49 protein-coding genes and 2 pseudogenes are annotated in these 55,286 nt (G+C 38.5%); 25 read left to right on the top strand and 26 right to left on the bottom strand.

Going from position 1 to position 55,286, the window contains the following annotated elements:
• Positions 1 to 152: 152 nt before the first annotated feature.
• Positions 153 to 3,344 (top strand): S8 family serine peptidase, encoded by a 3,192-nt coding sequence (locus F3G69_RS05105; protein WP_149714606.1) that lies wholly within the window; start codon positions 153 to 155, stop codon positions 3,342 to 3,344.
• A 45-nt stretch (positions 3,345 to 3,389) separates the two neighbouring features.
• Here F3G69_RS05105 and ilvA read toward each other — a convergent pair whose 3' ends face one another.
• The 6 genes from ilvA to F3G69_RS05075 are packed head-to-tail and all read right to left on the bottom strand — an operon-like array spanning position 3,390 to position 12,023.
• The gene (ilvA, locus tag F3G69_RS05100; RefSeq protein WP_021090937.1) at positions 3,390 to 4,601 is read right to left on the bottom strand and encodes a threonine ammonia-lyase; all 1,212 of its coding nucleotides are present in this window, start codon (positions 4,599 to 4,601) and stop codon (positions 3,390 to 3,392) included.
• Between the two features lie 23 nt (positions 4,602 to 4,624).
• Positions 4,625 to 5,728 carry a tRNA (uridine(54)-C5)-methyltransferase TrmA gene (trmA, locus tag F3G69_RS05095; protein ID WP_149714605.1) on the bottom strand — a complete coding sequence of 368 codons (1,104 nt, stop codon included), beginning with the start codon at positions 5,726 to 5,728 and terminating at the stop codon, positions 4,625 to 4,627.
• A gap of 2 nt (positions 5,729 to 5,730) precedes the next feature.
• Entirely contained in the window at positions 5,731 to 7,425 is a 1,695-nt protein-coding gene (locus F3G69_RS05090) for a Na+/H+ antiporter NhaC family protein (protein WP_149714604.1), read from the bottom strand.
• Between the two features lie 9 nt (positions 7,426 to 7,434).
• Positions 7,435 to 8,181: an SDR family NAD(P)-dependent oxidoreductase gene (locus tag F3G69_RS05085; RefSeq protein WP_107708878.1), complete on the bottom strand. Its 747-nt coding sequence runs from the start codon at positions 8,179 to 8,181 to the stop codon at positions 7,435 to 7,437.
• Positions 8,182 to 8,189: 8 nt separating this feature from the next.
• Positions 8,190 to 9,401: an ankyrin repeat domain-containing protein gene (locus F3G69_RS05080; protein ID WP_149714603.1), complete on the bottom strand. Its 1,212-nt coding sequence runs from the start codon at positions 9,399 to 9,401 to the stop codon at positions 8,190 to 8,192.
• A 36-nt stretch (positions 9,402 to 9,437) separates the two neighbouring features.
• Entirely contained in the window at positions 9,438 to 12,023 is a 2,586-nt protein-coding gene (locus tag F3G69_RS05075) for a bifunctional aconitate hydratase 2/2-methylisocitrate dehydratase (RefSeq protein WP_149714602.1), read from the bottom strand.
• A 126-nt stretch (positions 12,024 to 12,149) separates the two neighbouring features.
• On the opposite strand from F3G69_RS05075, the gene F3G69_RS05070 reads away from it, so the two are divergent.
• Positions 12,150 to 12,608, top strand: a complete 459-nt coding sequence (locus F3G69_RS05070) for a methylated-DNA--[protein]-cysteine S-methyltransferase (protein WP_149714601.1) — start codon at positions 12,150 to 12,152, stop codon at positions 12,606 to 12,608.
• Between the two features lie 496 nt (positions 12,609 to 13,104).
• Here F3G69_RS05070 and lon read toward each other — a convergent pair whose 3' ends face one another.
• Together lon and F3G69_RS05060 are read right to left on the bottom strand one after the other, a co-directional pair.
• Complete coding sequence (lon, locus tag F3G69_RS05065) at positions 13,105 to 15,522, bottom strand: endopeptidase La (protein ID WP_149714600.1); 2,418 nt, start codon at positions 15,520 to 15,522, stop codon at positions 13,105 to 13,107.
• Positions 15,523 to 15,530: 8 nt separating this feature from the next.
• The gene (locus F3G69_RS05060) at positions 15,531 to 16,178 is read right to left on the bottom strand and encodes an outer membrane protein assembly factor BamD (protein WP_021091013.1); all 648 of its coding nucleotides are present in this window, start codon (positions 16,176 to 16,178) and stop codon (positions 15,531 to 15,533) included.
• Positions 16,179 to 16,290: 112 nt separating this feature from the next.
• Here F3G69_RS05060 and fliW point away from each other — a divergent pair, with 112 nt between their 5' ends.
• The 6 genes from fliW (at position 16,291) to hpf (ending at position 23,684) form a co-directional block, all read left to right on the top strand.
• Positions 16,291 to 16,674, top strand: a complete 384-nt coding sequence (gene fliW, locus F3G69_RS05055) for a flagellar assembly protein FliW (RefSeq protein WP_054196362.1) — start codon at positions 16,291 to 16,293, stop codon at positions 16,672 to 16,674.
• A 60-nt stretch (positions 16,675 to 16,734) separates the two neighbouring features.
• Entirely contained in the window at positions 16,735 to 20,952 is a 4,218-nt protein-coding gene (locus F3G69_RS05050; RefSeq protein WP_149714599.1) for a hypothetical protein, read from the top strand.
• A complete protein-coding gene (locus F3G69_RS05045; RefSeq protein WP_149714598.1) occupies positions 20,946 to 21,641 on the top strand; it encodes a type II secretion system protein in 696 nt (231 codons plus the stop codon). The genes F3G69_RS05050 and F3G69_RS05045 overlap by 7 nt, the downstream gene beginning before the upstream one ends.
• On the top strand, positions 21,638 to 22,654 hold the full coding sequence (locus F3G69_RS05040; protein ID WP_223155879.1) for a type II secretion system protein: 1,017 nt from the start codon (positions 21,638 to 21,640) through the stop codon (positions 22,652 to 22,654). The genes F3G69_RS05045 and F3G69_RS05040 overlap by 4 nt, the downstream gene beginning before the upstream one ends.
• Positions 22,654 to 23,076 carry a hypothetical protein gene (locus F3G69_RS05035; RefSeq protein ID WP_072594818.1) on the top strand — a complete coding sequence of 141 codons (423 nt, stop codon included), beginning with the start codon at positions 22,654 to 22,656 and terminating at the stop codon, positions 23,074 to 23,076. The genes F3G69_RS05040 and F3G69_RS05035 overlap by 1 nt, the downstream gene beginning before the upstream one ends.
• Positions 23,077 to 23,156: 80 nt before the next feature.
• A complete protein-coding gene (hpf, locus tag F3G69_RS05030) occupies positions 23,157 to 23,684 on the top strand; it encodes a ribosome hibernation-promoting factor, HPF/YfiA family (protein WP_021090930.1) in 528 nt (175 codons plus the stop codon).
• A gap of 665 nt (positions 23,685 to 24,349) precedes the next feature.
• Here hpf and F3G69_RS05025 read toward each other — a convergent pair.
• Positions 24,350 to 24,883: a DUF1523 family protein gene (locus tag F3G69_RS05025; protein ID WP_149714596.1), complete on the bottom strand. Its 534-nt coding sequence runs from the start codon at positions 24,881 to 24,883 to the stop codon at positions 24,350 to 24,352.
• 71 nt (positions 24,884 to 24,954) lie between these two features.
• Positions 24,955 to 27,186, bottom strand: a complete 2,232-nt coding sequence (locus F3G69_RS05020; RefSeq protein ID WP_149714595.1) for a nitric-oxide reductase large subunit — start codon at positions 27,184 to 27,186, stop codon at positions 24,955 to 24,957.
• Positions 27,187 to 27,383: 197 nt separating this feature from the next.
• Between F3G69_RS05020 and F3G69_RS05015 the strand changes: the two genes are divergently transcribed.
• The 4 genes from F3G69_RS05015 to F3G69_RS05000 all read left to right on the top strand — a co-directional run bounded on the left by F3G69_RS05015 (position 27,384) and on the right by F3G69_RS05000 (position 30,511).
• Positions 27,384 to 28,439, top strand: coding sequence for an ABC transporter substrate-binding protein (locus F3G69_RS05015; RefSeq protein ID WP_149714594.1), 1,056 nt, complete (start codon positions 27,384 to 27,386; stop codon positions 28,437 to 28,439).
• Between the two features lie 3 nt (positions 28,440 to 28,442).
• Entirely contained in the window at positions 28,443 to 29,450 is a 1,008-nt protein-coding gene (locus tag F3G69_RS05010) for a FecCD family ABC transporter permease (RefSeq protein WP_148817087.1), read from the top strand.
• The gene (locus tag F3G69_RS05005) at positions 29,450 to 30,223 is read left to right on the top strand and encodes an ABC transporter ATP-binding protein (RefSeq protein ID WP_149714593.1); all 774 of its coding nucleotides are present in this window, start codon (positions 29,450 to 29,452) and stop codon (positions 30,221 to 30,223) included. Before F3G69_RS05010 ends, F3G69_RS05005 begins: the two co-directional genes overlap by 1 nt.
• An 81-nt stretch (positions 30,224 to 30,304) precedes the next feature.
• Entirely contained in the window at positions 30,305 to 30,511 is a 207-nt protein-coding gene (locus F3G69_RS05000; protein ID WP_149714592.1) for an excalibur calcium-binding domain-containing protein, read from the top strand.
• Between the two features lie 70 nt (positions 30,512 to 30,581).
• Here F3G69_RS05000 and recG read toward each other — a convergent pair whose 3' ends face one another.
• Genes recG through F3G69_RS04985 form a run of 3 tightly spaced genes read right to left on the bottom strand, consistent with a single transcriptional unit; the run spans position 30,582 to position 34,665 of the window.
• The gene (gene recG / locus F3G69_RS04995; RefSeq protein ID WP_149714591.1) at positions 30,582 to 32,399 is read right to left on the bottom strand and encodes an ATP-dependent DNA helicase RecG; all 1,818 of its coding nucleotides are present in this window, start codon (positions 32,397 to 32,399) and stop codon (positions 30,582 to 30,584) included.
• On the bottom strand, positions 32,389 to 33,618 hold the full coding sequence (locus F3G69_RS04990) for a M16 family metallopeptidase (RefSeq protein ID WP_149714590.1): 1,230 nt from the start codon (positions 33,616 to 33,618) through the stop codon (positions 32,389 to 32,391). The genes recG and F3G69_RS04990 overlap by 11 nt, the downstream gene beginning before the upstream one ends.
• Positions 33,619 to 34,665 carry a dehypoxanthine futalosine cyclase gene (locus F3G69_RS04985; protein ID WP_087579812.1) on the bottom strand — a complete coding sequence of 349 codons (1,047 nt, stop codon included), beginning with the start codon at positions 34,663 to 34,665 and terminating at the stop codon, positions 33,619 to 33,621.
• A gap of 132 nt (positions 34,666 to 34,797) precedes the next feature.
• Here F3G69_RS04985 and F3G69_RS04980 point away from each other — a divergent pair, with 132 nt between their 5' ends.
• Positions 34,798 to 35,010 carry a hypothetical protein gene (locus tag F3G69_RS04980; protein ID WP_149714589.1) on the top strand — a complete coding sequence of 71 codons (213 nt, stop codon included), beginning with the start codon at positions 34,798 to 34,800 and terminating at the stop codon, positions 35,008 to 35,010.
• Positions 35,011 to 35,030: 20 nt separating this feature from the next.
• On the opposite strand, the gene F3G69_RS04975 is transcribed toward F3G69_RS04980, so the two are convergent.
• Both F3G69_RS04975 and F3G69_RS04970 read right to left on the bottom strand, forming a co-directional pair.
• On the bottom strand, positions 35,031 to 35,423 hold the full coding sequence (locus F3G69_RS04975; RefSeq protein ID WP_021090625.1) for an NfeD family protein: 393 nt from the start codon (positions 35,421 to 35,423) through the stop codon (positions 35,031 to 35,033).
• The gene (locus F3G69_RS04970) at positions 35,420 to 36,334 is read right to left on the bottom strand and encodes an SPFH domain-containing protein (protein ID WP_103600497.1); all 915 of its coding nucleotides are present in this window, start codon (positions 36,332 to 36,334) and stop codon (positions 35,420 to 35,422) included. The genes F3G69_RS04975 and F3G69_RS04970 overlap by 4 nt, the downstream gene beginning before the upstream one ends.
• 80 nt (positions 36,335 to 36,414) lie before the next feature.
• On the opposite strand from F3G69_RS04970, the gene F3G69_RS04965 reads away from it, so the two are divergent.
• From F3G69_RS04965 to F3G69_RS04955, 3 genes are read left to right on the top strand one after another with little or no spacing between them, the layout of a single operon-like run.
• Entirely contained in the window at positions 36,415 to 36,843 is a 429-nt protein-coding gene (locus tag F3G69_RS04965; protein ID WP_149714588.1) for a copper resistance protein NlpE, read from the top strand.
• Positions 36,844 to 36,891: 48 nt separating this feature from the next.
• On the top strand, positions 36,892 to 38,094 hold the full coding sequence (locus F3G69_RS04960) for a copper resistance protein NlpE (RefSeq protein WP_149714587.1): 1,203 nt from the start codon (positions 36,892 to 36,894) through the stop codon (positions 38,092 to 38,094).
• A gap of 1 nt (position 38,095) precedes the next feature.
• Complete coding sequence (locus F3G69_RS04955; RefSeq protein WP_149714586.1) at positions 38,096 to 39,292, top strand: MFS transporter; 1,197 nt, start codon at positions 38,096 to 38,098, stop codon at positions 39,290 to 39,292.
• 49 nt (positions 39,293 to 39,341) lie between these two features.
• On the opposite strand, the gene F3G69_RS04950 is transcribed toward F3G69_RS04955, so the two are convergent.
• From F3G69_RS04950 to F3G69_RS09290, 9 genes and pseudogenes are all read right to left on the bottom strand, one after another.
• Positions 39,342 to 40,166 carry a CheR family methyltransferase gene (locus F3G69_RS04950; RefSeq protein ID WP_149714585.1) on the bottom strand — a complete coding sequence of 275 codons (825 nt, stop codon included), beginning with the start codon at positions 40,164 to 40,166 and terminating at the stop codon, positions 39,342 to 39,344.
• Complete coding sequence (locus tag F3G69_RS04945; RefSeq protein WP_021090732.1) at positions 40,153 to 40,722, bottom strand: CheB methylesterase domain-containing protein; 570 nt, start codon at positions 40,720 to 40,722, stop codon at positions 40,153 to 40,155. Before F3G69_RS04945 ends, F3G69_RS04950 begins: the two co-directional genes overlap by 14 nt.
• Before the next feature lie 112 nt (positions 40,723 to 40,834).
• On the bottom strand, positions 40,835 to 41,095 hold the full coding sequence (locus F3G69_RS04940; protein WP_021090972.1) for a FlhB-like flagellar biosynthesis protein: 261 nt from the start codon (positions 41,093 to 41,095) through the stop codon (positions 40,835 to 40,837).
• Complete coding sequence (fliK, locus tag F3G69_RS04935) at positions 41,095 to 42,726, bottom strand: flagellar hook-length control protein FliK (RefSeq protein WP_188115335.1); 1,632 nt, start codon at positions 42,724 to 42,726, stop codon at positions 41,095 to 41,097. The genes F3G69_RS04940 and fliK overlap by 1 nt, the downstream gene beginning before the upstream one ends.
• Before the next feature lie 21 nt (positions 42,727 to 42,747).
• A complete protein-coding gene (locus F3G69_RS04930; RefSeq protein WP_149714583.1) occupies positions 42,748 to 43,992 on the bottom strand; it encodes an MFS transporter in 1,245 nt (414 codons plus the stop codon).
• The gene (locus tag F3G69_RS04925; RefSeq protein ID WP_223155878.1) at positions 43,982 to 44,500 is read right to left on the bottom strand and encodes a hypothetical protein; all 519 of its coding nucleotides are present in this window, start codon (positions 44,498 to 44,500) and stop codon (positions 43,982 to 43,984) included. Before F3G69_RS04925 ends, F3G69_RS04930 begins: the two co-directional genes overlap by 11 nt.
• Positions 44,487 to 44,765, bottom strand: a complete 279-nt coding sequence (locus tag F3G69_RS04920; RefSeq protein WP_084108504.1) for an AtpZ/AtpI family protein — start codon at positions 44,763 to 44,765, stop codon at positions 44,487 to 44,489. The genes F3G69_RS04925 and F3G69_RS04920 overlap by 14 nt, the downstream gene beginning before the upstream one ends.
• Positions 44,765 to 46,048 (bottom strand): glutamate-1-semialdehyde 2,1-aminomutase, encoded by a 1,284-nt coding sequence (gene hemL, locus F3G69_RS04915; RefSeq protein ID WP_149714582.1) that lies wholly within the window; start codon positions 46,046 to 46,048, stop codon positions 44,765 to 44,767. The genes F3G69_RS04920 and hemL overlap by 1 nt, the downstream gene beginning before the upstream one ends.
• 266 nt (positions 46,049 to 46,314) lie before the next feature.
• Positions 46,315 to 46,650: pseudogene (locus F3G69_RS09290) on the bottom strand (c-type cytochrome); the annotation flags it as partial.
• Positions 46,651 to 46,733: 83 nt separating this feature from the next.
• Between F3G69_RS09290 and folD the strand changes: the two are divergent.
• From folD to F3G69_RS04895, 3 genes are read left to right on the top strand one after another with little or no spacing between them, the layout of a single operon-like run.
• The gene (gene folD, locus F3G69_RS04905; RefSeq protein WP_103560598.1) at positions 46,734 to 47,594 is read left to right on the top strand and encodes a bifunctional methylenetetrahydrofolate dehydrogenase/methenyltetrahydrofolate cyclohydrolase FolD; all 861 of its coding nucleotides are present in this window, start codon (positions 46,734 to 46,736) and stop codon (positions 47,592 to 47,594) included.
• A 2-nt stretch (positions 47,595 to 47,596) separates the two neighbouring features.
• Positions 47,597 to 48,502, top strand: a complete 906-nt coding sequence (lepB, locus tag F3G69_RS04900) for a signal peptidase I (RefSeq protein ID WP_149714580.1) — start codon at positions 47,597 to 47,599, stop codon at positions 48,500 to 48,502.
• The gene (locus tag F3G69_RS04895) at positions 48,489 to 49,145 is read left to right on the top strand and encodes a site-2 protease family protein (RefSeq protein ID WP_149714579.1); all 657 of its coding nucleotides are present in this window, start codon (positions 48,489 to 48,491) and stop codon (positions 49,143 to 49,145) included. The genes lepB and F3G69_RS04895 overlap by 14 nt, the downstream gene beginning before the upstream one ends.
• 2 nt (positions 49,146 to 49,147) lie before the next feature.
• Here the strand turns inward: F3G69_RS04895 and F3G69_RS04890 are convergent.
• A pseudogene (locus F3G69_RS04890) lies at positions 49,148 to 49,465 on the bottom strand (DUF4139 domain-containing protein); the annotation flags it as partial.
• Positions 49,466 to 49,493: 28 nt separating this feature from the next.
• Entirely contained in the window at positions 49,494 to 50,549 is a 1,056-nt protein-coding gene (locus tag F3G69_RS04885) for a hypothetical protein (RefSeq protein WP_149714577.1), read from the bottom strand.
• Between the two features lie 110 nt (positions 50,550 to 50,659).
• Between F3G69_RS04885 and rpiB the strand changes: the two genes are divergently transcribed.
• From rpiB to ychF, 6 genes are read left to right on the top strand one after another with little or no spacing between them, the layout of a single operon-like run.
• The gene (gene rpiB, locus F3G69_RS04880; RefSeq protein ID WP_149714576.1) at positions 50,660 to 51,103 is read left to right on the top strand and encodes a ribose 5-phosphate isomerase B; all 444 of its coding nucleotides are present in this window, start codon (positions 50,660 to 50,662) and stop codon (positions 51,101 to 51,103) included.
• On the top strand, positions 51,100 to 51,432 hold the full coding sequence (locus F3G69_RS04875; RefSeq protein ID WP_002939538.1) for a hypothetical protein: 333 nt from the start codon (positions 51,100 to 51,102) through the stop codon (positions 51,430 to 51,432). Before rpiB ends, F3G69_RS04875 begins: the two co-directional genes overlap by 4 nt.
• Before the next feature lie 20 nt (positions 51,433 to 51,452).
• Complete coding sequence (gene apt / locus F3G69_RS04870) at positions 51,453 to 52,001, top strand: adenine phosphoribosyltransferase (RefSeq protein ID WP_149714575.1); 549 nt, start codon at positions 51,453 to 51,455, stop codon at positions 51,999 to 52,001.
• Position 52,002: 1 nt separating this feature from the next.
• Positions 52,003 to 52,608 (top strand): DedA family protein, encoded by a 606-nt coding sequence (locus F3G69_RS04865; protein ID WP_021083652.1) that lies wholly within the window; start codon positions 52,003 to 52,005, stop codon positions 52,606 to 52,608.
• The gene (locus F3G69_RS04860; RefSeq protein WP_149714574.1) at positions 52,589 to 54,040 is read left to right on the top strand and encodes a leucyl aminopeptidase; all 1,452 of its coding nucleotides are present in this window, start codon (positions 52,589 to 52,591) and stop codon (positions 54,038 to 54,040) included. Before F3G69_RS04865 ends, F3G69_RS04860 begins: the two co-directional genes overlap by 20 nt.
• Positions 54,040 to 55,143 (top strand): redox-regulated ATPase YchF, encoded by a 1,104-nt coding sequence (gene ychF / locus F3G69_RS04855; RefSeq protein WP_148821280.1) that lies wholly within the window; start codon positions 54,040 to 54,042, stop codon positions 55,141 to 55,143. Before F3G69_RS04860 ends, ychF begins: the two co-directional genes overlap by 1 nt.
• Positions 55,144 to 55,286: the final 143 nt, after the last annotated feature.

The following is a 55,286-nucleotide window of genomic DNA, read 5'->3' as shown; positions in this document are numbered from 1 at the left end:
ACCATTTTAATTATTTTTTCATATCTTATAGTAAAAATAGCGTAAAAAAGGGATTATTAAAGTAAATTTTTATCATAAATTTTAATATTTTAATTAATAATTTATTTTAAGGATATTACAATCCATTTAAATTTTATGCAAAAGGATGAGATGTGAAAAGATCCATTTTAAATAAAAAATGTATTTTTATAAGTGCAGCTTGTTGTGCTCTTTTGTTTACAAATTCGCTAAAAGCCAACGATCAAGAAAGTGGTAAATTTGGCGACATAAGTAGCTGGCAGAGCGCTGAATATGAAGCATACTGGGGACTAAAGCGTATCAATGCAGCTATTGCGTATGCTCTTGGAGTGACAGGCAAAGGTGTGACGCTTGGCGTTATGGACTCTGGCGCATTACTTAGCCACCCTGAACTTAGTGACGGTAGGATAAGCGCACTAAAAATTTCTGGTAGCTACTACAAAGACGGACAAAAATATCCAGATACTGAGCACGGCAACTCTCCTTTTTTAAAAAAGGGAAGCACTGATAAAAATAGAGCTGACTTTGGCGACTTTAAAAAAGGTGATAAATTTGAAGCTGATGGCAACTGGATCGCTGGTGTAAACGACTCGCACGGCACGCACGTAGCTGGCACAATTGCTGGCTCAAGAGATGGTAAAGGGATGCATGGTGTAGCATTTGACTCAAAACTTATAGTAGGAAATACTGGCGGAACCGATGGTATGACATATGGACCAAACCAAGACTACAACTTCTTTTTAGCATCTTATGAGGGACTAGCCAAAGGTGGCGCAAGAGCTATAAATAATAGCTGGGGTTCAAACCGAAAATTTTATAAAGCTTATGAGGGAGCAACTGGATTTGATGGTGGCAATAGCTTAGATATAAAAGACCTTGACGCAGCCTATAAAAGCTACTATCCATTTGTTACAAAAGGCAAAAATTTCATGGATGCCGCTTATGAAGTCGCCAAAAAATACGGCATCATTCAAGTCTTCACTGCCGGAAATAGAAATGGCATGAAAGAGTCATACACAAGAGCAATGCTTCCATATTTTCGTCCAGATGCTGAAAAATACTGGATAAACGTCACTGGAATGACAGGTGGCGATGCACAACACTTTAATACCGCAGGACACTCAAAGTGGTGGAGTATCGCAGCACCTGGTAAAAGTATAAAATCAAGCACAGTTGATCCTAAAAATGGAAACGCTGGTTACGATAGCTGGGATGGTACATCAATGGCAGCTCCACATGTCACTGGCGTACTTGGTCTTGTAATGCAAAGATATCCATATATGAGCAACTCTCAAGCAAGAGATGTTTTACTAACTACCGCGAGACAGGTTAGAGATGAGTTTAAAAAGCCAGCCGATACAAAAAGAATTTCTGGTTTTACTGCGCCACTTGGCGTACCTGATGAGCGCTGGGGCTGGGGAGCACTTGATATGTCAAAGGCTATGTTTGGGCCAGGACAGCTACTAGGCGTATTTGATGTAAGTCTAGACACGGACGATCTTTACTCAAATAATATCAGCGATGTAGCTATAAAATACAGAAAGACTGAAGATGAGGCAGAGGCAAAAATTTGGGCTAATCGCAAGGCTGAGCTTGAGAAAATGTCAAATTTAACAGCCGAGCAAAAGGCTGAACTTGATATAGGCAACGCTAGAGAAAAAGCAAGAGAGCAAAGAGCTAGCGAAGGCTATGAAGGAACTCTTATTAAGAGAGGTCTAGGCACTCTAAAACTAGCAGGAACCAACTCATACACTGGCAAGACTATAATAAAAAGCGGCAAGATCACAGCACTAAATCAATCACTAAAATCAAGCGAAGTAGTTGTCGAAAATGGTGGTGCACTTGAGATTGTTAAAGAGATGAGCGTTAGAGAGATTGATAGAAATAAATTTTCTCAAAAGCTATCTTTTAAAGATGTAACTAGAAAAAGCACAAATGACGCAGTAAAAGCTACTATAAAAACAGGTGGTAGTTATATCATCTCAAATAACGCAGCAAATTTAAATCTAAATTTTGAAAAGAACTCTATCATAGATATAAGCAAGCCAGATGTAGATATCATGAAAAGACTATATGATGATAGCTCAAAGGCAAAAACTTATGCCGTAACTGGAAATTTTAGTGGCTATAATGACACCATCTTAAGAAAATACGCATTTTTTGACCTTAGTAGAAATTATAGTGACAACAAGCTAGAATTAACACTAAAAAAGTCAAAAAATACAATAACAAGTATCGCAGCTAGCGACAACCAAAAAAGAGTAGCACAGCTCATTGAGAGTACAGCTAGCAGACCAGCAGTCCTTGCTTCGCCGTTTAGAAGTAGACCAGCAGTCATCACAAGCGATCTATACAGACACTTCATCTACGCTACACCAAAAGAAGCAAGTGATACGCTAAAAACATTTGCAAATAATGCAAATTTAGCTCAACATAATGCATTTTTACTAGAAAATATCTTGCTCAAAAATGCAATCATCAATCATGAAATTGATCCATTCAGTGCAAAAGCAATCGATGGAAATGGCATGAAATTTTGGTCAAATACCATGGCTAATGCTATGAAATTTGATGATGTAAAAGCAAACTCGCTCACTCAGCTTTTTGGATTTGACGGTAGTGTAAATGATGTTTTCACACTTGGCGGCGTGCTTGGTGCTAGCAACGAAAAAGTAAAAGAAGATGGCGATGATGCTTATAAAACAAAAGGCACAAGTATAGGCATTTACGGAAAAAGCCAGATCGCCAGCACAAAACTAGACCTCGGTCTCATATACACAAATGCAAAACGAAAAACACAAAATGGTGCTACAATAGCTAGCTTTTACTCAAATGAGCATGTAAAAAGCAAAGAAAAGGCACTTACTACTTACGCAAATTTGGCACTAACTAGCTTTAACAGTACAAATTTCTCACTAAATCCTTATGTGGGCGCAAGCTATCTACGTATGAAAACTGATAGCACTAGCCAAAATGTAGGAATTTTCAGAATGGATGTTGATGAAAAAACTAGAAATTTAGGTGTATTTAGCATAGGTCTAAACCCTAGTGTGCCATTTAGCCTTGGTAGTACAAAGATGAAATTTGAAGCTGATCTAGCCTACAATAGACTAGTTGGCGATACAAGAGCAAATATCGGCGTAAATATCGCAAATGCTGGATACTTGGAACTTGAAGGAAAAGAGGTGCGCGATCTTGGCACAGCTAGCCTTGGTGTAAAAGCTAATGTTTATAAAAATATAAATTTAGGTTTATCTTACACAGGTGCTTTTGCTAAAGACGTGAAGTCAAACAGCGTAAATGCGAAATTTGAGATTTTGTTTTAATAGGTAAATCATGCTCGCTACTTTAAATAGTAGCGAGCCATTAAATTAAAATAGTTGAGTGAAAGAAAAACCGTTTTTAGTAAGCACTTCTTTGATCTTTTCTTGATGCTCAAGACCCTTTGTCTCAAGTGTGATAGTAATACTTGCATCACCATAATCAAGCCTTGTCGAGAAGCGATCGTAGTCGATCTTCACAATGTTTGCGTTTGCTGATTTTAAGCTATCTGTTAGACTCATGAGCGCTCCTGGCTTATCCACAAGTGTGATTTGAAGTGTCATCTTGCGGTGAGACTTGATAAGACCCTTTTCGATGATAATAGAAAGCACCTGTACGTCGATATTTCCACCACTTAGCACCACGCCTATCTTTGCACCTTTTTTAAATTTGATCTTATCATGCATAAGTGCTGCCACGCCAGCTGCACCAGCTCCTTCAACTACGATCTTTTGAGTCTCTAGCAAAAATAAAATCGCAGTTGCGATCTCCTCATCATCGACCTGCACAAACTCATCAACGCACTCAATAATATTTGCTAACGTGATCTCACTCGCATCACGCACAGCGATACCGTCAGCTATAGTGCGAACCGATTTTGAGTTTATGCTTTTTTTAGCGCCGTAGCTATTAAACATCGCTGGAGCGCCTTTTGCACCGACACAGATTACTTTTGTCTTTGGATTAACTTGTTTTATACAACTAGCCACACCGCTAGCTAATCCGCCGCCGCCAACTGGGACGATGACTATATCAAGATCGCTTATCTCATCAAGCATCTCAAGTCCCACAGTGCCCTGCCCCGCCATGACGTACTCGTCGTTAAATGGATGAACAAAGGTCATACCCTTATCTTTGGCGTAATTAACCGCAAAAGCGTACGCCTCATCGAAATTATCACCCTTTAAAATAACCTCTGCACCAAGGTCTTTTGTGCCAGCAACCTTTAGAAGCGGGGTTGATTCTGGCATGATGATGCAAGCGTGTACGCCAAATTCTTTTGCGCTTATAGCTACACCTTGAGCGTGGTTGCCAGCACTTGCAGCCACGACACCACGCTTTCTCTCCTCATCACTTAGGCTAGCTATTTTATTGTAAGCGCCTCTTATTTTATAAGCTCCGGTTCGTTGTAAATTTTCCTCTTTTAGATAGATGCTTGCTCCCAAATTTTTGCTAAGTTTTGCACTCAGAGCAAATGGAGTTTTATTTACAAAATGACCGATCGTGATCTTTGCTTGGATGATTTTATTTAGTGAAACCATTTTTTTATTTTTCCTTTTTTAAATTATTCTTTTGCCCTTAGTAGCACGCCGCATTCAATATGATGAGTGTTTGCAAACTGATCAAAAATGGCAAATTTTATCACTTTATGACTTTTACAAAGCTCTTTTAAATTTTCTTTCAGAGTCTCTGGATTGCACGAGATATAGATGATATTTTTAAAATTTTTGATGAAATTTACAACACTTTCGCTTAGTCCTGCACGGGGCGGATCAACAAGGACGTGAGAGAAGTTAAAATCGCTTAAATTTATATCCTTTAGTCTATTAAATTCCCTAACGCCAGCAAATGCGCTCATAAGCTCATCAGCATCCATTCGTAAAAATTTGATGTTTTTAGCCTTATTTAGCTCGCAGTTTTTAAGGGCATTTGCGATCGAGCTCTTTGAAATTTCAGTGGCAAGTACATTATTAAATTTAAACGAAAGCGGGATAGTAAAATTTCCATGTCCACAGTAGAGCTCAAGAAGGTCAGCACCGCCTTTCACGCACTCTTTTGCCCAAGCTATCATCTTTTCATTTACAGCTCTATTTGGCTGGATAAAGGCATTTTCACTTAGGCTAAATTTATAAATTTCACCGCCAACGTCTAGCTCATCGATCAAATTTAGCTCACCACTTAGTAGCTTTTGCCCACGCGATCTAGCAAGTATGGTGACGTCAAGCTTACTGGCTAGAATTTTCATAGCCGTTTCAAACTCGCCATCAAGCCTTTTATGGTAAAGAAGTGTGATTAAAATACCGCTTTTACAAGAGATAAATTCCACTCCAAAAAGCTTTGCGCGCAGTATTTCACTCTCTTGCAAGTTATAAAGCAAGCTTGGCATAAGCTCTGAAATTTGCTCGCAGACCTTTGGACAATCATCTATAAAGACCTTTTTGCCCTTTTCGCTTGCATGCATCGTATAGCAAAGCTTGCTGCCTTCGTGCCAGATACCAAACTCAGCTCTTGTACGGTAGTGTTTTGGTTTTGAGCTAAAAACATCAAACTCACCATCATAAAACTCTGAAAAATTTTGTTTTACAAGGTCAGTTTTAAATAAAATTTGCTCATCGTAAGGAGTAAAAAGAGTGCAAGAGCCGCACTCTTTTAAATAATTGCAATCCAAATTTATGCTTCTACTTTCTTTCCAACAAATCTAACTAGCGCCCAAATCGCTAAAAATCCGCAAGGAAGTGCGATCCAAACGCTAAGACCAAGTGCAACTGGCAAGTAACCAACTAGCACGCAAACAGCACAAACGCTAAGCGCATAGACCATTTGAGTCGATACGTGATCGATATGATTACATCCTGCGCCCATTGATGAAAGTATCGTAGTATCCGATATCGGTGAGCAGTGATCGCCAAAGATCGCGCCTGTAAGTACGCCTGAAATATTTACGATCATATATGCATGCATCGCTTCACCCTCTAGTCCGTAGTTTTTGCCGACAGCATAAGCTAGTGGGATAGCAAGAGGCATTAAAATTCCCATCGTGCCGTAGCTTGTTCCAGTCGAGAAGCTGATAAACGAACCAAGGATAAAAACAGCAACTGGCAATATAAATTTAGGTGTAGAAGAGCTTAATAAATCAACCAAGTATCTTGATGTGCCAAGCTCTTTGATAACAGCACTAAGGCTCCACGCAAGAAGTAAAATCACAACCGTAATTATCATAGTCTTCCAGCCCTTTACCCATGTGCTGATAGCCTCTTTTACGTCAAAAATTTTACGCCAAACGCCCATTGTGATAGCTACGATACTAGCAAGTAGTGCTGCTTGAAATAGCGATGTAGCCGAGTCTGCCGCGCCAAAAGTATCTTTAAAAGTAGAAAAAGCAAGCGGATTGGCAAGTGCATTTTTAAGAGCATCGCCCTCAAGTGCAGCAAGACCACTAAAGTAAAAACTAGTAAATGCACCAATAACTAGCACAAGAAGTGGCACAACAGCATTTGCAGCGCTTAATTTTATGCCTTCTTTTGGCTCAAGTGTTTTATCTTCAAGATCTTGAATTTGAGTTTTACCTGAGTGAAGCTCGCCTCTTCTAGCACGTCTTTCAGCTAATAGCATTGGTCCGTATTCACGTTGCATCAAGGCGGTACAAACTATAAAAAATAAGATGAAGAGGTTGTAAAATCTATATGGAATTGTCTCGATAAATATAGAATAAGCGTTAATTCCAGTCTCTCCAACTAGCTCATAGCCCTTTTCGATGAGTGAAACCTCAAGGCCAACCCATGTCGAGATGATAGCAATACCAGCGATCGGTGCTGCAGTAGCATCGATGATAAAAGCTAGTTTTTCGCGACTTATTTTAAATTTATCACTTATTGGTCTCATAATTGGACCTACTATTAGAGCATTTGCATAGTCATCAAAAAATACAAAAATACCCATGAGCCATGTTGAAATTTGAGCTGAAATGCCGCTTTTTGCCTTTTTACTAAGCCAAAGAGCAACCGCCTTTGTGCCGCCCATCTTTGTGATAAGTGCGACCACGCCGCCTATACAAAGCACTTGAAGCAAAATACCTGAATCAGTCTTATCAGCCATTGATTCAACGACTCTTGAAACGATGCCGGTAAAGCCTTTTACGATACCCATAAAGATGTTTTCATTGATGATATTTATGAGAAATGTTCCACTAAAAACACCTATAAATAGCGACAAGATGACGTCTTTTGTGATAAAAGCAAGTGCTATTGCCACAACAGGCGGTATAAGCGTGAATACGCCGTAAATTTCAGCGTTTCTCTTTGCTACTTCTGGATCGACACCAAAAAGCGCAATGCTAAAAAAAAGTAATAATAAAATTTGTCTCACAAGAACTCCTTAAAATTTTTCTATCGCAAGCCCAGCCCAAGTCTGCGTATTTGCCATGACTTCGACCCTGTTTATGTTGACACTTCCAGGCATATTTAGACAATTTACCAAAATCGTCGCGATATCCTCAGATGTGATAAAATTTGTATTTTCATAAAGACTATCCGCCTTTGCCTTATCTCCTCTAAATCTAACCTCACTAAATTCAGTCTTGCAAAGCCCTGGCTCAATGTTTGTCACCCTGATATTTGTACCGACTAGATCGTTTCTTAAATTTAGACTAAACTGCTTTACAAAGGCCTTTGTGGCACCATAAACGTTACTTCCAGGATATGGCCATGAGCCAGCTGTCGAGCCTAGGTTAAATATATAGCCCTTTTCCTGTTTGTAAAGTAGTGGCAAAACCGCCTTTGTCGAGTAGATAAGACCCTTGACGTTGGTGTCTATCATCGCCTCAAAGTCCTCCACCTTCGCATCTATCGTCTTTTCAAGCCCAAGCGCCATGCCAGCGTTGTTTACAAGCACTTCGATATCCTTAAATTTATCAGGCAAGCTCTCTACCGCTTTAAAAACAGCCTCTTTGTCGCGTATGTCAGCTACGATAATATGCGTATCGCCAAGCTCTGTTGCAAGCTTCTTTAGCCTATCTTCTCGCCTTGCAAGAGCGACTATCTTGTAGCCCTCTTTTGAGAGTCTTCTGGCGATCGCCTCGCCAAATCCAGATGTTGCACCAGTTACAAAAGCTGTCTTTTTCATGATTTTTCCTAATTGAAATTTGGTTTTAAACCCAAATTTTCTAAAAATTTGATCGTATTTTCGTTTTGTTCTTTCATGGCATAGTCAAGCGCGTTAAATCCATCGTCATCAGTGGCATTGATATCAGCGCCGTTATCTATCAAAAGCTTTAAAATTTCTGGCGTTGCGTGAGCTGCTGCGTGCATAAAAACGCTTCTGTTTGTATGCTCCAACCCACATGTATCTTCAACTTGAGCCATACCCAAATTTATCATATTCATCTTGGCATTTTCGTCTATGTAACTCTCGTTTACATTGGCACCATTTTTTAGCAAAAGCTCACAAAGTGGCTTATCGCTAAACTGCACAGCATAAAAAAGCACACTTTTTCCAAAGAAATTTTTATGATTTACATCAGCTTTATTTGCAAGTAAAATTTTTACATTTTCTATATTTTTTAGCGCAAAAAATAGCGGCGTCTCATCACCTAAATTTACATCCGCTCCACGCCTTATGATCTCTTTTATCATATCGCCACTCTTTTCATTCAAAAGTGCAATATTAAGCAAATTTGTAAGCTCAGCGGTACTGAAATTTTTCGAGTAAAGCAAATTTGCCAGCTCATCAAAACTTATCTTTTGAGCGATCATCTTTTGTTCAGGAGTTAAAATTTTAGCCTTATTTACATTTTTGCCAACACTAAATGTCAAAAACTCATTTACCACGCTAGTTGCGTAATACGCAGCACTTGCGGTATCAAGTCCAAGGCTTTCATAAAATTTCACAAGCGGAGTTTGGGCGTTTTTATAGGCTTCTAAAAATTTTTTATATTTTAAAAAATTAAACAAACTTTCATTTGCCCAGTATCTAAAATACTCCATCCTGGCGTCTTTTTGCTCTTCAGCAATATCAGGCTTTGCAAGCTCTCTTGCGTAAAATTCAGGTGCGAATGACGCTTTTAGCAAAAGCCATCTAAGCTTATTTAAATTTTCTTTATAAACGCCATCGCCGACACAGCTTTGAGACTCACTTCTAACAGCCATACTAGCGTCAAAAAGCTCTTTTATCTCTTGTAAATTTATAAGTGAGCCATCGCAATAAAATAGACTCTCATTTAGATAAGCAAGCCCATTTGGAGTAGTTTTAAAGCTCTCTTTTTTAGCAAGATCACTGCACTCTAAAGCGTGTAAATTTATCAAAAAACAAACGCTAAAAAAGAGAAAAAAAACTACTTTTTTCATCAAAGCTCCTTAAAATTCCGCGATATTGTAACAAATTTATATACTAAACTCACTTATTTCATTAAAATTTAGATATTTATAAATTTTATCTTTGTTTAAACTAAGACTTTCTCTTACTATATTTTTATACTCATCGATGTTTGGTAAACGCCCAAGTAGCGCACAAACAGCAGCTAGCTCGGCACTTCCTAGATATACCTTCGCACCCATACCCATTCTGTTATCAAAATTTCTAGTCGAGGTAGAAAATACCACTGCATTGTCGTTTACTCTTGCTTGATTGCCCATGCAAAGCGAACATCCTGGCACTTCTGTCCTCGCGTTTAATCTTTTAAAAATTTCATAAACGCCTTCATCTTCAAGTGTGCTTTTATCCATCTTTGTCGGCGGTGCGATCCAAAGCCTAGTTGTAAGCTTGCTCTCATGCTCCAAAATTCTGGCCAGTGCTCTGTAATGTCCGATATTTGTCATGCAGCTTCCTACAAAAACTTCATCAATATTATGCACCATAGAGTCATCGGCTAAAATTTCACTCAAAGTAGCCACATCGTCTGGATCATTTGGACACGCCAGGATAGGTTCATTAATTTCAGCCAAATCAATCTCTAAAATTTCAGCGTATTTTGCATCTTTATCGGCTCTTAAAAGAGTTGGATTTTCTAGCCATTTTTGCATTTTTTCTTTTCGTCTAAGTAACGTCTCATGGCTTTCATAGCCTGCTTTTATCATTGCGTCTATTAGCGCAACGTTTGAGCGGACATACTCTGCGACACTATCAACGCCTAAATTTACCACGCAAGCTGCAGCCGAACGCTCAGCAGAAGCGTCACTTAGTTCAAATGCCTGCTCTACTTTTAGATTCTCAAGACCCTCAATTTCTAAAATTTTACCCGCAAAAACGTTCTTTTTGTTTTTCTTCTCAACACTCAAAAGTCCTTTTTTGATGGCAAAATAAGGTATCGCATTTACAAGATCTCTAAGCGTCACGCCCTCTTTTAGCTCGCCTTTAAATTTGATCAAAACTGACTCTGGCATATTTAGTGGCATCATTCCAAGTACCGCTGCAAACGCGACCAGGCCGCTACCAGCAGGGAAGCTAATGCCAATAGGAAATCTCGTGTGGCTATCGCCGCCAGTGCCCACCGTATCAGGCAGTACCATGCGGTTTAGCCACGAGTGGATGACGCCATCGCCTGGCTTTAGACTCACACCGCCACGTAAATTTATAAATTTAGGTAGGCTCTCATGCATCACAAGGTCGCTTGGCTTTGGATAAGCGGCCGTATGGCAAAAGCTTTGCAAAACAAAATCCGCGCCAAAACTAAGGCTAGCGAGCTCTTTGACCTCATCTCTAGTCATCGGCCCAGTCGTATCTTGCGAGCCAACAGTTAAAATTTCTGGCTCCACATAAGCCCCAGCTCTAATGCCAGCTACGCCGCAAGCCTTGCCGACCATCTTTTGAGTCAACGTATAGCCGCCACTCTGTTCTTTTGGCTGATCCGGCTTTATAAAAATTTGCTCCTCACCAAGCCCTAGAGCCTCTCTGGCCTTTTTGGTCACTTGCCGTCCTATCATAAGCGGTATCCTGCCACCTGCTCTTATCTCATCGCTTAGAGTATTTGGGTTTAGTTTAAAATTTGCCACGAGTTTTTTCTCAGTGCCAATAAGCTTATAAATTTCGCCTTTAAATGGATAAATTTCTATCTCGTCGCCCATCTCAAGCTCATTTACGTTTGCAACTATTGGCATTGCACCGCTATCTTCGGCGGTGTTAAAAAATATTGGAGCTATGGTCGTGCCGATCACGATGCCGCCAGTTTTTTTGTTTGGCACGCCCTCTATCTCATCGCCTAAATGCCACTGGATCGAGTTTATACCGCTCTTTCTGCTGCTGCCAGTGCCAACCACATCGCCAACATACGCCACTTTTTTACCACGAGTTTTGAGCTCTTTTAAAATTTCTAGACCCTCAGGCATCTTTTTAATAAGCATTGCTTTTGCGTGAAGTGGTATGTCGGCCCTTGTGTAGGCCTCGCTCGCTGGACTTAGGTCGTCAGTATTTGTCTCACCAGGTACCTTAAAAACGACTGCGTTTATACAGGTTTCGATTGGCTTTTTATGCGTAAACCACTCCGCATTTGCCCAAGAAATAAGTACATCTTTTGCAAATTTATTGTTGCTGCTTAGTTTTACTATCTCATCAAAATATTCATGCACCAGGATAATATTTTTTAGCTCATTTGCCGCAGCATGCGCGATATTTTCATCGCTATTTTTTAGAGCTCGCACTAAAATTTCCACGTTATATCCACCAAGCATCTTGCCTAAAATTTTAATAGCACGCATAGCGTCAAGACCGCTAACAGCAAGCCCATCTATCACTTCGCCAAGAAAGTTCGCCTTTATCTTCGCTGCGTCATCAACGCCAGGATTGATACGAGTTTCAAGCAAATTTATAAGAAATTTTAGCTCGCTTTGTGCCTTTTCGTCGCAACTAGACTTGCTGGCAAGCTTTATTAGCTCGCAAACTTCACTTGTTTGCTTGGCATTTAGCGCAAGCGGTGGCACGCCCTCTTTTTCTCGCTCGCTCACGTGTTTTTCGTAGTCGGTAAAAAAGCTCATGAAATTCCTTTGTGGTTTTTGCTCGTTATTTTTAGTCTAAAATCGCTAGTTTTGCTTGCATTTTATCAAAAAGCAAAACAAACTAAAGTAAAATTTGCCCAAAATTTCAAATTTCAAGGAGCAAATGTGTCAAAAGCTTACCTAAAATCTCCCATTGGAATTTTAGAGATCGTTGCCAGCAAAAATGGAATTTGTGAGATAAATTTTGTAGATAAATTTGAAAAAGTAGCGGTAAAAGATAAAAATTTAAAGCTTTGCTTGAATGAGCTAGAGGCTTATTTTAATGGCAAGCTTAAAAAATTTAGCGTACGGCTTGATATAAAAACAACTAATTTTAGAGCAAAAATTTACGAGGCTTTACAAAAAGTACCATACGGAGAAACGACCACATACGCAGCCCTTGCACTTGCCGTAGGTCACAAAAATGCCTACCGAGCAGCAGGATCAGCCAATGCTAAAAACCCAGTACCTATCATCATCCCTTGTCACAGAGTGCTAGCTAGTAACGGGCTTGGCGGCTATTCTGGCGGAGATGGTCTACCAACTAAAATTTGGCTTTTAGAGCATGAAGCAAAGCATAAATAGCTAAAAATTTACAGCAAAATAAAAGTCCGGCAAATTTTAAAATTTACAAGCGAACATTTTTAAAATTTATCAGAGTATTTAAAACGCATGCAGTGCTTTAGTGCCATTGAATGCACCTTGAACGTGAGTGATTTAGCGGATTTAAAAAAGTAAGATAAGAGAACGGCCTCTTAATTTGAGTCCTCTTGTCTCTCTTTTGAATAAAAAAGGAATTTACAAATTTAATCAAGCTGTCTTTACAAATTTTAAAACTTCATTCACTCGCAAGAGCTGACTACTAAAATCTGAATTCACTTACTTCTTAGCTCAGATTTTAGAGCCGAAATTACTCATTCATAAAATTTTAAAATTTATTTTTCTCTAGTGTGCTGCATGTGCTTATAATGTTTAAATTATTAATTGCTTTTATGCGTTATATGGCTTTTTGTCTGGATTTTATGATCGTCAAAATTTATAAATTTCCCTAGCCCTAATCTTACTTAGGACTAGGGAAAGATTATTTTTTAGCTACAAGAGCATTTTTTAGCACATCATCGATCGTATCTACGGCGATGATCTTCATATCAGCTTTTACTTCGGCTGGGATATCTACTAGGTCGCGGTCGTAGTTCTTGCGAGGTATCAGGGCTGTTTTGATGCCAGCTTTATGAGCAGCGATCAGTTTCTCTTTTAGACCACCGATCGGTAGCACTCTACCTGTTAGCGTGATCTCGCCAGTCATTGCTATGTCGTGTCTTACCTTTGTATCGGTTAGTATCGATGCGATCGCAGTTGCCATTGTAATGCCAGCACTTGGTCCATCTTTTGGCACTGCGCCCTCTGGCACGTGCAAGTGAAGGTCATAGCGCCTATAAACATCGCTAGCTTCAAGCTTACGCTTATCGTCATCTAGTTTTGGCACGATAGTCATCGGTACTTTTATTTTTTTGTTATCTATTAGCACTTTAACAACGCTAAATGCGATCTGAGCGCTCTCTTTCATCACATCACCTAGCTGGCCGGTGATCTGCATATTGCCTTTACCCTGGATCCTGATAGCCTCGATCCTTAGTACGTCACCACCAACACTAGTCCACGCAAGGCCATTTACTAGACCTATCTGATCCTTTTTATCCGCCGGCTCGATCTCATAGACCTTTTTCTCTAAAAATTCTTTCAAATTTTTAGCTGTGACACTGATCTTGCCCTCATTCTTTTTGGTGAGGATGTTTTTGGCGACTTTTCTTAGTATATCAGCGATCCTGCGGCGTAAATTTCGCACGCCACTCTCTCTTGTGTAGTCGCTGATAATTAGCTCAAGTGCCTCTTTGCTTATGCTCACATCACTTGGTTTTAGTCCGTGTTTTTTAAGCTCCTGAGGCAAGAGATATTTTTTAGCGATCTCAAATTTTTCTTGTGGTGTGTATGAGCTAAGCTCGATAAACTCCATCCTGTCGCGAAGTGCGGCTGGTATCATGCTCACGTCATTTGCCGTGGCAATGAAGATGATCTTGCTAAGATCGATGTTGAAATTTAAGTAGTAATCTCTAAATTTATTATTTTGCTCTGGGTCTAAAATTTCAAGTAAAACAGCAGTAGGATCGCCTCTGTAGCTTCTACCAACCTTGTCGATCTCGTCTAAAACAACCACTGGATTCATCTGCTTGGCTTCTATGAGCCCCTGCACGATGCGCCCTGGCATAGCGCCTATGTAGGTGCGGCGGTGTCCTCTTAGCTCGTTTACGTCCTCAAGTCCGCCAAGTGCAATCCTAACTAGCTCGCGTTTTAGCGCCTTTGCGATCGAGTTTGCGAGGCTTGTTTTGCCTACGCCTGGAGGGCCTGCAAAGCATAAAATAGCGCCATTATTTACCTTTTCGCCAACGCCTCTAAGCTCCAAAAGCTCACGCAAAGCAAAATACTCCTCGATGCGCTCTTTTGGCTTCTCTAAGCTGTAGTGATCGGCATTTAAGTGTTTGCTCACTTCAGCGATAGATGATTTTTTCTTAGCTACATTTTCAAATGGAATTTCAAGTACCCAGTCAAGGTAGCTTTGTAAGGTATTTGCGTCGGCTGAGTCTGGGTGCATACGACTAAGCTTATCTATTTGTTTTTTGATCTCTTTATAGGCATCCTCGGCCATAAATTTCTTCTTCGCATCAAGCTTTTTGCGGTACTCTTCAAGCTCCTCTTCACGGCTTGTATCCGCTCCAAGCTCAGCTTGAATTTGCTTTAGCTGCTCTTTTAAAAAGTACTCTTTATTTGTCTTATCGATCTTTGAATGGACTTTATTTTTTATCTCTTTTTGAAGCTTATTTGCCTCGATCTCCTCGATAACATAGTCGATGAGTTTTAGCAAGCGCTGCTCTAAATTTTCCTCTACAAAAAAGCTATAGGCGATCTGTTTTTTTAAGCGAAGTGCGCTTGAAACTAGGTCACAAACCCTGATCGCCTCAGCGCTCTCTTCGATAGTTTTTAAAAGATCCGGTGGAAAAAAGTGGCTAAACTGCGAAAGCTCTCTTACTTTTTCTCTTAAAACAACGATTAGCGCGTCAGTTTTTACAGGAGATGGACGTTTGACGTGGAGCATATCGACAATGCCACGGAGCGGATTTATGCCTGATTGTTTTAAAATTTTACCTTTATCTATGCCTTGAAATAAAACTTTTACGCGTCCATCAGGTAGTGGCACACGGCGCATTATCGTGCCGATAACGCCAGCATCATAGATACCATCAAAGTCTCTAGCACCGTCTTGCTGAGGCTTTGTAGGCACCACAAGGATCGGAGTCTCTTCTTGTATGGCGAGTTCAAGTGCCTTTAAATTTTCATCATCGCTTAAAAAAAGCGGAGTTATCATAAATGGATATAAAAATAGCTCGTCCTCAACGATGATGGGAATTTCAGTTGGGAAGCCTTTATTTTCGTTTATTTGCAAAATTTCTCCTATTCAAACAGTTTTCTATACCATGCCACGTCAGGTTTAATAAGATCTGAGTTTTTAAACGGCGACTCTTCAAGCTTTTGCTCGTAAATTTTAGCCGAAACATCACGACCAGTCCTATTGTAAAGATCAGCTATTTGCATATCTAGGAAGTAAAGCGCGAGTTTAAATTTGATAAGCATAGTCTCGATAAGAGGCTTATATTCAGTATTTGGATACATATAAAGAAATTTCTCGATCTCAGTTACGCTATCTTCCATCAGCTTTTGGTTGCGGTTTGGCTGAGTAAATGAGTCAAAATTTGCTTTTATCTTTAGATACTGAGCAAACTCTGTTTTTGGGCCGTTGTCACCATATCTTTTGATGTACTCGTCAAGATAGTGATTTGCCATTAGATACTCTTCATCATTTGCATGAGCTTGGGCAAGGATGAGTAAAATTTGCTCCAAAAGTGGGCTAGCTACGTGTTCGCTTGCCATTGAGACATAGTGTTTATCAGCCGCTTCAAGATCACCATCTTTTATATCAGCGATAACCTGAGCATACCACTCATCTGGAGTTAGATTGTAAAGCTCGGTATATTTTTCAGCACAACCACTAAAAAGCCCTAAAAGAGCTACAACTGCTAGAAATTTAGAAAATCTTTTCATGCTTTTCCTTAAAAAGTTTAAATCCTCGTATTCTACATTTTTTGCTATTATTTTTGTATAAATTTTTTAAAACTATGATAAAATACGGCAACTTTACAAAATAGGAGTTAGTATGATTTTTAGTGTTAAAAGCCCTATTTTAGGCTTTGAGCATATCAAGACGATGGAGTTAATTGAACTTGATAAATTTTTTGTTAAGCTAGCAAGTAAAGATGATGAGACATCTTTTACAATGATAAATCCTTTTGCATTAAGAAGCTACGAATTCGATATTCCAAGCTATTATGAAGATCTTATGGAGATTAAAGAAAGCTCTCAACTTAGAATTTATAACATTATCGTTGTTGCACTCCCGCTTGAAAAATCAACTGTAAATTTTATAGCTCCTATCGTTTGCAATATGGACAATATGACCTTATCTCAAGTCGTTTTAGACATTGCCAAATATCCTCAGTACGGGCAAGCTGAAATGATAGAAAATTTTATACAAAAATAGTAGCTAAAAGCTTTTAAAAATCTAAGGAGAGATTTTTTATTGTTATTTAGAGGATTTGTTGTGAAGATAGTATACTTACTCTGTCTTATTGTCACGTTTGGTTTTTGTGCACCCAGAGCTTGTACGACAGCAGAAGCAGCATCTATTGGTTGTAGTGGAGCAAACTATTCTTGCTTTATAGACGCTGAAGAGTACCAAGACAACTCTTCTAAAAATATCCCACATTGCATAAGAAAATCTGATAGAACTTGGACGATAGATGCCAATAGCTTTTCTTCAGGCTTAGCACAAGACCACTATCATATTTATGTTGAGCAATTTTCTCCATGGAATCAACGATCATTAATAGGTATGTGGGATGATCACTCTAAAGGCTTAAGACAAAGATCAATAAATGGAAATCTAAATACCAGAGTAAATGGAGATATAGCTACCATTGGTGCTACTATTATGATTCCACAATACGCTGGATATAATTTTGTTCCAGATCCATCTAACGTAACAAGAACATCATCTACAGCCGATAGAATATTTTTAAATACTGGTAGTTTTACGTCTAGTAATTACACACTTTGTCAAACAACATATATTTATAATCCTAGCAAGTATCCTTATTGTCAAAATTCATCCTCTTCCACATTTGATTTTAGTGAGAAAAATACCTTTATACAAAATAATTTAAAAGGTAAAAATGTAGTCTATGCTAGGCTTTACTGGGGTGGCTCTCTTTATCAAAACTGGGCAATAAAAAATCTTGGGTCAAATTTATATGTAAGTGCTTTAAATTACATAAAAGGATATAGCAGGATTGATTTTAAAGCTCCTGGAAAAAATGTAATCACAATAGATGCTGATCCAAAAGATGTCTTTTGGTTTGGCTCATTTAGTGAGTATAAACCAAAATCAATGACTCTTGAATCATATAATCAAAACGAGTCTAATAGCTACTATGTAAAGGCTGGAATAAACTACCAATATGTAGCAAGTGCCGATGTAACAGATATAGTTAGAGATTCTCTTGGTACTAGTGAGTCAGATAGGACATTTTATGCTGGCAATATCAGATCCACTACGATTCCCTTTAGTGATGAATTTATAGACCCAAATGATGGCATATATAAGGTAAACAACTCTACTAATAGAAAACTAAAAAAAACATACGGCACACTGCTGTTTTCGCCAGTCCAAGGACAAAATGGCTACTGGATACAATCCATCGCACCACAATTTGCAGCTTGGAGCTTGGTTATCATTTATGACTTTGATGATAAAACTGCCGCAGCAAACAATATAGAGCCAAAGCTTGTTAGTATATTTGATGGGCTAGAAAGACTTGCAGCAGACTGGATGAAGTCAAGCGATCCATTTGGTACTGTAAAGAGCTCAACCATAGATGTAAAATTTGAAAATATCTACACACCAAAAGCAGGAAATATAGATGCTTTGCTCACAATGTTTTCATTTGGCGGCAAGCCAGAAACAAAAGGTGAAGATATCAAGATAAAAAAAGGTGGCAGCTATCAGAGTATCACCAGCGGATATAACGCACAAGGCGATCAGTTTAACTCAACTATGACAAAATTTGGACAACTTATAAATCCAGGCAAAAAATTTCACTCTCAAGCAGACTTAGATATATTTGATATATCGGACAAAATGTCATATGCTCAAAAAGAAGCGGATATAAAATTTACAGTTACAACGATTAAAAGCTCAGGCGGTGCTAATGTCGTAAGTGCTGACCGTATAAATTTAGCACTAGTTGGCTTTTCTTCTCGTATATATAAACCAGATGTTTGCTACATGGAATATATTTATGCAAAAAAACCTAGCGATAGTACTTTTACAAAGGTGCAAGAAAATACTCCGACGGTAGTGCCAGCAAATACTATTTTAAAAACTTTCGTTGAAGTTACAAATAATACTAATGAAGCTGCTCAAGACTTTGCACTAAAAGCTACAATAGATCCAAGCCAAATTTATAATCCAAACTCAACTTACATATACGCAGATAAAGCATCGCAAGGACCTAGTGACTTGCTTACTATGTCAGGACAGGTACACTATAACGACAACACAGGCTTGCAGCAACTAAGCGGAAATGACTTAACTTTTTATTTAGGACAAGGTGCGGCTGCAAATAAGGGTGGAGAAATGCTAATTCATCAAGGCAACTACGCTTATGCCATATATGAAACTACCCTTAAGTCTAAATTTGAGCCAAATAGTTACAAAGCCACAGTTGCAAATGCTGATATAAATTTACAGCCCTATGACACATATATAAGAAGATGTAGCAATCAAAATTACAACATTACTTTAGGCGTTAGTGCCAGTCCAAATAATTTCGTCGCAAGCAATAGACAAGACGATGGCTCAGCAACTTTTAAAGCTAAATTTAAAAATAGACTTCTAACTAAAATCGTTTCTACGCCATTTAATGTCTATATCACGAACTATGATACAGATGGCAATAAAAAAGTACCAGATGCTCCAGTAGATGTAAAAGTAGAGTTGGTCGAGTCTTGCAATGCTCCAACAAATTTATATGAACAAGATATAACGTTTAATGGTGTAACTGATATTTTGTTGTCAGGCATTAGTATTGATAGAGCCTATAAAAGCGTAAAATTTAGAATTTCTCATCTTGATCCAGTGACAAATACTACAAAAGTTGAATGCGAAAAATTAGATGATTTTGCCATAAGACCAAGTCACTTTAGGCTATGGGATACTGACAAGAATACGATCAATAATAACAATGTTTTAATAGGCGGCAAAGTTTATAATAACATTGCTCTTGCGGCTATGAAACCTCTTGATAGTGGCTTAGCAAATGGCTATATAAACAACATAAGTGGCTCAAATGGAGAGATAAAACTTGTACCAGCATATAGTGCGACTTGCGATCCTAGCATTATAGAGAGCGAGAACAAACTAAGCGTAGATTTTAACGACCCAAATAAAGCATTAGGTAAAATTTTCCGTCACACATCAAGTGGACCTGTTGGCTTTTCTTACTCAGATATAGGCGATACATATTTTTATGTATTAGACAAAGACTATACAATAACTGATCAACATACGCCATCAAGAGCTGATGATTGCGTAAAAAACTCAATTAGCAACGATCCATCACAAGACACTGCTCAAGAAGGAAGAATCGGATGCAGTATAAAGCTAGAAGGTAATAGAGATTATTTATTTAGACCAAAAGATATACAAATAAGCAAGTTAAAGATAACAAAAGATAGCGATATAACATACCTTGATAATGAAGGCATACAAAAAGCAAAGCTTGACTTTGAAGTAACTGCTAGGTTGTTTAACGATGACCCTGCAAAACTTTATAATGAAGATTGCTATGCAAAGAATATGAACTTTGATATAAAGCTAGATAGAGTTCCTTTAAATTTTACAGACAACGATGGCAATGCCGGTACATTAGCAAAAGCAAATGAAGAAATTTTGTTTTTTGAAATTCCTGGCTCAAACACTAGAAAAGCAATAGATCCAAGTGCTACAAAATCAACATTTTATGTAGAGAAAAATACTTTTGTAAATGGCGTAGGCAAAGGTGAAGTATATTTTAATTTTGAAAGAAAAGTAAATCATGCTAAAAATCCTTTTACTATTTCAAGTAATGATTTTAGCTTTAGCGGCATGTCAGATAGCACCGATACAGTAAAAAAATATGAAAAACCAGCAACAGAAACGACAGCAAAATTTTACTTTGGTAGGGTTTATGCACCATTTTATGAAGGGCTTTATAGTGGCTTTTATGCCAAAATTTATTATGGTGCCTACTGCGATGGATGCAATAAAAATATCTATATGAAAGATAATGGCAAACTATGGCAAGACTTTCCAGCTGCACCATTTTGGGCTACCAATCCAAAACACAATGCAGGAGTACTTAACTATCATGACTTTAGCTTTACAAACACTTACAGCGGTACTGTTTTAAGAAATGATGTAAGTAGTATAAGCAATGGCGAGCAGATAATTTTCATAAGAAACCCTTCGGCAGTTACTGATGTGGCTAAAATGAGAGCACCTAGTTGGCTTCTTTATAGTGAATTTGATGAGAAACCTGAAACAAATAATTTCAATCTAAATTTTCTAGTACCAAATGGCGAATGGGCTGGTAAAGTCCTAAAGAGCAATAATATAGAGGATAAGACAAGCGGTGCAGTTGGAGGTTTTATAGGAGTAAAATCAAATAGTGATAGTAACCTAGATATAAGCGATAAGACAAACAGGAGAATAGAGTGGTAAAAAGAGGTGGCTTTTCATTGATAGAGCTTATCTTATCAGTCCTTGTAGTGGCCATAGTAAGTGCAAGCTTGCCACTAGCGGTAAGAACTACTTCAAATCTAAGCGAGCAATCCTTAATGCAAGAAGGACTAATGAATGCTAAAACCTATATGTCATTAATATTAAAAGCACCATTTAGCGATCAAGTCTTAATAGCCGGTAAAAATACCATGCCATCATCTATAACCACTCAAGAGGCTATAATATTTCCACTTATTATCTGTGACCAAGGGGCAAACCCGGATTTTTATGAAAAAAGTGGAGTAAAAGGTGAAGGACATAGGATACTTGCTTATCCGGTACAAAATTCATCTACATGTGCTACAAGGCCTAGTGATTCAAAGCTTCCAGAATCAATCACAAGCGTAAATTTTAAAGTAAAATCTATCAAAAATTTCAATACCCAAAAATCCATCTCACCAACTGCTAGCGCTACTAAACGCGACTTTATCATAGATACAGAAACGACTCCAACTATAACAAATGGAGCTGATAAATTTGTAGTTAGCACTCCTTTAAACGATAGTGACGTTTTACAGATAAAGCTAGATACGACTATGAAAACTACAAAAGAGAGCAAAAGCGTGCTTTATGGATATGCCTTTAACATAGGTGAAAGCAGCACTCTAAGTGTAAAAGAATGGAAATGAAAAAAACAAAAAAAGCTTTTACATTAATTGAGCTAATAATAGTCATCACCGTGCTTGGCGTTATCTCACTTATGAGCTTTAACACGCTTATGAATTTATATCAAAACTATTTTCAAAGCAAAGTAATAAACGAACTAGAAACACAAAGCGAAATCGCTCTAGAGCAAATTTCAATGTTACTTAGCTACAGAATCAAACAAAGCGTTATCGCTAGGAAAAAAAATGGAGATTACCTAGCTCTAAATGATAGTGGTGTAAATTTAAGTAGCGACTTTGAAATTTTAGAATTTATCCCAGCTGCTTATGAGCTATTTGATGGCATAAACGAATATAAAGGAGATGATACTAACGGAGATCCGATCATCGAAGAAGGCATATATAGTGGATATGTAGATCTTGCAAATAGCTCTATTGCAAATGGATTAAAAAGCCCTGGAAGTAAATTTAATGATGCTTTTAGAAACGGCGTAATGGACTTGACCTGCGAAAATGATAGCAATGAAGAAGATGTAAATAGCGGCTCTAGGTGCATAAACGCCGATAATGAAAATGGTGGTTTAGTAGCGATATTTTCTAGCATACTTTATAGAGTTGGTAGCAGCTTTGGCTATCAAGAAAATTTAGACCAAAGGCACTTAGATATCGCAAAAGTTGGCATACAATCAATCGATACGCTTAAAATTTCAAGTGATTTTAAAAATAAAAAAATTTCAGAGCAGTATAAGCTAGCTTACACAGCCATTGCCATAGCACCAGCTGAGCAAAGTGCCGAGGATATACAAAATAGCTCTTTTGACCTTAAAATTTACTACAATTATAGGCCATGGCTAAATGAAAGCTTTAAAAAATTTAGCTCAACATCTACAAAGGCTATCAAAGCCGAAAGTGCAACACTAGCTAAACACGTAACAAGATTTGTCTTTACAGAAAAAAATGGAGTCATCGCACTAAAGCTTTGCCTTAAAGCAGAAAAATCAGAAATAACCATTTGCAAGTCAAAGGCGGTTTATTAATGAGAAAAGGATTTACGTTAATAGCAGCGATATTTTTTCTAGTTGTAGCAGCTTCTATCAGCACTCTTGCTCTTTCGATAGCTAGCACATCAGCTAGACAAAGCAGTGAAATTTATCTAAGGGAGCAAGCACAGCTCGTTGCTCAAGCAGCAGCAGAGTATGCGATGTTTGAAATTTTTAGAACCGATTTCTCAAACAAATGCTTAGATAAAGTAAATGGAGAATTTAACGATATGTTCGACTTTAAAGTAAAAATAACTTACTTTGGCGATATCGGCATATGCACTCCACCGACCATTATGCCAGGAACAAACGGAGTCGCAAGTACTGGCAACATGATCTTTGATGTTTTTGTAACATCAAAAGATAAAAAAACGCCAAATCCTATAAATTTTCACAAACGAACTCTTCAGAAACTTTAAAATTTTATAAAGATTTTAGTTTAATTTGTTTTTAGTTTTAGCGTGTTATAATCATCTTACTTTCTATAAAGGAGATTACGATGAACATAAGCATTGTAGGAAAACAATTTGAGCTAACAGAGCCAATCAAAAACTATATCCAAGACGCTTTTGATACGCTTGGTAAATACAATCTCGACATCATCTCAGCAAGATGTGTTGTGGCAGCCGATGAAAAACAAGGAAAAAAAGGCTTTAATGCAGAATTTTCTCTAAATATGGCTCATAAAGACACCATAGTCGTTCGCCAAAAAGATAAAGATCTTTACGCTGCGATCGATCTTGCTATCGAAAAAGCATCAAAAGTTTTAAGAAGAGAGCATGATAAGAAATTTACCGTAAAAGGTAAGGCTGACGATAAAGAATTTCGCTCAAGAATAGGTGAAGAAAAGATCGAAGGTGTTGAAGAGATCGTGCCTATGGAGCTTGAAATTTATAAACCACTTGAAGTAGAAGAAGCACTTGAAAAACTAAAATCAAGCGATAAACAATTTTATGTATTTAACGACGTTGACGCAAAAATGCGTGTGATCTACAAAAGAACAGACGGAACTTTCGGTCTTTACTAAAAATAGGGGCAGCTTTGCCCCTAGAATTTATGCCAATCTACTATAAATTTCTTCCTATAGTCCAAAACCCTGCTTACAAAGACTGCTACGCCAGCAGATGGCTTTAAATTTAAAATTTTACCCAAGCGTTTGAGCGATCCTTTAAGCGTTAAAAATCCAACTATATTTTTGTAAATTTTATGAGTAATTTTTATTTAGCTTTGTTGATGAGACTATTAAGGTTGCAAAAAATCTTATCAAATTATCAATTTTGGTTTTTAACTCAACGTCCAAACATAATGAAAGAGTACTTTAAAAATCAAAAAAATGTCTAAAAATTTACAGAATAGATATTCTTGCGTAAGATAGATCTAGATACAAGAAGGCTTCCCTGTAAGTCATTTTAAGAAGATCTTGGCAAACTAAAACTAGGTCACAACTGATTAATGGCAAGGCAAAGAATTAAATGCCATAAAAAAGCGGGTGTTTTTCTTAAACATAATCTAGATGTAGAATTTTATTTTATAGACTGAGAAAGCGTAGATAAATATAACAAATGGCATAGCAGAGCAAACAAACTAAAAATATACTTGATAGCGTCAGAAATTTTTAAAGATAAAAGAGAAACAAAGCCCTCTCTTTGATTTTTAAAATATCAAATAGCTAAAAAAATACTATCTATTTCTCTAAATTTTACTAGTTTTTGGTCTAAAGGCCTTATTTATCTTTCTTATCCAAATGATTAGCGAGATAAACAAGATAAAGTAAAATACATAGCTAGCTACCGGCCAACTAGTATCTGTACCACTTTCTTTTAGTGAGATGACATTTCTAAACTCTTGAAGCATAGAAATTCTATATCCATAATATTTTACAGTTACGTTTTTATCGCTATTTGCAAAGCCTTGAGCCTTAGCTTGTACATCAGCTGAGTTAAATTTAAAATAAAACGGAAATCCCCATGCAGTATCTTCATTTCTATAAGCCATGACTTTATTTGAATTATTAGAATCTTTAGTGTAGATAAAATAAACATCTCTAGTAGGGCCATCAGCCGGATTTTTAGCGTCGATGATACCATCTTTGTCCATACGTTTGACATCGCCACCTGTGATTTGCACATTTGCATAGTGTGGAAACGAATAATCAACTACAAGAGCCAAAAAAGAGTGTAAGAGTACGATAAAAATAACGCAAATTCTTTTAAAAAATGTAATCATTTCTTTCCTTTTAAATTTGCGTTATTTTATGAAAAGATAGCTTAATAAAGGGGCAAAATACCCCTTTAGTTTTAAGCTTTTTTATTAAGCATAAATTTTAGAAGTTGTGCAAGGAAGCTGATTCCACCGATTATTAAAATCGTATCGCCAATCATTCTTACCCATCTTAAATTTTGTAAGTGTGATTGTTGTAAAAGCTCAGCGCTTCTTGCATACCACATGCCTTGCTCTAGGCTTGCAAATGCTTGATAAATTCCTATTGGAAGTAGTGAAAGCACGATCATTAGCATAAGGCCTATATTTAAGCCCCAAAAGCCTACTTTCATAAGCTTCTCGTCAAATTCTTGACCTTTGAATAGATAAGTAGCTACTAGCCAAACAAATCCAAGTGCCAAAAATCCATAAACACCAAATAGCGCAGCATGTCCGTGAACTGGAGTCGTATTTAGACCTTGGATATAAAATAGTGAAATCGGAGGATTGATTAAAAATCCAAATACACCAGCGCCTAGCATATTCCAGAAAGCAACTGCGATAAAGCAGTAAAGTGGCCATTTTAATGTCTTAGCCCAAGTTTGAGCAAACTGAAGTCTGTAGTGCTCATAAGCTTCAGCACCAAGCAATACAAGAGGAACTACCTCAAGTGCTGAGAAACTAGCGCCAACTGCCATTATAGGTGTTGTAGTGCCCGCAAAATATAAGTGGTGGAAAGTTCCTGGAATTCCGCCTACTAAGAAAAGTGATGCACTCGCAAGTGTTGAAAACGTAGCAAATCTCTTTGAAACAAGACCAAGACTAACAAACACAAAAGCAAGTGAAGCGGTAGCAAAGACTTCAAAAAAGCCTTCAACCCAAAGGTGTACAACCCACCAACGCCAGTATTCCATCACTGGAAGTGGACTTCTTTGACCGTAAAATAATCCTGCTCCATAAAATAATCCAACTGCAACAGCTGAAGCTGCAAAGATAGCAAGTAAATTTTTGTCACCTTTGTTCTTAAATCCGCCGATAAATCCGCGAAGTAAAAGTAGCATCCAAATGACAAGGCCAACAAATAAAATAATTTGCCAAACACGTCCAAGCTCGATATATTCATATCCTTGGTGTCCAAACCAGAAGCTTAAATTTATAGGCATAATATTTGCGATCGCTAAATACTCGCCAGCAAAACTGCCAACTACAAGGATTAGTAGTGCGTAAAATAATAAATCTACGCCAAGCTTTTGGAATTTTGGATCTTTACCGCCATTTATAATAGGTGCTAAGAAAAGACCGCCTGCTAAAAATCCTGTCGCAATCCAGAAAATACTAGCCTGAATGTGCCATGTTCTAGCAAGTGAATAAGGAATATAAGCTGATAAATTTATACCGTAAAATTCTTGTCCTTCTACTGTATAGTGAGCTGTAAAGCCGCCTATTAAAATTTGGAATGCAAAAAGAGCCAAAGTTACAAAAAGATATTTTTTAAGAGCTTTTTGAGATGGAGTTAGGCTTAATTTACTAAGCGGATCCTCGCTAATAGCTTCCAACTTTTCATCATCTTTTTTACCATAAAAAGAGCTAAACCAAACAAGAAATCCAATACCAGCAATAAGTATTACAACACTTGCGATTGACCAAAAGATATTTTCGCTTGTTGGTACATTATCAATTAGTGGCTCATGTGGCCAGTTATTTGTGTATGTAGCATCGCTATTAGGTCTATTTGCTGCGGTTGCCCAGGCTGACCAGAAGAAAAAGTTATTAAGATCATCTCTATCAGAAGCATTTGGAAGAGTATTTTCTTTCATCGCATAAGCTTCTCTTAAAGATTTAAACTTAGGGTCATTTCCAAAAAGTGATGAATACTCTTGGCTTACTTGCTTAATAGCCTTTAATCTATCACTACTAAGTACGATTTTATCGTCTTTTACGCCATTTTCTCGGTACTCTTTTTTAAGTAGAACTTTTAGATTTGCTTTTTGCTCATCATTTAAGTCAGCATATTTTGAGTGGTAAATTTCATCTGCTTTTAACTCTAAAAATATAACTAACTCTTTGTGAAGCCAGTCCGCACTCCAATCAGGTGCTTGATATGCACCGTGTCCCCAAACAGAGCCAACTTGCATACCTCCTATGCTTTGCCATGCCTCTTGACCTTTATAGATGCTCTCTTTGTCGATCACGACATTGCCATTCTCATCTGTAAAATTTACAACTGGTGGCGAGCTTCTATAAACCTCAACGCCGTAGTAGCCTAAAATACTAAAGCAAATTACTAGTACTGCAACAAGTGCTAGCCAATACTTTTTGTATTCACGCATTGATTCTCCTTTTTTAAAAATTTTAAGGCGAAGTTTATCTTATTTTAAAAAAGCAGCTAATGATATATGTCAATAAAAGATATATATTGTCTTAATAAAAATTTTAAAAAATTTATGAAATTTGCGGAATTTTACATAGAATTAACCTAAAAATTATTAATATACAACTTTGTATTTTTAAAATAAAGGAAAAAAATATGCAAAGAAATTTTTTGCAAAAAATGGCTAAATTTAGCCTTGTCGCTTCACTTTTTATGGCTCTTAACCTAAACGCTGCTGAGTCTGCTAGAAGCATAACCGATATGCAAGGCGTCAAAGTAGGCGTGCCTGAGAAGGTTGAGAAGATCGCTGCTCTTTGGCACGCAAACAACGAGATCATCCTAGCGCTTGGCGGCATGGATAAAGTAGTCACCACAACAGATCTTATCAAGAAAAACAAGTGGTTTGCCCTTGTCTATCCAAAAGTAAAAGACCTTCCAGCTGCGCTAAATGGCAAAGATATCCAGGTAGAAGAGCTAGTTAAGCTAGCACCTGATGTTGTCATAGTTTCTAGCAAAAACTACCAAGAAGAGCTTACTAAAAATGGCTTTAGTGCTGTAAATATGATATATAGAGACTATCCAGATATGGAAAAAAGTATCTATGCAACAGCTGAAGTTATCGGCACTGACAAGGCTAGAGCTTTGGCTGAAAAGCTTTCAAACAAGATCCACGAGAACTCAAAATTTGTAGAAGCCAAAACAAAAAATATCCCAGCTGATAAGCGTCCAAAAGTACTTCACCTTCTTGGTGGCGCAAATTTATTAAAAGTTGATGGTACAAACACTATCCAAAACACTTGGATAAATTTAGCTGGCGGCAAAAACGCAGTGGCAAAAGAGGGCTCTATGATCGAGCTTACAGCTGAAGAGATCATCAATGCAAATCCTGATATCATCATCGTTGGCGGCAACGACACAGACGCTTTAATAAAAAATGTCAAAGAGCACCCTGCATTTTCAGGCTCAAATGCTGTGAAAAATGGCAAAATTTACGGCAATCCAAAAGGTGTATTTGCTTGGGATAGATATGGCGCTGAGAGTGTGCTTCAAATTTTATGGGCAGCAAAAACTATTCAACCTGATCTTTTCAAAGACCTAGACATGAAAGCAAAAACAAAAGAGTTTTATAAAGAGTTTCTAGGTCACGAGCTTAGCGACACCGAGTATGGCTACATGCTAAAAGGTCTAAACCCTGATGGCAGCAGCAAATAATATATGAAAAACGCAAATTTTTCAATAGTTGTTATCTTTTTAGCTCTACTAACGCTTGTTTGCGCCTTTGTCGCACTTGGCGTTGGTAGATTTTACATACCTTTTAACGACGTCTTTAGCGTGCTAGCTCACAGCTTTGGTTTTGGAGATGGCGCAGCTAGCAACATCACAAACGTGATAGAAAATTTACGCATCCCACGTATCATCGCAGCCATCCTTGTTGGAGCTGCTCTTAGCGTGAGTGGTGCAGCCTATCAAGGCGTCTTTAAAAACCAGCTAGTTAGCCCAGATCTTCTAGGCGTCTCGGCTGGTGCTTGCGTGGGTGCTGCAACTGCCATTATCTTTGATCTATCGCTATTTTGGGTACAGGCTTTTGCATTTGGCTTTGGTCTAGCAGCTGTTGCTATCACTCTAGCCATACCAAAGATGATGGGGCGCACCAGCACGCTTATGCTAGTTCTTTCTGGTATCATTGTAAGCGGCCTAATGGGCTCAATAATCGGCTTTTTAAAATATGTCGCCGACCCAGAGACAAAGCTACCTGACATCGTCTACTGGCAGCTTGGAAGCCTAGCAAAGCTTGATAGCGAGAATTTAAAATTTATAGCCCCAGTGATGATCATCTGCGCCATTTTACTAATCGCCATGAGCTGGCGTATAAATTTACTCTCTCTTGGCGACGAGAGTGCAGCAAGACTTGGCGTAAACGTAGCTTTTGAACGTGCTATCGTTATCATTTGCGCTACGCTTCTTACAGCATGCAGCGTCTGCATAAGCGGAATAGTCGCTTGGGTGGGGCTCCTCATGCCACACCTAGCACGCATGCTAGTTGGCGCAAACAACATAAAAAGCATGCCAGCAAGTATATTTATGGGTGCGATGTTTTTACTATTTGTAGATACATTAGCTCGTAGCATAAGCGTGAGCGAAGTGCCTCTTGGCGTACTTACTGGCTTTATCGGCACGGTATTTTTCGTCTGGGTCTTGTGGCGAAATAAAAAGGTTGCGTGATGCTTGAAGTTAGAAATTTAAACTTTAGCTACCCAAATGGGGCTGGCAAACTAGAAAATGTAAATTTAAAGATAGGCGCAGGTGAGATTTTAACCATACTTGGTCGAAATGGAGCTGGCAAATCAACAACTCTTGGGCTAATAAGCGGCTCGCTAAAGCCAGTTTCAGGAGAAATTTTTCTTGATGGCAAAAACGTTGATAGCCTAAGCAACAAGGAGCGCGCTAAGATCATAGCGTATGTCGCTCAAAGCGAGGTTACCGAGTATGAATACACTGGACTTGAGTTCATTACGATGGGACGCGCGGCGCATCTTGGCATCTTTGCAAGACCTAGCAAAGAGGATGAGCAGATCGCTAAAATTTACACCAAAAAGCTTGAGATCGAGCACCTTGAAGAGAAATTTATCACTCAAATGAGTGGCGGTCAAAAGCAGATGTGTATGATCGCGCGCGCGATGGCTGCGCAACCAAAGATGATCATTTTTGACGAGCCAACGAGCGCGCTTGATTTTGGCAACCAGTATAAATTTTTACGCACCGTTAAGTGGCTAAAAGAGCTTGGCTACTCAGTCGTGCTAACCACTCACAACCCTGATTTTGCCGTGCTTCTTGGCGGATATGTCGCACTTGTAAAAGGTGATGGAAATGTTGAGTTTGGCACGGTTAATGAGATCATAAGAAGCGAAAATTTAAGCAAACTTTACGGACTAAACTTAAACGTAAGCTATATCGACGAAGTAAAAAGAGAGTGCTGTCTAACATATCCTCTTTAAATTTATACTCTCAAAAGAGAAATTCTTTTGAGAGCACTTTTTGTATTGTTTTTCTTATTTAATACTGCCTTTGGAGTAAAAATGAAAAAAGTAGTTTTTATTTTATTTTTTGCATTGATGGCAAACGCGGCGGATAAATTTGATTGTTCTAAACGCTACTGCAAAGAGATGAAGAGTTGTGAAGAAGCATATCACTATCTAAGAAAATGCGGACGCAGTGGGTTTGACCGTGATCGTGACGGCATACCATGCGAGAATGTATGCAAAGAGCGAAGAGTAGAAAAATAATTTTATTAAAATTTACTCCGCTAAATTTTAAAGCCAACAAAATCAAAAATTTAGATTAAGCCAAAAGCAACTAGGCATTATTTTTAGCAAGTGTCGCCACTCTAGCCTTTGCGGCCTGCGTGATATCGTCCTCGTACTCATAGAAGTTAAAGGTCGCTCCATGCTGGAAAAAGCCATTTAGTATATCGCCACTTTGGCGGTTTTTTAGATCAAGCTCGGCCACCTTAAAACCGTCATTTGTCGCGCAAAATTCTTTTAGTCTTGCTGGCGCCTCTTTTAGCTTGGTAAATAAAAAGCAGTATCCATCGCCACCGTTTCGCCCCACTCTGCCGCGCAGCTGATGAAGCGTGGCAAGCCCTAGCCGCTCAGCGCCCACGATCACTATCGTATTTAGCCTTGGTAGCGAAATACCAACCTCAACAACGGTGGTTGAGAGTAAAATTTCGCCCTCTTCTCTAAAGCGCCTTAAAATTTCCTCTTTCTCTTTGTCCTTGCCGTGCGTGACGAAGACATTTTTGAAATTCTTTAGCCAAAAGCCCTGCGCCTCACTTAGACTTTGGTAGTTTGAGCTCTCGCTGCTCTCGACTAGCGGATAGATGATGGCTACTTGAAAGCCGCTCGCAAGCTGCTTTTTGATGTGAGCTAGCAAAAAGCCAAACTCGCTAGCGCCTAAAATTTGGCTCATTATATTTTTCTTAAATGGCATCTGCTTTAAAAAGCTAAAATTTACGATCTCAGACTGGATTAAACTTAGCGTCCTAGGTATTGGCGTAGCTGAAAACTGCACGAAATTTGCTCGCTCGTCCTCGTTTGAGGCAAGCTCCTCTATCTTTTTGCGCTGGTTTGAGCCAAAGCGGTGCTGCTCATCGACCATAACAAGCGGCGAGTTTGGCAGCTCGTGAAAGAGTAGCGCATGCGTGCCAACGATCAAATTTACCCCGCTAAAGTCTATCTTTTTCTCCCCGCTTCGCACCAGCATCACGTTCATAAAAGGCGGTAGTAGCCTCTTTGCTTCGTTATAAATTTGCTCGCTTAAGATGCTTGTTGGCGCCATCAAAATGGCGCTTTGCGGATAGACGCTAAGAGCAGCTGCTAGGATCACAAGCGTCTTGCCACTTCCCACATCTCCCATTATGACGCGCCTTTTTGCCTGCACAGCGCTAAGGTCGTCTCTGATGTCATTTATGGCGTTTATCTGGTCATTTGTCGGCGTAAATGGCAAGCTTTTAAGCCAAGAGCTTATATCAAAAAGCTTGATTTTTGGGCTTTTAAAGTAGGTTTTTTTAGCACTTAGCTTTTTTATGTAGTTAAAAATTTCTACAAATTTTAAAATGTGCGCGCCCTCATTGTCGTTTTTTAGACGGTATAAAATTTGTACACTTTGCTCGTCTAGCCGCTGCAGATCAGCTAGAAATTTAGCCTCTCGCTCGCTTAAGCCCTCGGCTAATAAATTTTGTAAATTTATATATTTTAAAACAAGTTTTTTGACTTCATCATCTTTTAGCTCGGTCTTAAATTTAGGCACTATCTGGCCTACTTTTGTGGTGATTTTTGGATTTACGATCTGCCACGAGCCAAAGGCGTAGGAGCAAAGCCCATATATCGCCATCTCTTTGCCTGTCTTAAAAGCGCCGTAGTGCCAAGACTTTGCGTTAAAAATGACGATCTTTACGCTACTTTGCCACTGCTCACAAAAGGCAAGCGCCGTTAACATGCCAGGGCGCGAGGCGAGTGAGGTGATCCTTACATTTATGCAGACCTGCCCTTCTCTTGGGCTCTTAGCGATCGTCGTATCCTCAAAGCCCTTTGGTAGCACGAGAGCAAGGTCGAGTAGGCTAAGCACGCCTATTTTTAGAAGTTTTGCTCTGTCGCTTGCTTCAAATTTCATTTTTTAAAACGCAAAAACTTAGCTCGTTTATCTCTGCGTGGGCTTTTATAAAGCTATTTAGCTCACTTAGGGAAAGGGCTGAAATTTTATCCAGATCCTTTAAAAATGCCCCAAGTTCGCCATGCTCATAAAACTCGCCTTGCGCGATGTCAAGGCGCTTAAATAGCGTCTCAAGTCTAAGCGGCAACGAACCAAGTAAAAATTTCTTCGCCTGCTCAAGCTCGGCCTTGCTAACGCCTTTTTTACTAAATTTTGAAATTTCCTCTTTTATAACGGCGATCGCCTCATCTTTTTTCTCATTTTTTGTCTGCATGTAGCCGTAAAGCTGGCTGTAAGAGAGATTTAGCAAATTTCTAGCGTAGGCGCTATATGCAAGCCCTCTTTTCACGCGGATCTCCTCCATGAGCTTCGAGCCAAAGCCGCCCTCGCCTAAAATAAATGTCGCCACAGCGGCCTTGTATTTTTCTTCAGGCTTTACATCAAATGGCGCGCCAAAGTAGATGTAGGCCTGTTCGCTTTGCCTGATGATCTCGCTGCTTTCGCACTTGTCACTTGGGCTAAAGCGCTCTAGTTTTCGCACCTTGCCAGGTTTTAGAATTTCTAAAACACTAGCAAGCTCTTTTGTCTGCTTCTCGTCGATGTCGCCACCTAGCACGCAAAGCAGATTTGAAAGGTCTAAATGCTCGTTTAAAAACTTTCTCACGTCCTCAAGCATGATCGCTTTTATGCTCTTTTTAGTGCCAATACTTGGCTGAGCAAGTACGCTTTTTGGGTATAAAAGCTCAAAGAGCCCCTGCCTTGCCACGTAGTCAAAGTCGTTTTCATTTGCTGCAATCTCGCCAAGTGTGACGGTTTTGCACCTATTTAGAATTTCATCAGTTAAATTTGGAGCGCTTATAAGCTCTTTTAGCTTGCCGCACGCAAAGGCAAAGTGCTCTTTTAGGCAGTTTAGATCGATGCAAAATGTCTCAAAACCGCAGCTTGCATTTAGGCTGATCGCCCTTACTTCAAGCTCTTTGGCAAATTTAGCCGATCCTAGCTTTATATCGCCCTCGTTTAGTAAATTTGCGCTTAGTCTAGCTAGTCCTGCGAGCTTACCATTTTGAGAGCTACCAGCTGCTTTAAAAACAAGTCTGAGGCTCACTACCGGCATCGCTTTTGAGTTTTCAAAAACGACTGGAATTTTTACATTTTTTACATCGATATCTAAAATTTTCATCTAAAATTTCTCCAAAATATCATAGTTTGTGTTGCGTTTAGCTGGAATTTCTCCGACATCTTTTATAAGCTCGATCATCTGGTCTTGATTCATCCTAAAGCTTGCACCTGCCGCCTTTACGACGTTTTCTTCCATCATTGTGCTACCAAGGTCGTTTGCGCCAAAAAGAAGCGCTAGCTGACCAACGTAGCTGCCCTGTGTAACCCAGCTGCTTTGGATATTTTTAAAGTTATCCAAAAAGAGCCTTGAGACAGCAAGAAGCCTTAGATAGACATTTGAGCTTTGTTTTTTGATCTCTGGAAATTCTTGCATGAGCTTTGTATTTAGCCCCTGAAAACTCCAAAGTATAAAGGCTCTAAATCCAGCCGTTTCATCTTGTAAATTTCTGATGTGCTCCCAGTGCTCCACGATCTCACGAGTGCTCTCAACCGTGCCAAACATCATCGTCGCAGTCGTCTTCATGCCAAGCTCATGTGCCTCTTTGTGTATGCGAAGCCAGTCTGCGGTGTCGCATTTTTTTGGCGCAATGATGTCACGCACTCTATCACTTAAAATTTCTGCTCCAGCCCCTGGCATCGAGTATAGGCCCTTTTCATTTAGACGTCTTAAGACCTCTTTTGTAGAAATTTTTGAAACTCTTGCTATGTAGTCGATCTCAACGGCTGAAAAACCATGTATCGTGATGCTTGGATAGTGCTTGCTGATGTAGCCAACAAGCTCCTCGTACCACTCGATCTTTAGCTTTGGATGAACGCCACCTTGAAATAAAATTTGCGTGCCGCCGATGGCTATTAGCTCCTCGATCTTCTTGCCGATCTCCTCAAAACTTAGCACATAAGCGTCTTCTTCTTTTGCGTGGCGGTAAAATGCACAAAATTTACAATCCACCCAGCAGACGTTTGTATAGTTGATGTTGCGATCTACGATAAAGGTCGTTATGCCCTCTGGATGAAGCTCTTTTTTTCTAGCTAGCGCCATCTTGCCAAGCTCGTGAAGTGGTGCATTTTCTATAAGATCGATGGCCTCATTTACACTAAGTCTTTTCAAATTTAACCTTTTATTTTGCTTATTTTTGGGCGAGAGTTTAGCCAAAAATGCTTTTAAATATGATAAATCAGGCATTATGAAAAATTAATTTTTAAAGGCTAAAATGTTAAAAATTCTTTAAAGGAGCGAGTTATGAAAAAGATAGTATTTGCCGTTATTTGCGGACTATTTTTAGTTGGTTGTGCTAAAAATGAGCCAAAGCCAGCAGACCACGAAGGTTGCGGTTGCCCTCATCACAAAGAGACAAAAAGTGATATGCAAAAACAAGGTTGCCACCATCAAGGTTGCATGATGCAAGGCTCAATGCACGGCGATATGCAAGCCTGCCCAGCTCACGCAAAATAGATAAAGTGCCAAATGGCACTTTATTTTAATATAACCTTGTCACCTTTGGTGCCAAGAACCGTCACTTTTTCTCCGTTAGCTAAATTTCCGTCATATTTCCAAAGAGTGCCTTTGAAATAGACCATATTTTCTCTGATCTCGCCAACTCCGGCTTCGTCTAAAAATTCCTCATTAAAGCTCTCTTTTCTAGACATAAATTTGCTCTTTAACGGCGCTTTTAAAAGCACAAGAAGCACGATCGCAATCGCCGCCGTAATTAAAATTTGATAGCTCCAAGCAAAACTAAAACCAAAATTTATAGCTCCAACTACGATAAAAGCTATGCCAAAAAATAGCAAATAAAACGAGAAAAAGATAAACTCGGTGATGCACAAAACCACACCGATTGCTATCATTATAAAAGGGCTGATCACGCCTTATCCTTAGCTAGGAAATTTTTCAAAACACTAAGTGAGCCAATAAGCTCAGCTGCTTCGTAAGGAACTAAAATTTTATCTTTTGAGCTATTTTTAGCTAGCTCGCTAAATGCCCCGACTCTATCGCGCGCGAGCAAAAATTCTGCTGCATTTGCGTTTTTACTCATGCTGTCATTTATCATATCCATGGCCTCTTTTTGAGCCGTTGCTATGGCGATTTGTTCGTATTTTTTCGCATCGGCCATACGCTCTATAGCCTCTGCTTGAAGCACTTTTTCTTGTTTTAGCGCCTCTGCGTTGCGAATTAACGCCTCTTTTTCAGCCAAGGCTTTTAGCTCGATCGCACGTTTTTCACGCTCAGCTTTCATCTGCATATTCATCGCCTCTTCGATGCCAAGTGGGACAGAAATTTCAGAAATTTCTACACGCATGATCTTTACGCCCCAGTTGCCAGCTGCGTCGCCAAGAGCCACTTGAAGTGCAGCATTTAGGCGGTCACGTGAGCTTAGTGTATCATCAAGATTCATCGCACCTATCTCACCACGAAGCGTTGTCATGGCCAAATTTGCAATGGCGCGTTTGTAGTTATCTACGTTATAAACCGCCATTTTTGCGTCAAAGACCTTTAAAAAGACGATGCCATCGACGCTTATGTTGACGTTATCTTTTGTGATGACTTGCTGTTTTGTGATGTCTACAAGCTGCTCTTTTACGGTGATTATCGCTCTTATTTGATCGACAAATGGTATGATTATGTGAAATCCGCCATCAAGCACTTTGTGAAATTTGCCAAGTCGCTCAATGAGTAGATTATCAGCTTGTGAGACAATCTTGATACCAGCCTTTAAAAACAAGAACGCAAAGATAACCAGAACTACGACTAAAACGCCAAATGCTTCGATTTGCATTTTTACTCCTTTAATTTATAATTTGTTATTTTCTTAAGTATTATAATACATTTTAAATTTTATTTTCAAAAAGGATTAGCATGAAAAATTTTATTTTTGCACTAAGTGCGGCTCTACTTTTGGCAGGTTGTGCCTCATCTAGCCAAAATGCAAACGTCCCACAAGGCAAATGTGAAGTAAAAAGTAGCTGCGAAGCTCCAATTAGCAGCATCGAGGGCACTTATAAAGCATTTTTACCTTGCGCTAGTTGCATGGGTGTTGATTCACGCTTAACATTAAAAAAAGATGGTACATTTGAAAGCGTAATGGACTACAAGTCAAAAGACAACTACAAAGCTGTTAGTAAAGGCAAATACTCAATCGAAAATGGTGTGATAACAACGATTGATGAGTATAAAGAAAAGAGCTTTTATAAAATAGAAGGTGAGAACCTAAAAATGTTAGATATGGATAAAAAAGAGGTCGCTGGCGAGCTAAAAGATAAATACATCTTTAAACGCATAAAATAAATTTTAAAGGCAAAATGATATAATTTTGCAATTTTTAAGGAGTTGCAAATGAAATATCTTTTTGCCATACTTATCTCATTTTTCATCCTTGGCTGCGCAAAAAATGAAAATTTAGAGCCAAAACAAAACACACAAAATACAGTAAAAGAAGATAAACCGCTAGTTCAGGCAAATACACCCAAAAAGCCAGAAAAGTTAATACTTCCAAACTCAATTTATAGTAGTTTTCACACTATTTTGCCTTGCCCAAATTGCGAAGGCATAAAAACTATCATTACACTAAATAAAGATAAAACCTACACAAAAACAATGCTTACTATGGATAAAGAAGTAAGCTTAGTTGAAAAAAATGGCACATTTGATGTTGATGATAGTGCTATCATTTTAAAAGATGAAAATGGCAATCTTAGCTACTTCACACCAAATAAAAACTCACTTCTTCAGCTTGATGACAAGAAAAATAAGCGAGTTGGCGTGCTAGCTCAAATTTATAATTTTGAACCGGTAAATAAAGCTTACAAAGATAGTTTTTTTGCTAAATTTTATAAATTTAAAAACAAAGATAACTTTTTAGATATCGTAATCGTGCCAAGTAAAAATGGTGCGAAAATAAGTTTTTATTCATCATTAAAAAATGGCTCGCCGCTTTGCGAGTTTAGTTCAGAGCTACTTTACGACAAAGGAATTTTTTACCTTTTAGATGAAAAAGGCATTGCTCTAAGCATACACAGGATAAATAATGCAATTTTTCTAGTAGCAAATGACAAAATTTGTAAAAATGCTCACATAAGCGGACGATATAAAAAAGATAAAGATCAAAAAAATCTCTTTGGTAAAGGCTTTTTTGCAGAGCTGACAAACGAATCAGCAAATAGAGATGTGATAAAAATTTATGGCTCAAAAAACATAAAACGGGATAATACAAAAAAAGAAAACAGCTACATCGTAACAAGCAAAAATGAAAGAATTTTTGAATATACCTTGCTAAATGGCATTATCACAAGCATTGAAATTTACTCTAACGAATTTAAAACTCCAGAAAATATCAGCCTTAAATCAAATTTCAAAGATATAAAAAATTCTCTTGTTATCTCTAAATTTAGTAGTGACAAAAACAATATCTATCTAAAAATAGATAGCCACGATATGTTAATCACACTAAAAAATCCACTTGCCAAAGAGATAACAAGCCTAAACGATATACCAGATGAAACAAAGATAGAGCAAATAACGCTAATGTGGAATCAATAAGTTGAAAGAATATCTTAAACTTTTAAAAGAAGAGAAAAATTTTCGCCTCTTAAGCATCATTCAGCTTATATGCTATTTTGGCGTATGGTTTTCGCACACAGGTATTTTTACCCTTCTTATCAAGCTTGACGCTCCTGTTTGGGCGATCACGCTAAGTGCGGCGATGGCATTTATCCCAGGTGTTGTCATAGCTCCATTTAGTGGAATTTTAGTTGATAAATTTAGCCCAAAGCCAATGCTTGTCATCATGATGGCAGTTGAGACGATAAGCGTTTTTATGCTTCTTTTTATAGACTCACTTGATTTTTTATGGCTACTTTTACTCATCATTTTTGTTAGAAATGGCACTGGCGGAATGTATTTTCAAGTAGAGATGAGCGTGCTGCCAAAAATTTTAAGCAAAGAAAATCTCAAACTCGCAAACGAGATCCACTCTATCATCTGGGCGGTCTCATACACTGCTGGTATGGGGCTAGCTGGAGTTTATATACATTTTTTTGGGATAAAAAGCGCATTTTTGCTTGATGGCATACTATACATTCTTAGCTTTGGATTTTTATATTTTTTAAATTTACAAGGTCTAAAGCCAGAATTTATAGAAAAACCACTAAAAATGCTAAAAAATGGCCTTATGTATTTAAAAGAAAACAGACTTATCGTGCACCTTATATTTTTGCACGCCTTTGTTGGCATTACTGCTTATGACGCGCTTATAGCACTTTTGGCTGATTACAAATATGCAAATTTACTCTCGACATCGCTAATTATAGGGCTATTAAATACCTCAAGATCCATTTCACTTATGTTTGCTCCAGCCATACTTAGTAAATTTATAAATAAAAATACGCTTATTTTCGTATATATCGGTCAAGGTCTTGGTATTATCATTTGGGCTTTATCGCTTTGGAATTTTTATCTATCGCTTATTGGCATTATCTTCGCTGGATTTTGCACATCAAGTCTTTGGAGCTACACCTATACGATGCTTCAGCAAAACTGCAAAAAAGAATTTTATGGCCGAGTGATTGCATATAACGATATGATTTTTCTTGGCTTTAGCGCTCTCATTTCATTTATCATTGGTCTGCTTTATGATATTGGACTTAGCGTTGAGATGATTGCAAGTTTTATGGGAAGCCTCTTTTTTGTAGGGGCTTTTTACTATCACATAGTATTAAAAAGCTACAAAATAAGGTAATTGATTTTAAATTAAGTCGCCTAAGCTCAAAAGGCGACTTGGTAAATTTTTATTTTTTTAGATAGTAGGTAGTTCCATTTGAAAAGCGCTTTTCATAAGCTGGAGTGTAAGGCACAAGATCAGCGTGCCCAGCGTAAAGCCTACCATCTGGCTTAAGCAATTTATGAAGTCTCTCAACACATTTTAATCTAAAATCATCATCAAAATAGATCATCATATTTCTTGAAAGCACGATATCAAATTTTCCTAGATTAAAAATAGCATCATCAAAAACATTTAAAATTTTAAACTCACACCTTGGTAAGTTTTCTTTTTTTATCTTAAATTTATCATCGACTTTTGTAAAAAATCTCTCTTTTTGAAAATCGCTTAACCTATGCAAGCTTCTCTCACTAAAAATGCCGTTTTGACAGCTTGCTATGGCTTCTGAGTTTATGTCTATACCTACGATTGAAATTTCATGCTGTTTAAATCCCATCTCATAAGCAAGCATTGCGAGCGAATATGACTCATCTCCAGTAGAGCAAGGAGCACACAAAATTCTAGCTCCTCCAAGCTCCTTTGCGTAATATATCACATCTTTAAGTTGAGGCAACTCTCTATAAAAATAAGTCTCATTTACAGTTACTAGATTTAAAATATCTTGTCGCAAGCTTGAGTTATATCTTATCATCGAAACAAGATCTTTAAAGCTTTTTATCTGGCGATCTCTAATAAAAATGGTAATTCGCTGCAATGTAATATCTATCTTTGGCTCCAGATCAACTCCGCAAAGAGTTTTGATAACGTTCATAAATTCATTAAAACTATCCATATCTTGTGAAGTATTTGTTTGCATTGTTTTTGTATCTTTTGCGTCATTAGTTAATAGCATTTAAAAAATCCTCCAGCTCTTTTTTTATCATAGTTAGGTTTAATGATTTTAAGCTTTGATTTAGCTCCTTTGCACGTTTTGGCATACCATAAACTATCGCGCTCTCTTCATTTTCAGCTATACATTTTGCTCCAGCCTTATAAAGCTTATCAAGCCCAGATGCACCATCATCTCCGATGCCAGTTAGCAAGATAGCTAAGACATTTGCGCTTTTACAAATTCCTACTCCAGATTTAAACAACACATCAACATTTGGCGTATATATAGTCTTTTCTTCTGTATTTGGTTTTGCACTGATTGGTAAATTTGGTGATACCACTACATTTTGCTCGCAAACATATACGGTATTTTCTTTTAAAATTTTCCTCTCATTTAAAATTTCAACATCCAAGCCACACTCTTTTCCGATTTGCATAGCAAAAGAGTTTATAAACATTTTATTCATGTGCTGGGCTATCACGATAATAGCTCCATTTAGTTTTACGTTTTTTAGTAACTTTTTTAAATGCCCAGGCCCGCCAGTAGATGCCCCTATTAATATTAATTTTTGTGCCACAAATAGCCTTTAAAATTTTAATTTAATATTTAGCTTACGCCACTTTTTTGTATATCGTCAATATCCTTGCCACTCTTTATATGCCTTGCTAATTTTTAAGCAAATTTATAGATCATTTCTTTGTGATCTTATATAAAAAGCTAAAAATTTCAGCAACAGCTTTATATAAATTTGGTGGAATTTCTTGATCAACTTCAACCTTGCTTAAAATTTCAATAAGGTCAGGATCCTCTTTGATCGGTATATCATGCTCTTTTGCAAGATCAATTATTCTATTTGCTATCTCACCAGCGCCACTAGCCAGCACTCTTGGAGCATTATCTTTAGATCTGTTGTAGCCAAGAGCTACTGCTTTTTTCTTATTTACTTGCATTAAATTTTCTTATCAAAGCCCACATCAAGGCCACCAAATTTTTTAAATCTATCATTTAGCTTTACTTTTGACAAAGTTTTGATATTAAAGTTTGAAACTATGAGTCCTAGCTTTGATATTGCTTGTTTTAATTCGCTAGAGTTTGAGAGGATTAGCTCCTTAAACTCATTTGTTTGCGTAGCTACCGAGAGGTCAATATATCTTTTATCAATAAGTCCAACCATCACATTTATCTGTCCAAATTTCTTAAAATTTAGATCGATCTGAGCGTAAAATTTATCCTTTTTGCCTTGCTTAAATGCGATATTTCCACCCTCAACGCCGTCCCAAATATAAGGCATATAGGTTTGAATCCCGCCTTGAAGGCTTGATATCATTTGATGCATCTCGATCTGCGAAATCATCTTATTTGCAGCATTTACGCTTTGCGGGTTTTGACTCTTTTCACTGATATTTAAAAGCGTACTTTTTATATCTTGGCTTAGCACCTTTGAAATTTCGCCACTATTTTTAGTCGTAATGTTATTTATGTCGTTTGTAGCGAGATTTAGTTGTTTTAAAAGCGCCTTGCTCTCACTTAGTTCATTTTTAGCCAAACTTGCCTTAGCATCAGCAAGACTTAGGCTATGAGCAAGACGTCTCGCCGCGCTTTGGAGCTTATCTTGTAAGCTGCCATCCTTTGAAACATCGCTCATCTCATTAAACGCTTTTACAAGCCCTGCTTCATCGCCTATGTTATTTAGCGTTTTTAGATCATTTTTTATGCCATCAAGGATAGTTTTTAGCTCTTTGTGATTTTGGCTAAAACCAAAATTTTGATTTAGCTTTTCATTTGCTAGGCTTGCGACTTTCTCGCTTAAATTTGAGATGAAATTTTGCATTTTGCCTATTTGATTTTTTACTAGCTCGCCATTTTGATCTTTTGAAAAATTTTTATCTAAAAATTTAACCACACTATCAAGCTTATCAACATCTTTTAAAAGGGTTTTTATGTTTGAGTTATCAAGGATGTTTTTTGCATCATTGCTCGCTTTTTCAAGTATAGAAGCAAGCTTTGAAAAAGAGTTTTGATTGTCTAATTTTTCATCATTTAGGGTTAAAATTTGATTTAGCAAATTCCCGCTTGAGAGATTTTTTATATCGCTTAGTAGCTTCTGAACCGAGCTTGGAAGCTTTTCTGGACTAAGTGCATCTTTTAAATTTGCTTCAAGCATTACGCCTGAGTTTTTGATCTGGTCATTTAGTGAGCCAGCTTTTAGATCGGCTATTGGTTTTAGAAATTCTTTTAGTTTTAGAGCAAGGCTCTTTATCTCAGGGCTTTCGTTTTGCGCAGCTTCTGCCTCTAAGCTTTTGGTAAGGTCTGATAGCTCGCTGGCTAAATTTGGAGCGATCTTCGTATCTTTTGCCTGAGATAAAATTTGTTCAGCCTTGCTAAGACTTGAAGCGCTTTTTAGATCATCAAGCACTCTTGCAACGAGTTTTCCAACATTATCAAGTGTCTCTGAAATGCTCTGTTCACTAGGCGTTTGTACGCTTGGCTGATTTTTAAAAAGCGAGCCTTCATTTTTACGAACTGGCACATTTTGAGTAGTATTTTGTCCGGTTTGAACCGAAGTGTTTGATATATTCAAAGAATTTCCTACGTTCATTTTCTACTTTTTATCTTCTCTATCGGCAAAATTTCCATTTTGCTCAATAGTAGCTATGCCAGCCGTCCTTGCAACGAGCCTATCGTTATACTCTTTTCTCATGTGCTGTGGTATTGTCTTTTGCGTTAGTGCAAATAAAATAAGTCCAGCAAAAAGCACCAAATAAACATAGATAAAGCCAAATGCTCCAAAAATTTTCATCGCATAGCTCATAAGAAGCGGCGAGAAAAGCGAAGCCAAAGAGTAGCTAAATAGTAAAGCACGTGCGACTTGCACGCTCTTTGTCTTGTCTGTGATCTCGTCATTTGCCCTAGCTAAAGAAAGTCCATATGTGCAAAAAATTCCAGCCCCAAAAAAGAATGAAAGCAGATATTCAACCGTTAAATTTTTGCCATTTAGTAAAAACAAAACTGCGCTTATTAAAGCCACGCTGCTACAAAGCAAGATAGCTGGCCTTCTGCCATATCTATCAGAGAAACTACCGATAAAAACTTGAGCTAAAAAGCCTCCGATCATCGCAACCGTCATAAAAAATGACGCCTCTTTTGTGCCGTATCCTTGAAGTAAGACAAAAAGGCTTGCCATCGAAAAAAAGCCGTTTATTGCTAAGCCTGCAATGAGCGCTCCAACAAGAGCGAGCGGGACTATGCCAAAAATTTTTGGGATATTTATGGGCTGACGCTCTGGGATTTGAGGCTGATTTATACGGATCAAATTTAATGGAATGCTTGAGAGCATGATAAAAGCCGCACTTATAATGAAAATTTCAAAGGTATTAAGATCAAGTGCTAAGATCAAAATGCCAAGTCCAAAACTCGTGTAAAAAACGCCTTCGTAAAAGGCAATCACGCGAGATCTTATTTTATTTGGAATTTTTGCATTTAGCCAGCTTTCTATAACCATCAAAAGCGCGTAGTAGCAATATCCCAAAAATGCACGCAATATCGCCCAAAATACTAAATTTTGATTTACCGCATGAAGCATAGCTGAGACTGCAAAAATAGCTGAAAAGATGGCAAATGCTCTAATGTGGCCAGTAGTTGAGATGACTCTGTGAGCTGTAATGGTGCTAATTAACGCACCCACAAAAAAGCCCGTGTTAATTAATCCGATCTCTAGCTCACCCACTCCGTTTTGCTTAAGAAGTGCGCTACAAGATGCGATGACTAAACCATTTCCGATAAAAAGCAAACTCATGCCCAAAAATAGCGGTCCCATCGAGCGGATGATCCTAAAGCTACTTGCCATCAGTATCCTTTATGGTATTAAATTTATTCTCCATAAGCCCAAAAACAAATGCACCAATAGGCATCGGAGCAAGCCCAACTAAAAAACCAGACGCATTTAGTAAATTTTCATTTTTTAAAAAAATGAATCCAAAAAAAAGTATCGCATAAGACACCAAGCGGTAAGGCATAAAGGCTGCTGCAAAACTTTTATCTTTAAATGAAAATTTCTGCTTTTTTAGCCTTACTTTTTCATCTTTTAGGCTAAGCTCTTTTGCCTCATTTTGGGGCAAAATTTCATCCTCTTCGTCCTCTTCTTCTATCTTGGCTAAAATTTCATCTCTTGCATTTTCTAACCTTGAGTTTATACGGTTTTTGTAGGCAAAAAAACTAGCCGTTAAGATGATAAGCGAGGCAAAAAATGAAATTTGCGAGCTTATAAAAAATTGATTTGATATAAATTTGCCAACCACGCTAAGAGCTAGCCAAAGCGCAAAATAGCAAATCAAAAGTCTACTAATCGTCCTCATCATCGTCTTTTGTGTAGCCTTTGTATCTGCTTTCATCTTTTAGCTCATCTAGGCTTTTTATCTGCGCTTTGTAAGCTTTATAGACGTTTAAAATAGCAGCTGCAATACCGATAGCAAAGCCTATCCAAAGAGCTGGCGTGAAATTTGTAGCCTTTTTTACAAAATACCCAAGTCCGGTGCCAAGCAAGATCGCAACTACGATTGAAACGCCAAGGCTTAGCTGCTCAGCACCCGCTACGATATCTTTTATCTTAAATTTTGCCATTAGGCTTTTATCTCCAAAAATGCCTCTTTAGCTGCATTTACCGCTAGATCGATATCCGCCTCACTCATCGCATCGCAAACAAATCCAGTCTCAAACTGACTTGGAGCTAGATAAATTCCACGCTTAAGCATAGCTTGGTGAAATTTAGCAAATAGCTTTGTATCGCTCTTTAGAGCATCGTCGTAGTTTTTCACAACGTGATCTGTAAAAAAGTAGCCAAACATAGAGCCACGAACATCAGTTTGGATGGTGATGCCAGCACTCTTTGCAGCCTCTTTAAAGCCGTCCATTAGTTTTATGGCAAGCTTTTCAAGCCTAGCGTATAAATTTAGATCACTATTTATCTTAGAAATCGCTGCTATGCCAGCACTCATCGCTACTGGGTTGCCACTTAGTGTGCCTGCTTGATAGACAGCGCCATCAGGACTTAAGCAGTCCATTATCTTAGCCTTGCCGCCAAATGCAGCGACGTTCATGCCTCCGCCTATAACCTTGCCAAATGTGATGAGATCAGCGTCCACTTCGTGAAATGGATATGAGCCAAGGCGTGAGGCTCTAAAGCCACTCATAACCTCATCAAGGATAAGCACAGCTCCAAATTTATCGCAAAGTGTTCTAAGCTCCTCTAAAAATTTCTTATCAGCTGGCACAAGCCCCATATTTCCTGCAATTGGCTCGATTATGACGACGCCTATTTTGTCTTTATTATTTTCAAAGATAGCTTTTACGCTCTCAATATCGTTATAAACTGCTAGATAGGTGTTTTTAACAACATCTTGTGGTACGCCGCTGCTTGAAGCGTTGCCGTATGTCGTAGCGCCACTTCCTGCTTTGATAAGAAGTGCATCGCTGTGTCCGTGATAGCAGCCTTCAAATTTTATTAGTCCATCTTTTTTAGCATATCCTCTAGCCACTCTGATAGCGCTCATAGTGGCCTCTGTGCCAGAGCTTACGAAGCGAATTTTATCTATTTGTTTAAACTCATCACATATTAGCTTTGCTAGAGCTGTCTCTTTTGGTGATGGAGCGCCGTAAGAAACGCCTTGTTTTACAGCAGAGATGATCGCCTCTTCGATATCTTTGTCGCAGTGGCCAAATATGAGCGGTCCCCAGCTTTGGATAAAGTCAAGATATTTTTTACCCTCGACGTCGTATAGATAAGCGCCCTTTGCGTGATCTATCATTACAGGCTCACCGCCAACGCTTCCAAATGCACGAACAGGCGAATTTACACCACCTGGGATATATTTTTTGGCTTCGCTAAATGCCTCTTTATTTGTCATTTTTTATCCTTTTGATTTTGTATTTTTAAATTTGTCTTTTGATTATCTTTTGGGTTTGCAGTTGGTTTTGCTGGCGACTTTGGTGCTTGCGTAGTAGCAGTTTTTGCTGACTCAGCTGGCTTAGCCGTGGTAGTTTTAGCTGGCTCTGTAACCTTTGTAGCAGGAGCGGCTTTAGTAGATTGCTCTGGCTGTTTTTGCGTCGTATCAGTGGAAACTGGCTTGTTTAAATTTTGTGCTTTTGCTGCTTTTGAAGGAGTATTTATCTTATTTGTAATGTATTCATAAAGAATCGTAGTCTCCTCGTCTGTCAAAAAATAGCTTGGCATGACACCTTTTGGCTTAGTTAGAGCGGCTTTAAAGCTTTCAAAATCTATATCATTTATCTTTGGTGCTCTAAGCTCATCGTCAACCGTTTTGTTTGTCTTTTTGTCAAAGTGTTTGTATTTGGAGATTAGACTGCCCTCGCCCTTTGTGCCGTGACATTTATCGCATCCTATGCCGCGTGGATTTAGGTAGAGCATCTTGGCGTACTCGGTCTTTGTGATAAAATCAGCTCCAAAAATCGCCACACAAAAAAACAAAATCAAAAAAACAGACCGCATAAACCTCTCTTTTAAAAATTTAATTTAATTTTAGGTATGATACCACCCTTGTGATTAAAAAAGCTTTTAAATAAGGATCCAATATGAAAATTTTAGACGGCAAAGCCGTATCTTTAAAGGTCAAGGAAAGCGTAAAAGTAAGAGCTGAAGAACTAAAAAAATTTGGCATAGAGCCAACCCTAGCTGTTATCTTGGTAGGCGAAGATAAAGCATCTCAAACATACGTTAGAGCCAAAGAAAAAGCCTGCAACGAATACGGCATAAAAAGTGTAGCTCACCGTCTAAGCGAAAATACAACTCAAGCAGAGCTTCTAGCGCTTATAAATGTGCTAAATTTAGACGATAGCATCCATGGAATTTTAGTACAGTTGCCACTTCCAAAACATATAGATACAAATACCGTTTTAGCAACGATCGATCCAGCAAAAGACGTAGATGGCTTTCACGCTGTAAATGTCGGCAAACTTGTTAGTGGGCTAGATGGCTTTGTGCCTTGCACACCACTTGGCGTGATGGAAATTTTAAAAGAGTATGGCATTGATGTGGCTGGACTAAACGCGGTGGTGATCGGTAGAAGCAACATTGTTGGCAAGCCTATGGCAAATTTACTTCTAAACGCCTCAGCAACCGTTACCGTGACACATAGCAAGACTAAAAATTTAAAAGAAATTTGCAAAAATGCCGACCTCATCGTCGCAGCCATTGGTAAGCCATTTTTCTTAAAGGCTGACATGGTAAAAGATGGCGCAGTAGTCGTTGATGTGGGCATAAACAGACTTGATGATGGCAGACTTGTAGGCGATGTGGACTTTGACGAGGTCGCACCAAAATGCTCATACATCACGCCTGTTCCTGGGGGCGTAGGTCCGATGACGATTGCGATGCTTTTAAATAACACAATCCTTGCAGCCCAAGCTAAGATAGCTAGCCACAAAAGAGCCTAATAATGAAAAAATTTTTTACTAAATTTTATGACTTTTGCTCGAGCTGGACTGGCACGGTCATCATCGTACTTTTTGTTATATTTTTCATAGCTCAAGCCTTTGTTATCCCGTCTGGTTCGATGAAAAACACGCTTTTGGTTGGTGATTTTTTATTTGCAAAAAAATTTGTTTATGGCATACCAACACCAAGAATTCCGTGGCTTGAGGTAAAAATTTTACCTGAGCTAAATGACAATGGGCATCTTATCACAGGCGATGGTCCGGCAAGAGGCGATATAGTCGTCTTTCGTTATCCAAAAGATGAAAAGACCCACTTTGTAAAACGCTGCTTTGCCACAAGTGAAGATGAGATAGTATTTACCGAAAAAGCCCTCTATCTACGCCCAAAAGAGGGAGATAGCTTTATAAAGGCAAACTGCCGTGAAAATTTAAATGGTAAAGAGAGTAAATTTGGCTACTCATGTAGCGATATAACCGAGCTTGATGGCAAACTTTTCATAAAAGAGCCATATAGGTTTAGCGGCATCCACTATGACGAAAATGTAAATTTATTTGAGCAGATGATTTTCATGCTAAATACAAACAAAGATAGTGTTTTTATGAAGCCAGTGTCCATTAGCTCATTGCCGCAAAATCCAAATTTTAACCTTAATGCATTTTACGTCAAAGTACCAAAGGATGAGTACTTTATGATAGGCGACAACCGCGATCACTCAAATGATAGCCGCTTTTGGGGAAGCGTGGCTTATAAGGACATAGTCGGTCAGCCTTGGTTTATATATTTTAGCTGGGATAAGAACTACAATGTGCGCTGGGAACGTATCGGGCGTTTTGTAGATACGATAGAAAATGATGAGTTTTTCACAAAACAAGCTCTAAAAGAGGGAGAAGTTGATGGACTTCACTAATTTTGACCCTATCAAAGTCGCCACTATCGTCATCTCTTTAATAATCGCCATCGTCGGCCACGAGATCGCTCACGGATATGTCGCTTATAAATTTGGCGACAATACCGCAAAAAGCCTTGGCAGGCTTAGCATAAATCCTATAAAACATATCGACCCAGTTGGCACTATCATCGTGCCGCTGGTGCTTTATCTAAGCACTGGTATGATGTTTGGCTGGGCAAAACCAGTGCCTGTAAATACCTACACGGTCGTGCGAAATGGTGGCTACAAGGCAGCTATCTACGTAAGTCTAGCTGGCATCTGCTACAACGTCATCTTAGGCATTTTATCGCTCTTTGTGTTAAAGGCTTTATTAAATATAGAAACCTTTGAAATTTTACTTCAGTTTTTATTTACGCTTGCGCTTTTAAATTTGATGTTAGCCATCTTTAATCTCTATCCGATCCCGCCACTTGATGGCTTTCACGCGCTCGAGTACGTGCTTAGAAATTTTGGATTTCACGCACTGGCTGAAAAGCTTGAGGGTATCTCAAGATATGGCTTTGTCATCCTTATTGTCATCCTTGTTTCGCCATTAAAAGATAATATCTTGTATCCAATAAAATACGTTTTAGATATCGCAAGCGCCTTTATAAATGGCTAAATTTAGAGCAAATTTGCTCTAAATTTTTGGCTTTGTGATCCTGTAAGAGTACTCTTTTTTAAATTCCTCTTTTGGTGCAAGGCTAAATTTAAGCTCCACCTTGCCATCTTTACTAATATCTTTTTATCAAAGCCCTTTATCTCGACTTTTACCGCCTCGTCAGCAGATACTGGCACGCGATCGACCAAAGTGACATCGACACTTTTACTTGAGTTATTTTTGACACTTATCTCATAGCCCTCTTCGCTTATGCGATCCTTACCAAGAAGCGAGCTCTTTTTAAATTTATTTAAGCGCTCTTTTTTAAGCTCGATTAGCTCGTTTTGTCCTAAAAATAGCTGAGAGGGCTCATCTTTTTGCTTTCATCTCAAACTCGCTTGGACTGCCAATACTCACACCATTAACATAAAACTGCGTTTTAGCTGGCGTTAGATCATCATTTAGCTTAAAGCTAGCTACGTTATATGCCTTTAATGAGCCGTAAAAATCAGCAAAAACGCTAAAATTTGCATCCATTTTTTGCGTATCATAAGTTATATATTTGCTCTCACCTTTTGCTAAATTTATCCCATCTATCTTCCAAATTTTGGCAAACTCATTCTCATCTCTTTGCACACGCATATCAGCGACCTCAGCAGTGACTTTCGCGGCTCTTAGCATATTTTTTGAAGCGCCGTAACCATCAGCCTCCGCCTCACTCTCCTCGTACCAAGGGTAAAACTTGCTTGGAGCAAGCGCTTTTTGATATCTGGTCGGATAGATAGCGAGTTTTAAATTTTTAACTTCACTTGCAAATGGGTTGGTAAGCAAAATTTCTTGTTTTATCAAGATATTTTTGTTTTTTGTGTCTGCATAAATTTCATTTAGCGTCTTTGGCGCCTCATCATCCATGTATGAAAGCGTCGCCTCTTTTGGGTCGCAAGCAAATTTCATATCAAGCTGCAAAAATCCAGCCATCTCGCTCTTTGGCTCATTTTCTTTAAGCGCTTCAAGCTCACTTTTAGCAGCTGAAATTTTCTCGATATTTTCTAGGCTAAATTTATAAAACTCATCAGCTCTTTTTGTCACATCGTTACTTTTGTTTTCTCCTATCAAAGCTTGCTCTATAAACCTGCCTCTTGCTTTTAGTGCCTCAAGCTTGCTACTTAAATTTACAACTTCTTGCCTCCATTTTATGTAACTTGGGTTATCTTCTTCACGGATCTTTTTTAGATTAGCATTCACGTCACAATCGCCATTTATAGTGATACTATCACTCTGTACGCCCTCTGGCACAAAGGCGCTAAAAGAGCTATTTGCGTCGCTAAATTTTTGAGTGATGATGGTTTGATCTTTATAGATCTCTATCAAATTTTCATTTGCAAAGGCTAGCACTGAAGCCATTAAAAAGAGCGTCTTTTTCATATTTTTCCCTTTTAATAATTTCTAAAATTATAGCCTTTTCTCACATGCAAGCAAAATTTTATTTTAATGCAACTTTGACTATAATCTGCAAAAAATTTATTGGATTTTTCATGAAAATAGATAAAATTTTTATAGCCTGCGATCATGCTGGAGTAGAGCTTAAAGCAGAGCTAAAGGAAGTCATAAAAAAGCTTGGACATGAAGTCATTGACCTTGGCACGAATGACAAAAATAGCGTTGATTATCCCGATTATGCGCACTTACTAGCAAGCAAGCTTGAACCTAAATGCTACGGCGTACTCATTTGTGGCACAGGTATCGGCATCTCAATCGCTGCAAACAGGCATGAAAACGTAAGGTGTGCCCTTTGTCACGACGAATTTACTGCAAGACTTGCAAGAGAACATAACGATGCAAATGTTATCGCTTTTGGAGCAAGAGTGATCGGAGCTGGTGTGGCTACAGCAGCACTTGAAACATTTTTAAAGACAGAGTTTGTAGGCGGTAGACATGAAAGAAGAGTCAAAAAAATAGAGCTTAAGGAAGCCAAATGATAGGCGAGTGGATCGTTTTTACCGCTCTTGTTTGTGCTGCGATCTACCTAACTGTCATGGTTTTTTACTTCAAAACGCTTCTAAAAAAAGAGCGTGCGACAAAAGATTTTATGAAAAATAACCTCCAAGACACCGAGGTCGTCATAAGAAAATTTCAGATCCAACTTCAGCGAAGCCTCGGTAACATCGACATCTTAACAGACGAGCTAAACAAAACTAAAAACGACGTGACCTCGCTTCGCACAAGAAATTCCCAGTACCGCTTAGAAAACGACAAGCTAAGACAACGCATACGTGAGCTTGAAGGCAAAATCGAAGCGCTACTATAACCTCAAATTTAAGGAAATTTATGAAAATTTTAGATCAAAAGGGTAAAGAATTTTTACTAAACTCTATTCGCTGCATAAACGACTTTCCAAAGCCTGGCATAGTTTTTCGTGACATCACGACGCTGCTAAATAACAAAAAGGCATTTAACTTTTTGATAGATCATTTGGTGGCTAGATATGAGGACGCAAAGATTGACTATATCGCTGGTATCGAGTCTCGTGGCTTCATTTTTGGCGCAGCGCTTGCAGCAAGGCTAAGGCTACCTTTTGTGCCGATACGCAAGCCAAAAAAACTGCCTTTTATCACGCTTTCTCAAAAATATAGCCTAGAATACGGCGTCGATGAAGTGCAAATTCACATCGATGCTTTTGGAGAAAAAGCGGGTGCAAGAGTACTTTTGATGGACGATCTCATAGCCACAGGAGGCACTGCAAAGGCTTCAGTTGAGCTTATCAATCAAACCAACGCAACCTGCGTTGAAGCGTGCTTTCTCATAGATCTAGTCGATCTAAAAGGGAGCGAAAAACTAAAGTCGCTTACTAAAATTTACAGCGTTTTAGAGGTTTAGAATGGAAGAATTTTTTATAGAACTGCTTAAAGAGTACGGCTACATCATACTTTTTGTCTGGTGTATCATGGAGGGCGAGATGGCCTTAATAATGGCTGGAATTCTCGCTCACACCACGCATATGCATATAGCACTTGCTATCTTTGTGGCTGGACTTGGAGGCTTTGTGGGAGATCAAATTTACTTCTATCTTGGCCGTTACAACAAAAAATACATTGCAAAAAGGCTTCACACGCAGCGGAGAAAATTTGCAGTGGCGCACATAATGCTGAAAAAATACGGCTGGCCAATCATCTTTTTGCAACGCTACATGTATGGCTTTCGTGTCATCATCCCGCTTTGCATAGGGCTTACTGGCTATGACGCTAAAAAATACGCCTTTATAAATTTGATCAGCGCTTGGTGCTGGGCGGCGATCACGACCATACCTGCTTGGATACTTGGCGAGCATATACTTGTGCTTTTGCAAAAAGCAAAAGAGCACTGGTACGTCGCTATCCCAGTGGTTGCTATATTTATGGGGCTTTTGATCTACACATTTAAGCGCATCGAAAATAAAATTTTAAACGAAAGGAGAGATAGAAGACATGCAGTTTCAAATAGTTGATAAAAAAATAAAAGATATAAAAGCTGATATTGAACTAATTTTCGTAGTAGATAAGGACTTAAAACATAAATTTATATGCGATAAAGAGGCTATTAAATTTAACAATTACAAAGGCGATAGCGTCCTTATCCTAAGCGAGGCAAAAAGGGCTTACGTACCACTTTCTAAGCTTGATCTTGACGAGCTAAGAGTTGCAGCAGCTAAAGCTTATAACGCACTAAAGTCTCTAAACATCAAGAGTATAAAGCTAGCTTCATATATAGCAGAGTGTCAAAAACTAAGCTTTGAGGCACTTGCTGAGGGCTTTTTACTTGGAAGCTATGAATTTAACAAATATAAAGAGAAAAAAGAGAGATACACCCTAAAAGAGATCATCTTTTCTACTGAAGAATTTGCTGGCAAAAAGGTCGATCTAAAGGTAGCAAATGAGAGCTTTAAAGAGGCAGAGGTAATAGCAAATGCTACAAATTTTGCAAAAGATATCGTAAATGAAATCCCAGAAATTTATACACCACAAAAGATGGCCGAGGATGCGCAAAATTTAGCCAAAAACATCGCAAGCATAAAGTGCGAGGTCTATGATGAGAAATTTCTAGCAAAAGAGAATATGAACGCATTTTTAGCGGTAAATCGCGCAAGCGTGCATAAACCAAGGCTTATCCACCTAACCTACAAGCCTAAAAAATCTAAAAAATGCATCATTTTTGTCGGCAAAGGTCTAACATACGATAGCGGCGGACTTAGCCTGAAGCCGGCTGATTATATGCTCACTATGAAGTCAGACAAAAGCGGTGCAGCAGCAGCTCTTGGTATCATAAAAGGTGCAGCGGAGTTAAATTTACCATTTGAAATTCACGCCATTTTAGGCGCCACTGAAAATATGATCGGAGGCAACGCTTATAAGCCTGATGACGTGCTAATCTCAAGAAGTGGCATTAGCATAGAGGTTAGAAATACCGACGCAGAGGGACGTTTGGTCTTGGCTGATTGCCTAAGCTACGCACAAGACTTTAAGCCAGACATCCTAATCGACATGGCAACCCTAACTGGCGCTTGCGTCGTGGGACTTGGCGAGTACACGACTGGCATCATGGGCAACAGCGAGAGTCTAAAAAGCGAGTTTAAAAACAAGATAAAAGATAGCGGCGAACTAGCGACTACGCTTGATTTTAATCCTTATCTTAGCGAGCTTATCAAAAGCCAGATCGCAGACGTTAGCAACTGTGCCTCAAGCAGATATGGCGGCGCGATCACAGCTGGCATGTTTCTAGCTAAATTTATCAAAGATGAGTATAAAGATAAGTGGCTACACCTTGATATCGCAGGTCCAGCATACCGTGAAAAGGCTTGGGGATACAACCAAGCAGGCGCGAGTGGAGCGGGCGTTAGGATGAATTTATACTTTCTACAAGCACTTAGTAAGGAGAATTGATGGGACTTTCAGTTGGAATCGTAGGCCTACCAAATGTGGGTAAATCAACGACGTTTAACGCACTTACAAAGGCGCAAAATGCCGAGAGTGCGAACTATCCATTTTGTACGATCGAGCCAAACAAAGCCATTGTGCCAGTGCCTGATAAGCGCCTAAATGAGCTTGCAAAAATAGTAAGTCCAAATAAAATTCAGTATTCAACCATCGAATTTGTCGATATCGCAGGTCTTGTAAAGGGTGCAAGCTCAGGCGAGGGGCTTGGCAATAAATTTTTATCAAACATCAGAGAAACCGAGCTTATCTTACACATCGTTCGCTGCTTTGAAGATGAAAATATTACTCACGTCGAGGGCAGTGTCGATCCGGTAAGAGACATCGAGATCATTCAAACCGAACTGATACTAGCCGACATCGAGCAGCTAAACAAAAAGATAGAAAAGCTCACAAGAGAGGCGAAAGCAAACGCAAAAGGCGCAAAAGAAGTGCTTGAGATAGCAAATTTACTTTTGGCTCACCTAAATGAAGGTAAAAGCGCAAGTAGCTTTGAGCAAAGAGATAGTGAGGCGTTTTTAGCGCTCAACAAAGAGCTAAGGCTTTTAAGCGCCAAAGAGGTAGTTTATGGTGCAAACGTTGATGAAGAAGGGCTTAGCGAAGATAATAAATTTGTAAAAGCACTAAGAGAGTACGCAAAAGCCTCAGACCACGAGGTGATCAAGCTTTGCGCAAAAGTCGAAGAGGAGCTAATAGGTCTAAGCGACGAGGAGGCTCACGAGTTTTTAGCCTCTCTTGGCACGAGCGAAAGCGGTCTTGAAAAGATCATAAGAACGTCTTTTGCAAAGCTAAATTTGATAAGCTATTTCACTGCTGGCGTCGTGGAAGTTAGAGCTTGGACGATCACAAATGGCTGGAAAGCGCCGAAAGCAGCAAGCGTCATTCACAACGACTTTGAGAGGGGCTTTATTAGAGCTGAAGTAATAGGCTACGAGGATTACATCGCACATGGCGGTGAAAACGGAGCCAAAGAGGCTGGCAAAATGAGACTTGAGGGCAAAGACTACATCGTACAAGATGGCGATGTTATGCACTTTAGGTTTAATGTTTAAATTTAGCCCTCTTTTGGGCTAAATAGTCAAAAAATATTTAATCCTTGGGCTACATAAGGTAAATTAAAACTTCCTTATTATAGTTGATAAAAATTCTTTTAAAAATATACTAAGTCATATCGTATTATTAATATCTTTATTGA

The sequence above is a fragment of the Campylobacter concisus genome (genome assembly GCF_902460625.1).
Classification (GTDB): domain Bacteria; phylum Campylobacterota; class Campylobacteria; order Campylobacterales; family Campylobacteraceae; genus Campylobacter_A; species Campylobacter_A concisus_AD.
Note: the sequence above shows the minus strand (reverse complement) of the source record. Positions and strands in the feature narration are given on the sequence as shown.

Bases quoted from the DNA above. Each gene is read 5' to 3' on its own strand.
- ychF (WP_148821280.1), top strand. From the start codon at position 54,040: ATGGGACTTTCAGTTGGAATCGTAGGCCTACCAAATGTGGGTAAATCA.
- F3G69_RS04860 (WP_149714574.1), top strand. From the start codon at position 52,589: ATGCAGTTTCAAATAGTTGATAAAAAAATAAAAGATATAAAAGCTGAT.
- F3G69_RS04885 (WP_149714577.1), bottom strand. From the start codon at position 50,549: ATGAAAAAGACGCTCTTTTTAATGGCTTCAGTGCTAGCCTTTGCAAAT.
- F3G69_RS04865 (WP_021083652.1), top strand. From the start codon at position 52,003: ATGGAAGAATTTTTTATAGAACTGCTTAAAGAGTACGGCTACATCATA.
- F3G69_RS04970 (WP_103600497.1), bottom strand. From the start codon at position 36,334: ATGCAAATCGAAGCATTTGGCGTTTTAGTCGTAGTTCTGGTTATCTTT.
- apt (WP_149714575.1), top strand. From the start codon at position 51,453: ATGAAAATTTTAGATCAAAAGGGTAAAGAATTTTTACTAAACTCTATT.
- fliW (WP_054196362.1), top strand. From the start codon at position 16,291: ATGATTTTTAGTGTTAAAAGCCCTATTTTAGGCTTTGAGCATATCAAG.
- F3G69_RS04965 (WP_149714588.1), top strand. From the start codon at position 36,415: ATGAAAAATTTTATTTTTGCACTAAGTGCGGCTCTACTTTTGGCAGGT.
- rpiB (WP_149714576.1), top strand. From the start codon at position 50,660: ATGAAAATAGATAAAATTTTTATAGCCTGCGATCATGCTGGAGTAGAG.
- F3G69_RS05075 (WP_149714602.1), bottom strand. From the start codon at position 12,023: ATGAGCTTTTTTACCGACTACGAAAAACACGTGAGCGAGCGAGAAAAA.
- F3G69_RS05015 (WP_149714594.1), top strand. From the start codon at position 27,384: ATGCAAAGAAATTTTTTGCAAAAAATGGCTAAATTTAGCCTTGTCGCT.
- F3G69_RS04960 (WP_149714587.1), top strand. From the start codon at position 36,892: ATGAAATATCTTTTTGCCATACTTATCTCATTTTTCATCCTTGGCTGC.
- F3G69_RS05025 (WP_149714596.1), bottom strand. From the start codon at position 24,883: ATGATTACATTTTTTAAAAGAATTTGCGTTATTTTTATCGTACTCTTA.
- folD (WP_103560598.1), top strand. From the start codon at position 46,734: ATGAAAATTTTAGACGGCAAAGCCGTATCTTTAAAGGTCAAGGAAAGC.
- F3G69_RS05085 (WP_107708878.1), bottom strand. From the start codon at position 8,181: ATGAAAAAGACAGCTTTTGTAACTGGTGCAACATCTGGATTTGGCGAG.
- F3G69_RS04895 (WP_149714579.1), top strand. From the start codon at position 48,489: ATGGACTTCACTAATTTTGACCCTATCAAAGTCGCCACTATCGTCATC.
- F3G69_RS04920 (WP_084108504.1), bottom strand. From the start codon at position 44,765: ATGGCAAAATTTAAGATAAAAGATATCGTAGCGGGTGCTGAGCAGCTA.
- F3G69_RS04875 (WP_002939538.1), top strand. From the start codon at position 51,100: ATGATAGGCGAGTGGATCGTTTTTACCGCTCTTGTTTGTGCTGCGATC.
- F3G69_RS04980 (WP_149714589.1), top strand. From the start codon at position 34,798: ATGAAAAAGATAGTATTTGCCGTTATTTGCGGACTATTTTTAGTTGGT.
- F3G69_RS04950 (WP_149714585.1), bottom strand. From the start codon at position 40,166: ATGCTATTAACTAATGACGCAAAAGATACAAAAACAATGCAAACAAAT.
- F3G69_RS04990 (WP_149714590.1), bottom strand. From the start codon at position 33,618: ATGAAAATTTTAGATATCGATGTAAAAAATGTAAAAATTCCAGTCGTT.
- F3G69_RS05060 (WP_021091013.1), bottom strand. From the start codon at position 16,178: ATGAAAAGATTTTCTAAATTTCTAGCAGTTGTAGCTCTTTTAGGGCTT.
- F3G69_RS05080 (WP_149714603.1), bottom strand. From the start codon at position 9,401: ATGAAAAAAGTAGTTTTTTTTCTCTTTTTTAGCGTTTGTTTTTTGATA.
- lepB (WP_149714580.1), top strand. From the start codon at position 47,597: ATGAAAAAATTTTTTACTAAATTTTATGACTTTTGCTCGAGCTGGACT.
- F3G69_RS04940 (WP_021090972.1), bottom strand. From the start codon at position 41,095: ATGCAAGTAAATAAGAAAAAAGCAGTAGCTCTTGGCTACAACAGATCT.
- ilvA (WP_021090937.1), bottom strand. From the start codon at position 4,601: ATGGTTTCACTAAATAAAATCATCCAAGCAAAGATCACGATCGGTCAT.
- F3G69_RS05020 (WP_149714595.1), bottom strand. From the start codon at position 27,186: ATGCGTGAATACAAAAAGTATTGGCTAGCACTTGTTGCAGTACTAGTA.
- recG (WP_149714591.1), bottom strand. From the start codon at position 32,399: ATGAAATTTGAAGCAAGCGACAGAGCAAAACTTCTAAAAATAGGCGTG.
- hpf (WP_021090930.1), top strand. From the start codon at position 23,157: ATGAACATAAGCATTGTAGGAAAACAATTTGAGCTAACAGAGCCAATC.
- F3G69_RS05010 (WP_148817087.1), top strand. From the start codon at position 28,443: ATGAAAAACGCAAATTTTTCAATAGTTGTTATCTTTTTAGCTCTACTA.
- F3G69_RS05040 (WP_223155879.1), top strand. From the start codon at position 21,638: ATGAAAAAAACAAAAAAAGCTTTTACATTAATTGAGCTAATAATAGTC.
- F3G69_RS05005 (WP_149714593.1), top strand. From the start codon at position 29,450: ATGCTTGAAGTTAGAAATTTAAACTTTAGCTACCCAAATGGGGCTGGC.
- F3G69_RS05000 (WP_149714592.1), top strand. From the start codon at position 30,305: ATGAAAAAAGTAGTTTTTATTTTATTTTTTGCATTGATGGCAAACGCG.
- F3G69_RS05035 (WP_072594818.1), top strand. From the start codon at position 22,654: ATGAGAAAAGGATTTACGTTAATAGCAGCGATATTTTTTCTAGTTGTA.
- F3G69_RS04930 (WP_149714583.1), bottom strand. From the start codon at position 43,992: ATGGCAAGTAGCTTTAGGATCATCCGCTCGATGGGACCGCTATTTTTG.
- F3G69_RS04925 (WP_223155878.1), bottom strand. From the start codon at position 44,500: ATGAGGACGATTAGTAGACTTTTGATTTGCTATTTTGCGCTTTGGCTA.
- hemL (WP_149714582.1), bottom strand. From the start codon at position 46,048: ATGACAAATAAAGAGGCATTTAGCGAAGCCAAAAAATATATCCCAGGT.